This window comes from Phycicoccus sp. CSK15P-2 (genome assembly GCF_016888005.1).
Lineage (GTDB): Bacteria > Actinomycetota > Actinomycetes > Actinomycetales > Dermatophilaceae > Phycicoccus.
This window is the reverse complement of sequence record NZ_JAFDVE010000025.1, coordinates 1-55,657: the sequence shown is the minus strand read 5'-3', so window position 1 is coordinate 55,657 and position 55,657 is coordinate 1. Positions and strand designations below refer to the sequence as shown.

Sequence of the window (55,657 nt, the reverse complement as noted above, 5' to 3'; positions counted from 1 at the left end):
GGACGAGCCAGCGCGCGTCGTCCCGCTCCGGATGGTCGCGGCGCAGGTGACCGCCCCGGGTCTCCTCGCGACGGTGCGCGAGCAGCGCGAGCGCCTGGCCGAGGTGGAGCAGGTTGGTCGTCTCCCAGGACGCCGGCCCGGGCTCGGCCGCCGACGGGGGCAGCGCGGCGAGCACGTCCAGCGCCGTGGCGGCCTCGGAGGTGGACGCCGCGGTGCGCAGCGGCCCGCATCCGCGGGTCATCGCCCGCTGCACCTCGATCCGCCGGGCGGCGTCCAGGAGGTCGGCCGCCTGCTCCGCCGCGTCGGACGGCAGGCGCCGCGGCAGCTCGCCCGCCGCGAGCCGGGCGGTGACGTCGTCGGCGATCCGGTGGGCGAAGACGAGACCCTCGAGGAGCGAGTTGGAGGCGAGCCGGTTGGCCCCGTGGACCCCGGTGCACGAGGCCTCGCCGCAGGCGTAGAGGCCGTCGACGGAGGACCGTCCGCGCAGGTCGGTCTCGACGCCGCCGGAGGCGTAGTGCTGCGCCGGTGCGACGGGGAGGAGGTCGGTGGCGGGGTCGAAGCCGAGCTCGCGGCAGCGCGCGACGATCGACGGGAAGCGCTCCTCGAGGAACTCCGCGCCGAGCTGCCGGGCGTCGAGCCACACGTGCTCCAGGCCGCGCTCGCCCATGACGTCGAGGATGCCGCGCGCGACGACGTCCCGCGGCGCGAGGTCGGCGAGCTCGTGCCGGCCGGTCATGAACCGCTCCCCGCGGTCGTCGACGAGGAACGCGCCCTCGCCGCGGACCGCCTCGGAGATGAGCGGCTGCTGGCCCGTCGACCCCTCGCCGAGGTAGAGCACGGTCGGGTGGAACTGGACGAACTCGAGGTCGGCGAGCCGGGCACCAGCCCGCAGTGCCGCGGCCATGCCGTCGCCGGTGGCGACCGGCGGGTTCGTCGTCGAGGTGTAGATCTGGCCGAGCCCACCCGTGGCGAGGACGACCGCCCGCGCCCGGGCGGCGCCGACGCCGTCCAGCTGCCCCTCGCCGATGACGTGCAGCGTCACGCCGCACACCGCGCCGTCGTCGGCGGTCAGGAGGTCGACGACCAGGGCGTGCTCGACGACCTCGATCCCCGGGTCGTCGATGACCTTCTGGAGCGCTGCGATGAGCGCCCGGCTGATCTCGGCCCCGGTCGCGTCCCCGCCGGCGTGGGCGATGCGGTCGCGGTGGTGGCCGCCCTCACGGGTCAGCTTGATCTCGCCACCGGCGTCGAGGTCGAAGACCGCGCCGAGCGCGACGAGCTCACGGACCCGGTCCGGCCCCTCGGTGACGAGCGCACGGACGGCGTCGACGTCGCACAGCCCGACCCCGGCCACGAGGGTGTCCTCGAGGTGCTCGTCGGGGGTGTCCTCCGGGTCGAGCGCCGCGGCGATGCCGCCCTGGGCCCACTGGGTGGACCCCGCCGAGAGCACGGTCTTGGTGACGAGCAGGACCCGGTCGACCCGCTCCCGGAGCCGCAGCGCGCAGGTGAGCCCGGCGATGCCGGAGCCCACGACGACGACGTCGGCCTCGGTCGACCACCCGGGAGCGGAGGCGGCGAGGCGTCGGGGAAGGGTCGCCGGCGACACGGCGCCGGAGGTGTCGGTCACCCGCAGCCCCCTAGACCTCGGCCCGCGCGTGCGGGACGTCGGAGAAGACGTCGATGGCCCCGCCCCCCGGACCGACCACGAGCGGGGTGTTGTCGATGAGCCGGGTCGTGCCGATCCGGGCCGCGACGGCGAGCAGCGCCTCGCCGCGGTACCACTCGGGGACGTCGGCCAGCGTGAGCGGATGGACGAGCACGAGGTAGTCGACGAGCGCGAGCGGCTCGTCGACGAGGACCTCGCGGGCCGCCCGGCGCACCGCGGACGGGCCGTACGACGCCGCCTCCCCCCCGGCCCGCAGCGCGCGGCTCAGGCAGAGCGCGACCTCCCGGTCGGAGTCGGTGAGGTACGTGTTGCGGCTGCTCATCGCGAGCCCGTCGTCCTCCCGCACCGTCGGGACCGACACGACCTCGACCGGGAAGTCGAGGTCGCGGACCATCCGGCGGATGAGGAGCAGCTGCTGGGCGTCCTTCTGCCCGAAGTAGGCGCTTCGGGCGGCCGTCAGGTGCAGCAGCTTGCCGACGACGGTGAGCACGCCGTCGAAGTGCCCCGGCCGCGAGGCGCCCTCGAGCATCGCGCCGAGCGGACCGGCGGACACCCGGACACCGGGGTCGCCGTCGGGGTACACGACGTCCGGGGTGGGCGCGAACACGACGTCCACGCCGGCCTGGGTGCAGATCGCCATGTCGTCGTCGAAGGTGCGCGGGTAGCGCGAGAGGTCCTCCTTCGGCCCGAACTGCAGGGGGTTGAGGAAGATCGTCACGACGACGTGCTCGTGCCGCTGCCGGGCGGCCCGGATCAGCTGCGCGTGCCCGTCGTGCAGCGCACCCATCGTCATGACGACGGCGACGTCGCGGCTCGGCAGTGCCTCACGGGCGGCCTTCAGCTCCTCACGGGTGTGCGCGACGGCGGGGACGGCGGTCGTGGTGGTCACTCAACGCTCCTGGTCGGCGAGGATGTCGAGGAGGGGCTCGGCAGCGGTGGGCCGGAGCCGGCCGGCATCGAGCGCGCGCAGCGCGGTGGCCCGGGCGAGCGCCACGTAGGTCCTCCGGATCTCGGGGGCGAGCCGGTCCAGCTCGCGCAGGTGGTCACCCACCGTACCGACGTCGCCGCGCGCCACGGGACCGGTGAGGGCGGCGTCACCCCCGCGCAGGGCGTTGTCCAGCGCGGCGTGCATGAGCGGGGCCAGGACGCGTCTCGGCTCGTCCACCCCGGCCCGGCCCAGCAGCTCGAGCGCCTCGGCCGTCAGGGTCACGAGGTGGTTCGCGCCGTGGGCGAGCGCCGCGTGGTAGGCGACGCGGTCCTCCTCGGCGACCCGGACCGGAGCGCCCCCCATCTCGAGGACGAGTGCCTCGGCGACCGGCTGCAGCGGGTCGTCGGCGGTCACGCCGAAGGCGCAGTCGGCGAGCCGGTCGAGGTCCATGGCGGTCCCGGAGAACGTCATCGCCGGGTGCAGGGCCAGGGGCAGCGCGTGGTGGGCGCGCACGGGCTCCAGCACAGCGGTGCCGTACCGGCCGCTCGTGTGGACGACGAGCTGACCGGCCTGCCAGGCGCCGGTGGCGGACAGGCCCGCGACGAGTGCGGCGAGCGCGTCGTCCGGCACGGCGAGGAGGACGAGCTCGGCGCCCCCGACGACGGTGGGGACGTCGGCCACGGGCACGCCCGGCAGGAGGGTCTCCGCACGGTCGCGGCTGGCGTCGGAGACCGCGTACGTCCCGGTGACGCGGTGCCCGGCGCGGACGAGCGCGGCACCGAGGACGGCCCCGACGCGGCCCGCACCGACGACGCCGACGGTGAGGCGGGCGGGGTGCTCGATGCCGTCCACGGACGAGCACGCTACCCGCCCGGCCGAACCCCCGAGGCCGCACGTGCGGCGGACGAGAGCGCGCGACATACCGAGAGACGGGTCCGGGCATCGGCATGTCGCGCAGCCTCGTCGTACTGCCGGGCCGGGCCCTGCCGAGGCCGGCTGCCCCAAGACCATCCCCACCATAGTCAAGCACCCTTGACATATGTCAAGGGTGCTTGTCATAGTCGGGTCATGGAGACGCTCCGCAGCCTCAGCTGGTTCAACCGCCTGTACTCGATGCTCTTCGTCGCCACGGGCGTCTGGGCGCTGACCCGCGGGGAGTGGGTCTTCGGTCTGGCGGTCCTCGTCGGCCTGGTCGTCGTCCTCGTCCTCACCGCCGTGTGGGGCATCGCCGTCGTGTCGGTCAGGCGAGCCTGAGGTGCAGAACGACATCCGCCGCCTGCGGGCCGAGCGCGGGCTCTCGCAGGCCGCGCTCGGCGAGGCGCTCGGGGTCTCCCGGCAGACGGTCAACTCCCTCGAAGGGGGCCGGTACGACCCCTCCCTCCCGCTCGCCATCTCCCTCGCCCGCTACTTCGGCACGACCGTCGAGGAGCTCTTCCACCTCCCGGAGGACGGAGGGGCCCGTGGCTGAGCCGCTGCCCTGGCGGGACGCCTGGCACGTCGCGCTCTACGGCCCGGAGGGCTTCTACCGTGCGGCGGACGGCCCCGCGGGGCACTTCGCGACCGCCGCCCAGGGGCCGCTCGGGGAGGTCCTCGCGGAGGCGCTGGGCGGCCTCGCCGACCGCGAGGGTGCGGTGCACGTCGTCGACGTCGGGGCCGGACGCGGCGAGCTTCTCACGGCGCTACGAGCCGCCCGTCCCGACCTGGGGCTCACGGGTGTCGACGTCGTCGAGCGTCCCGGCGCGCTGCCCGACGACATCGCCTGGCTCCGCTCACCCGGCGGCGCCGGGCTGCCGGGGGCCCTCACCGACCTCGAGGACGTCCTCGTCGTGGCCAACGAGTGGCTCGACGTCGTCCCGTGCACCGTCGCCCGGGTGGAGGGCGGACGCCTCGTCGCGCTGCTCGTCGACCCGGTGACCGGCGCCGAGACCCCCGGACCGCCGCTCGGAGCCGACGACGCCGCATGGTGCGCCGCTCACTGGCCGGCGGACGACCTGCCGGACGGCGCGCGCGTCGAGGTCGGGCTGGCCCGGGACCGCGCCTGGGACGACCTCGTGGGCCGGGTGCGCCGCGGCACGGTCGTCGCGGCCGACTACGGCCACACCCGCGGGAACCGACCGCCGGGCGGCTCGCTCGTCGCCTACCGCGCGGGGACGCTCGTCGACCCCGTACCCGACGGCGGCTGCGACCTCACGGCGCACGTCGCCGTCGACAGCCTCACCGCCGACACGGTGACGACCCAGGCCGACGCCCTGCGCGGGCTCGGGGTCGACGCGGCCCGCCCATCCGTCGAGGACGCCCGTACCGACCCCGCCGGATACCTCGCCGCCCTCTCCCGCGCCTCGGCGGCCGCCTCCCTGCTCGACCCGCGAGGCTTCGGCGGGTTCGCCTGGGTGGCGCGCCGGGTCGGTGCGGCAGACTGGCGGACGTGACCTCCGACGCCGAGCCCCGCGCGCTCGACGTCGCGGTCGGCGCAGGTGGTCTGGCGACCGCCGACATGGTGCTCAACATCGGCCCGCAGCACCCGGCGACGCACGGCGTCCTGCGGCTCAAGGTCGTCCTCGACGGCGAGCGCATCGTCACCGCCGAGCCGGTCATCGGCTACATGCACCGCGGCGCCGAGAAGCTCTTCGAGGTCCGCGACTACCGGCAGATCACGGTGCTCGCGAACCGGCACGACTGGCTGTCGGCGTTCTCGTCCGAGCTCGGCGTCGTCCTCGGCGTCGAGGCGATGCTCGGGATGGAGGTGCCCGAGCGGGCCGTCTGGCTGCGCACGCTGCTCGCCGAGCTCAACCGGGTCCTGTCGCACCTGATGTTCCTCGGCTCCTACCCGCTCGAGCTCGGCGCCATCACGCCGGTCTTCTACGCCTTCCGCGAGCGTGAGGAGCTGCAGGCCGTCATGGAGGAGGCCTCGGGCGGCCGGATGCACTACATGTTCAACCGGGTCGGCGGCCTCAAGGAGGACGTCCCGGCGGGCTGGCTCGGGCGGGTCGCGGACGCCCTCGCCGCCGTCCGCCGCCGCCTGCCGGACCTGGAGTCGATGCTCGTCGGCAACGAGATCCTCCTCGCCCGGACCCGAGGCGTCGGGGTCCTCGACCGCGAGACCTGCCTCGGCTACGGCGTGTCCGGCCCGATCGCCCGCGCCAGCGGCCTCGACCTCGACCTCCGGCGCGACGCCCCGTACCTCGCGTACGGCGAGCTGTTCGGACCCGCGGGTCCGGGCCGGGTCGTCACCCGCTCGGAGGGCGACTGCCTGGCCCGGCTCGAGGTCCTCCTCGAGCAGGTGCACGTGAGCCTCGACCTCGCCGACGCCTGCCTCGATCGGCTTCGCTCCCTCCCGCCGGGTCCGGTCAACCAGCGGCTCCCGAAGGTGCTCAAGGTGCCCGAGGGCGAGCGCTACACGGCCACCGAGAACCCCCTCGGGCTCAACGGCTACTACCTCGTCTCCCGGGGCGAGAAGACCCCGTGGCGGCTCAAGCTGCGCTCGGCGTCCTTCGGCAACGTCCAGGTGCTCACCGAGGTCCTGCCGGGCTGCGTCGTCGCCGACATGGTCGCCGTCCTGGGCTCGATGTTCTTCGTGGTCGGGGACGTCGACAAGTAGCCCGTACGCCCCCCCTGACCGCGGCCGTGCTGCCGACCGGGCGTCCTGTTGCCCGCACGGCAGCACGATGTGGTCCCCCGAGGCGGTCGAGCGAGAACCGGAGTTCCACGATTCGCCCCCGGGACGGTGTCCGGGCCGGATATCTTCCGCTCGGGCCACGCCCGATCCGACCACCCGGGCCCACGCCCCTTCCCCCGAGGACGCCACCATGCGCCGCTCCACCGCCCTCGTCCGCCCCGCCGTCGTCGGCGGCACCACCCTGGCCCTCGCCGGCCTCGTCAGCCCCTTCGCCACGGCCGCCTCGGCCGACCTCGAGTACTCGTGCGAGTACGGGGTCGACACGACCGAGGGGACGGGCGACGCCACCGCCAGCTGGGACTCCGGCATCGCCGACGGGCTCGTCGTCGAGGTCGGCGACTCGGTCTCCCTCGACCCGTACACCGGCACCGTCGAGCTGCCCACCGGCTTCGTCGACGCCCTCCGGGACTCGGGACGCACCGAGCTCGGGGGCGGCGGGCTCCAGCTGACGGTCCTCGAGGAGAGCGACGAGCCGTTCATCATCGAGCTCGTCTTCGACAGCACGCCCGTGCCCGCCTCCGGCCCGATGACGCTCGACCTGAGCGGCGTCGACCCCGAGGACATCGAGGCCACGGAGGCGGGCACGTACACCCTCGTGGCGAACGACTTCTTCCTCTCGGACGACGACGACACCGCCGGCATGTACTGCGAGCTCGTCGACAACGGCGACGCCACGATCGACTCGTTCACGGCCCAGGCGGCGCCCGGACCCACCGTCACCGTGACTCCCACCCCCACGGTCACCGTGACCGCCTCTCCGGTTCGGCCCGTCCTGGTGCAGACCGACGCGGCCGGAGCGGGCCCCTCCCTGCTCCCGGCCGCCGCCGGAGCCGGCCTCCTCGTGCTGGCCGGTGGCGTCGCAGCGCGTCGACGGCTCCCCGACCGCCGGCACTGACGCCGGCAGAGCGGGCGCCGGCCCGCTCCGCCCACCCGATGCACGAGGATGGACACATGACAGCCCGCACACCCCGACGGCTCCTCGTCGTCGGAGCGTGCGTCGCCGCGCTCGCCGGGTGCGCGGGTGAACCGGCGCCGGCCGCGCCGCCGCCCCCGTCCGCCACGGCGACGCCCACACCCAGCCCGACCTCGACCCCGAGCCCGTCGCCCTCCCCGCCGGCCTCCGTGGCCGAGCCGGCCGGGAACCCCGTCCGGGTCGTCGTCGAGGGTGCCGACGGCACGTCGATCGTGGACGCGCCGATCGAGCCGCACGGACTCGACGACAGCGGCGTGCTCAGCCCGCCGTCCGGGGTCGTCGGCTGGTACGACGAGGCGGGGTGGCCCAAGCCGGGCTACCCGGGGGCGGCCATCCTGGCCGGGCACGTCGGCGTCGCCCGGGCGGACATCTTCCGCGACCTCCCCAAGGCCGGCCCCGGGGACGCGGTCGCCGTGACGTACGACTCCGGCGACGTCGTGCGCTTCGTCGTCGTCCGGTCCTCGGGGGTGCCGAAGGACCAGACCCCGAAGGACGACTCGATCTGGGACGCCGGCAACCCCGAGCCGCTCCTGCGGCTCATCACGTGCGACCCGACGACGCCTCTGCGCGACGGCCACTACAAGGGCAACTGGGTGCTCTGGGCGGACCTGGCCTGATCCAAGAGGTCACGAAAAGGTCACGGTCCGGTCGCCGTGGGCAACCTCACGCCCGCGACGTGCGTCCTTGACCTACGAGTGCCGAGAGCAACCGGCGCCGAGACCGGCGGCTGGCGCGGGGACTTCAGGGGTGGAGCCCCGCGTCAGTCGTCCTCGGTCCGGACGGGCTCAGTCGTCCTCGGTCTCGGTGGGCTCGTCGTCGCGGTCGATGCGGCACCAGGACTGTGCCACCATCCCGCACACCATGAGGACCACGGAGGCGAGGAGCAGCAACCCGAACGGGAGGAGCCGCTCCTGGTTCGCCACGAGCGACAGGTCGCCGAGCAGCCCACCGAGCTGACCGAGGTACCAGCCCGCCGCGGCTGCCCCGGTGAGCGCCGCCGCCTGCGAGAGCACCACCGTTCGAGCGGCCCGCAGCGCGTCCAGGGACGTGCGGGCGCCGCTGTGCAGGTGCTTGCGCACCGGCCGGGCCAGGCCCAGCACGAGCCCGCCCATGACGACGAGCAGCACCCCGGCACCCCACGGCGGACGCTGGAGCAGCGAGCCGTCGCGGATGACGACGACGGCGACGAGATAGCCGACGACGAGTGCCGCCAGCCCGACGACGAGCAGCATGCGGCCGGTGATGCCGTGCCGGTTCACGAGTCTCCTTCCGGGCGCAGGCCGGTGACGTCCACGCCCTCCACGAGTCGGGCCACGGGGACGACGTCGCCACCCACGCGCAGCACGGCCTCCGGGTCGACATCGAGCCACGGGACGAGGACGAAGGCGCGCTCGTGCGCGCGCGGGTGCGGCAGGGTGAGCTCCGGGTCGTCCGAGCGGACGTCGCGGCCGGCGCCAGGGTCGCCGTACTGGACGAGGTCGAGGTCGAGGGTCCGCGGCCCCCATCGCACCTCTCGGGTGCGGTCGAACTGCCACTCCACGTCGTGGAGGAGCTCGAGCAGCTCGGTGGGCGCGAGTGCACTGGTGCCGACGAGCACGGCGTTGACGAAGGACGGCTGGTCCTGCGGGCCGCCGACGGGGTCGCTGACGTACAGCCCCGACACCCGCACGTCGTCGATCTCGCCGAGGAGCCCCACCGCGTCCGCCGCCTCGAGCACCACCTCGGCGGACGAGACGTCCCCGAACGGCAGGTTCGAGCCGAGCGCCACGACGACCGGCTGCTCCCGCTCACGGACCACCGTGACGGCGACGTCGTCGAACGGGACGGTGATCGGCGCCTGCGGCTTGTGCACGGTGACCTCGACCTCCTCGACCCGCACGTCGGCCAGGACGTCGTCGGCGATGACGGTGGCGAGCCGCTCGACCAGGTCGAAGGCCTCGCCCTCCACGCGAGCGACCACGGCGGCGGCGAGGGCGCCGTAGTCGAAGGTGTCGGCGAGGTCGTCGCTGCGACCCGCGGCGGCGAGGTCGAGCGTCACGACGACGTCGACGACGAACTCCTGCCCGTCCCGCCTCTCGTGCTCGAACACTCCGTGGAACCCGGTGGCGCGTACCCCCCGCAGCGTGATCCGGTCAGTCGCCATCGGACCCCCGGAGCGCCTCGGTGACGTCGAGCGCGTCGACCGCCGCCACGACGTCGTGCACCCGCAGACCCCAGGCTCCGGCCCGCGCAGCGTGCGCGGTCGTCACCGCCGTCGCGACGTCGCGCTCCAGCGGGGGCCGCTCCTCGCGGCCCTCGCGGCCCACCAGCCCGAGGAACTTCTTGCGGGACGTCCCGACGAGCACCGGGTGGCCGAGGCCCAGGACGGCGTCGAGGTGGCGCAGCAGCGCCCAGTTGTCGGGGGCGAGCTTGGCGAAGCCGAAGCCGGGGTCCAGGACCAGCCCGTCCGCGGCGACACCCGCCGCCAACAGCGCCTCCGCGCGCCCGCCGAGCTCGCGGCACACGTCGGCGACGACGTCGTCGTAGGACGCACGGCTCTGCATGTCGAGGCTGTGGCCGCGCCAGTGCATCGCGACGAACGGCACACCGCGCTCGGCGACCAGGGGAGCCATGTCCGGGTCGGCCAGGCCACCGGAGACGTCGTTGACGAGCGTGGCACCGGCGTCGAGCGCGGCCGCCGCCACCGTGGCCCGCATCGTGTCGACCGAGACCGGGGAGACCTCCGACAGCGCCGCGACGACGGGCAGGACGCGACGCAGCTCCTCGGCCTCCGAGGGGCGCTCGGCACCGGGGCGGGTCGACTCGCCCCCGACGTCGAGGACGTCCGCACCCTGGGCGCGCAGCTCCCGGCCGTGCCGGACGGCGTCCTCCGGCTGGAACCACTGCCCGCCGTCGCTGAACGAGTCGGGGGTGACGTTGACGACACCCATGACGACGGGGCGGCCGTCCCGCGCGACGGGCAGGCCGGGGGGCGCCGTGCTCACCGCGTCCCGCCCAGGAGGAGGGACATCGCCTCCGCCCGGGTCGCGGGGTCACGCAGCTGGCCCCGGACGGCGGAGGTGATGGTGCGTGAGCCGGGCTTCTGCACCCCGCGCATCGACATGCACAGGTGCTCGGCCTCGACGACGACGATGACGCCCTGCACCTCGAGGTGGGTGACGAGGGCGTCGGCGATCTGGGTCGTGATCTGCTCCTGCACCTGCGGGCGCCGGGCGAAGACCTCGACGAGCCGGCCGAGCTTGGACAGCCCGGTCACCCGGCCGTCCTCGGCGGGGATGTACCCGATGTGCGCGACCCCGTGGAACGGCAGCAGATGGTGCTCGCACGTGGAGTACATCGGGATGTCCCGGACGATGACGAGCTCCTCGTGCTTGATCGGGAACGTCGCCGAGAGCACGTCGGCGGGGTCCTGGCCCATCCCCCCGTAGAGCTCGTGGGCCGCTTTGGCCACCCGTGCCGGGGTGTCCCGCAGGCCCTCGCGGTCCGGGTCCTCGCCGATGGCGAGGAGGAACTCCCGGACCGCGGCCTCGGCACGCGCGACGTCGATGGTCGAGCCGGGGTCAGGGCTCGACACGCCCACCCTCCGGCACCGGGGCGGTCTGGGTCGGCGGGTGCTCCTCGTGGCCGGGCCGGGCGCCGTCCCGGGCCCGCGCGTCGATCTCGGCCTCGGTGTCCGGGTCGCCCGGCGTCACCGCCGCACCCTCGGGGGCGCCGGAGCCGTTGCGCCCCGCGAGCGCCTGCTCCTCGGCAGGCGTGAGGACCGGCGGGATGTCGGAGATCGTCCGGTGCTCGCTGGAGAGCCACGTCGGCCGATGCGGACGCTTGACGATGTCCTCGAAGATCTCTGCGAGCTCCTTGGCGTTGAGGGTCTCCTTCTCGAGCAGCTCGAGGACGAGGTGGTCGAGGATCTTCCGGTTGTCGTTGACGACGTGCCAGGCCTCGTCGTGCGCGGCGTCGATGAGCTTGCGGACCTCCTCGTCGACGACCGAGGCCACCTGCTCTGAGTAGTCACGCTGGTGGCCCATGTCGCGGCCGAGGAAGGGCTCGCCCTGGCTCTGGCCGAGCTTGATGGCCCCGACCCGCTCGGACATCCCGTACTCGGTGACCATGGCGCGGGCCATCGCCGTGGCCTTCTCGATGTCGTTCGAGGCGCCGGTCGTGGGGTCGTGGAAGATGATCTCCTCCGCGACCCGGCCGCCGAGCGCGTAGGCCAGCTGGTCGAGGATCTCGTTGCGGGTCGTCGAGTACTTGTCGTCGACGGGCATGACCATCGTGTAGCCGAGGGCCCGCCCACGCGGGAGGATCGTCACCTTCGTCACGGGGTCGAGGTGGTTCATCCCGGCGGCGACGAGCGCGTGCCCGCCCTCGTGGTAGGCCGTCATCTTCCGCTCCTGGGCGGACATGATGCGGGTGCGCTTCTGCGGGCCGGCGATGACGCGGTCGATGGCCTCGTCGAGGACCTCGTCGTCGATGAGCTTCTTGTCGCTGCGGGCGGTGAGCAGCGCGGCCTCGTTGAGCACGTTCGCGAGGTCTGCACCGGTCATCCCCGGCGTGCGCCTCGCCACGGCGAGGAGGTCGACGCCGGCCGCCATCGGCTTGCCCTGGGAGTGCACCTGGAGGATCTTGTGGCGGCCGATCATGTCCGGGTTCTCGACCGCGATCTGGCGGTCGAAGCGGCCCGGCCGCAGCAGCGCGGGGTCGAGGATGTCGGGCCGGTTCGTGGCCGCGATGAGGATGACGTTGGTCTTGACGTCGAAGCCGTCCATCTCGACGAGCAGCTGGTTGAGGGTCTGCTCGCGCTCGTCGTGGCCGCCGCCGAGGCCGGCGCCGCGGTGGCGGCCGACGGCGTCGATCTCGTCGACGAAGACGATGGCCGGCGCGTTGGCCTTGGCCTGCTCGAAGAGGTCGCGCACCCGGCTGGCGCCGACGCCGACGAACATCTCGACGAAGTCCGAGCCGGAGATCGAGTAGAACGGCACGCCCGCCTCACCGGCGACGGCCCGGGCGAGGAGGGTCTTGCCGGTACCGGGCTGGCCGTAGAGCAGGACGCCCTTGGGGATCTTCGCGCCGACCGCGAGGAACTTCGCGGGCTCGCGCAGGAACTCGACGATCTCGTGCAGCTCCTCGACCGCCTCGTCGGCACCGGCGACGTCGGAGAACGTCACCTTCGGGGTGTCCTTCGTCGCGAGCTTGGCCCGGGACTTGCCGAACTGCATGACCCGCGACCCGCCGCCCTGGGCCTGGCTCATGAGGAACCAGAAGAGCCCGACGAGGAGCAGCACGGGGAAGAAGCTGATGAAGATCGTCCAGAAGGCGCTGTCGCCTTCCTTCTTGTCGTCGTAGGAGTCGGGGTTGCTCCTCTTGAGCTCCTCGATGAGCGACTCGGCGCGGGCGTCGACGTACTCGGCTCGCACCTTGGTGGCGTTCGAGATGTTCGCCTCGTCGTCGCTGAAGGTCTGCCCGTCCTTCAGGTCGAGGGACATGACGTTGTCGGTCGTCAGGACCGCCTTGTCGACCTTGCCGTCGGTGATGAGCTTCTCGGCCTGCGCGGTCGTGATCGTCGTGTACCCGCCGTCGCCCCCGACGGTGAACACGAGCAGGAGCAACAGGAGGGCAGCGAGCACCCAGAACAGCGGTGCCCGGAGAATGCGTTTGAAGTCCATCTGGCCACGGGGACCTGGTCCCCGACCCTCCTGATCGTCGTCAGTCGCCCGGTGGCCGATCTCCTCCGGGACTGGTACACGCTAGCAACGAGCCGCGGGCGACCCGTGTTCCACCGGGGTCGGCCGTACGGCTCGACCCTCAGGAGTACACGTGCGGGGCCAGGGTGCCGACCACCCGCAGGCCACGGTAGGCCTCGGCGTAGTCGAGCCCGTAGCCGACGACGAACTCGTTGGGGATGTCGAAGCCGACCCACTGGACGTCGACCTCGACCTTCGCGGCGTCCGGCTTGCGCAGCAGCGTGCAGATCTCGACCGAGGCCGGGCTGCGGGACTCCAGGTTGGACCGGATCCAGGACAGTGTCAGGCCGGAGTCGATGATGTCCTCGACGATGAGGACGTGCCGGCCGGTGATGTCGGTGTCGAGGTCCTTGAGGATGCGCACGACACCGCTGCTCTTGGTGCCCGAGCCGTACGACGACACGGCCATCCAGTCGACCGGGACGCTGACCGGCAGGGCCCGCATGAGGTCGGCCATGACCATGACCGCGCCCTTGAGCACGCCGACGAGCAGGAGGTCCTTGCCCGCGTAGGTCTCGGTGATGTGTGCGGCCAGCTCGTCGAGCTTGGCGTGGATCTCGTCCTCGGTGACGAGGACTCGTTCGAGGTCGGCTCCCATGTGGGCGGCGTCCACTGCGGCTCCTGGGTGGGGCGGGGGCGGTCGGGGCTACTCAACCAGAGGGGCGGGGGCGATGGACACCCGTCCCTCGGATCGGGAGACGCGCAGGTCGCCGGGGGCGTGGACGGCGCCCTGGCCCCGCCAGGCCGTGAGCAGCCGGTCGCAGGCGTCCACGTGGCGCGCGGACAGCTGCCCGGCCGGGGCTCCGGCGGTGACGAGGAGGTGCCGCCAGACCCGGGTGCGGACTGCCCGGGGCAGGTCGAGGAGTGTCTCGGCCGGCCAGGGGCCGGGGCCCAGCGGCCGCGCGGCCTCGGCGGCGAGCGCGTCGAGGTGGTCGGCGTCGTCGCGCAGCCGGTCGGCGGAGCGGGCCAGTGCGGCGGCGAGACCGGGCCCGAGGTCGGCCTCGAGGTCCGCGAGCGCGCGGCGGGCCCGGACCCGCGCGAACGCGGGGTCGTCGTTCATCGGGTCGTCCCGGACCTCGACGCCCTCGGCCGCGCAGGCGGCCCGGGTCTGCTCGCGGGTCACGTGCAACAGCGGGCGGCGGTAGCGGCCGCGGACGGCGGGCATCCCGGCGAGGGAGCGGGCGCCGCTCCCCCGGGCGAGGCCGAGGAGCACCTGCTCCGCCTGGTCGTCGAGGGTGTGGCCCAGGAGGACGACCCGCGCGCCGTGCCGGTCCGCCGCGGCGTCGAGGGCGGCGTAGCGGGCGTTCCGGGCGGCGGCCTCGACGCCGTCACCGGTGCCGTCGACGGTCACGCGGACGACCTCGACCGGGTCCAGCCCCGTCGCCCGCACCCCCTCGCCCACCATCCGCGCGATGTCGGCGGAGCCGGCCCGCAGCCCGTGGTCGACGACGACCGCGCCGACCCGGACGCCCGCCCGCTCGCCCTCGAACCGGGCGGCGTCCAGGAGCGCGCCCGAGTCGGCTCCACCGCTGCACGCGACGAGGACGAGGTCGCCGGGCGCGCACTCGGCGAGCACGTCCCGGACGGCCCGCCGGACGGCCGCGACCGCCGGGTGGGGCCGGCCCCACGGACGCGACACGGTGTGCTCAGCCGTGGACGCGGCGGACCCAGGCCTCCGGGTCGGTGATCTCCCGCGGCAGCGGAAGACTCTCCGGGCCGCTCCAGACGGCGTTGAAGCCGTCGACGCCGACCTTGTCCTGGACCCCGCGAACGAAGGCCGCGCCGTCGCGGTACTGGCGCATCTTGGCCTCGAGCCCCAGCAGACGTCGCAGCAGGCGGTCCGGGGCGCCCGCGCCCTTGCGGCGCTGGGTGAACCTGCGGCGGATCTCGGTGACGGTCGGGATGTGGGCCGGGCCGACGTCGTCCATCACGACGTCGGCGTGCCCCTCGAGGAGCGACATGACGGCCGTCAGCCGGGCCAGCTGCTCGCGCTGCTCGGGGGTCGTGAAGAGGTCGGCGATGCCGGTGCTGCCCTCGGAGAAGAGCTCGGGGAGCCGCTCGGTGACCCGCGCGGCGATCTCCTGCATCCGCTCCTGGTCGGGGGCGAGGTCGACCGCGAGCCGGCGCGCCTCGCCGACGACGTGGTCGCGCAGCCACGGGTTGGCGGTGAACTGCACGCGGTGGGTCTCCTCGTGCATGCAGACCCAGCGCCGGAAGTCGGCGGGGTCGACACCGAGCTCGCGGGCCGTCGCCATGAGGTTCGGCGCCACGAGGAGCAGCGCGGGCGTCCCGCCCGGCGCGATGTCGTACTGGCCGAGGACCTTGCTGGCCATGAACGCCAACAGCGCCCCCGCCTCGGCGCCGGTGACCTTGCCGCCGACCACCTGGGCCGTGGCGCCCGGGGCCACGCCGCGCTGGGCGACGATCTGCTCGACGGCCGGGTCGAGCAGGGCCGCCATCGAGTCGGCGTTGACCGAGATCCACGTCGCGCGGTCGACGACCAGCGCGTCGGGAGCGTCCGGAGGGGTCTGCAGCCGGGCCGTCTCGGCGACCGGCCCCCGCGCGTGCCTCGCCGCCTCACGGATGGCCTCGACCTCGGCGCGCGCCTCGGCCGGCGAGACCACGGGCCCCGCGGGCACGAGCGTGCGTCCGGTCGTCTTCGCGAACTCCCAGTCGACGTATCCCACGTGGTCAGCCTCTCATCATGCCGCTCAGCGGCAGCCGCACCGGGTCAGCGCGGCGACGATCCGGTCCAACGCGGCTCGCGCGCGCAGGGTTCCGTCGTAGGTCTCGGGGAAGCCGTCGACCTGCACGACGAAGGTGAGCGGGCGACCGTCCGCGGTGACGGTCGTGCCGGCGAGCGAGGACCCGGCGCGCAGCGTGCCGGTCTTGGCGCGCGGCACCCCGAGCACGTCGTCGGTGGCCTTCTCGGTGAACCGGTTGCGCAGCGTGCCGCTCAGCCCGGACACCGGCAGCCGCGCGAGGACCTCGCGCAACTGCCGGGAGTCCCCGCCGACCGCCCGGGCGAGCACGGCCGACAGGGTGCTCGGGCTGACCTTCTGGCCCGGGCTCAGCCCGCTCGCGTCCTTGAGGACCATCCCGTCGGTCGGGACCGCGTCGGCCTCGAGTCGGGCGCGGACGAACGCGGCGACGGCCCCCGCCCCCGCGGTGGGCCTCCCGGCCGTGGCCGCGGCCTGCCGTGCGAGGCTCTCCGTGAGCGAGTTGTCGCTCTCGTCGAGAGCCAACGACAGCAGCTCTCCGAACGTCGCCGACTCGACCGAGCCGAGCTCCTCGGCGTCCTCGGGCGCCGGGCGCGTCCAGGTCCTCTCGGGCGCGAGCGTGGCGGTGACGCCCCGCTCGTCGAGGGCTGCCGCGAACGTCTTGGCGACGGCGACCTCGGGCTTCGCCGGCGCGGGACGTCCCGCCTCGGCGCGGCGGGTCGCGAGACCGGTCATGACCACGGGGCCGGCGAAGCCGTCGCGGACGTCGTTCGGGTTCCAGGTGGGTGGCACCCGTGGGCCCGGGGCGAAGGACAGGTCGAGGCGCAACGTCACCGCGTCCGTCCCGGCCACCGTCACGGCGGCGGCGACCTGTGCCGCGAGGTCAGCCAGGCCGGCGTGCCCGGCGACGGCGGTGGGGTTGCCCGCCCCGGGGGCGAGGAGCATGTCGCCGCGCGCGACGAGGACGAGGTCGGACGATCCCGGGATGGCGACGACGGTCGTCGGGATCCGGGCGTCGAGGTCGAGGGTGTCGGCGACCGCCGAGGCGGTGAGCAGCTTGGCGGTGGAGGCCGGCACCCGGGCCCGCGCGGCGTCGGCGCCGTAGACCTCCTCGCCGGTCACGCCGTCCCGCACGCTCAGCCCGAGACCGCCCTCGAGCTCGGCGGCGTCCGACGCCTCCGCCACGGCCCGGGCCAGACCCTCCTCGGTCGGGACGGGGGCGTCCTCCCCGGTGGCGGCGAGGAGACCGGAGCCGGAGGGCTGCGGCGTGGGCAGGACGACGGGCCGGGGGGTGCCCGACACGGTGGGGGTGGGCACCGTGACCGGACGGTCCCGGGTGAGGATGCCCGGGGCGACGTCGAGGACGTCCGCGGTCGCGTAGCCGCCGACCGCGAGGACGACCGCGGCCGCCGCACCGGCGGCCATGACACGTCTCACCCCGTCTCCCTTCGTGCGGTGGGCCCTCCATGCGCCAGACTGTCGGTCGAGCCTAGGTCACACACCAGAGGAGCCGGTCCGCCGTGGAGTTCGACGTCACCATCGAGATCCCCAAGGGGCAGAAGAACAAGTACGAGGTCGACCACGAGACCGGGCGCATCCGCCTGGACCGGATGCTCTTCACGTCGATGGCCTACCCGTCCGACTACGGCTACATCGAGGACTCGCTCGGCGAGGACGGCGACCCGCTCGACGCACTCGTCCTCCTCGACGAGCCCACCTGGCCCGGCTGCCTCGTGCGGGCCCGCCCGATCGGGATGTTCCACATGCGTGACGAGGCGGGCGGCGACGACAAGATTCTCTGCATCCCGGCCGGCGACCCGCGCAAGAGCAACATCACCGAGCTCGAGGACATCAACGAGTTCGAGCGCCTCGAGATCCAGCACTTCTTCGAGACGTACAAGGACCTCGAGCCCGGCAAGTCGGTCGAGGGCGCGCACTGGGCCGGCCGCTCGGAGGCCGAGAAGTGCATCGTCGAGGCCCTCGACCGCGCCAAGGCCGCAGGGCTCACGACCGCTCGCTGGCGCATGCCGTCGCACGACAACGCGCCGACGGCGGAGGTCGTCGAGGCCCTGAAGTCGGCGCACACCCCCGAGGAGCTCGAGGAGGCCGCCGAGAAGGCGCGCTCGGAGCTCGCGACGAAGGACAAGCCGCTCAGCGACGACTGACCGCTCCCCCTCTTTTTCGCCTGATGCCGGAACCTTCGGTCACCGGCGAGGAACTTCGGGGTGCGCGACCCAACATTCCCACCGGATGCCAGAACCTTCGGTCACCGGCGAGGAACTTCCGGGTGCGCGACCCAACCTTCTGGCACCAGGCGAAAAAGGTGAGGTCGTCGGTCACCAGCCCCAGGTGCCGGGTTCTCCCTTGAAGGGGCCGACGACCCGGCTCGTCACCCATCCGCCGTAGAAGCCGCCGGCCTGGGGAGTCACGACCTCGTCGTCGACGACGCAGCGGTCGACGGCGCCGGGCATGACGGCCACGTGGCCGAGAAGCATGGTGAACCCCGCCGTCGGCTCGGGGTAGGTCCACGCCGCGCGGGCCGCCACCGCGTCGCCGCCGTGGAGGTCGAAGTACGCCGCCTCCCCCTTCCACTCGCAGAACGTCGTGCCCTCCACCGGATGCAGCGCGCCCTCCACGAACGCGTCCGCCGGGAGGTAGTACGTCGGCGGGTGGCTGGTCTCGAGCACCCTGACCGAGCGTGTCGTCGCCGCGAGCCGTACCCCGCCGAGCCAGACCTCGACGGACTCCCGGCTCGGTGCCACGGCCGGTGGCCGGGGGTAGTCCCACACCGACTCCTGGCCCGGGCCGGGGCGCTGGGGCACCGGCCGCGTCATGCGACGCCCTCGTCGTCCAGGGCGGCCCGCAGCGAGTCGCCGAAGGCCTCCACCGACCCGCCGAGCCCGCCGAGGGTGAGCGGTGGCACGAGCACGGTGAGCGAGCCGTCCGCCCGCGCGCCGAGGACGACCGGCAGCCCGCTGGCCTCCACCGCGTCAGCCTCCGGTGCGGAGAGCTCGTTGCGGTGTGCGAGCCGGACCGGCACGGGGAGGTCGGCGGTCATCGCGTCCCAGGCCGGCTTGCGGCGCAGCCCGCCGTGGGTGACGTCGCACAAGGCGCACTCGGTGCGCCCGAGGAGGTGCCCGACGACGTACGCGAGCTCTCCCCGGACACCGCCGTCCGCGTCGTACACCCCGAGGACCTCGACGATCGGCTCAGCCATCCCCGCAGGCTAGCCCGCGTGGGTCGGTCAGTCCCGCTCCACCCACCGGTCGACGGCCCAGACGAGGGCGAACGCGACGGCTGGCTCGACGCCGTCGGCGACGTCGATGATGTACTGGTCGCGGATCTGGACCCACTTCTGGGTGATCTGCACGACGTGCCGGCCGCCGCTGTCGTTGACGGCGTAGTTCTTCTCGATGAGGTTGCCCTCGAGCAGCCACTCCTCGCCCGAGGCGAGCGTGACGTCGATCTTGTCCTTGAGGAACTTGAACGGCTGGGCGTGCAGGTGCGCGATCTCGGTGTCGTCGGCGTCGAGGACGTTCATCCGCTTCGGGATGCCGAGCAGGTTGCCGCGCACCCGGTACTGCACCGTGCCCTGCGCGTCCTGGATGTCGGCCTTGGGGCGGGTGCCGATCTTGCCGTCGACGAGGAAGAGCTCGGTCTCGGTCTGCGGGTCGAGGACGCGGAAGTCGCGGCCCGCACCGAACTTGCTCTTCATGAGGAACCGGGTGTAGCCCGCAGGGGCGGGAGGAATCGCCATCGTCGGCCTCCGAGTCGGTGTGTGACTCACCGTACTGACGCCGTGCCGCGCCGTCGAGACGAGCGCCCGGGAACGACCAGAAGGGCAAGCCCGTCGGGGTGGTGACCGAGGGCGGCTCCTCGTCGGGGGTCCAGGGCGTTTCTGCCGACGCCCCGGCCGTGCGCCGTGGCGAGGACGGCCGGTCGCGGGTCGACCTCGGCCGAGCCGACCACCGCGACAGTCACTGTGCCTACTCGCCGGGGCTGACGAGTCCGGTCTCGTATCCGAAGATCACGAGCTGGGCGCGGTCGCGGGCGTCCAGCTTGCTCATGATGCGGCTGACGTGCGTCTTGGCCGTCAGGGGCGACATGAACAGAGACTCTCCGATCTCCGCGTTGGTCTTGCCGCGAGCGACCTCGGCCAGCACCTCACGCTCCCGCTCGCTCAGGACGTCCAGTGGGCTCGGGCGCCCCGGACGGCTGGTGGGTCGGCGAACGAGCTCGGCGACGAGCCGTGTGGTCATCGCCGGGGAGATGAGGACATCACCGTCGGCGGCGGCGGCGATCGCCTCCAGCAGGAGTCGCGGCGGCGAGTCCTTGAGCAGGAACCCGGAGGCGCCTGCCCGGAGCGCCTCGTAGACGTAATCGTCCAGCGCGAAGGTGGTGAGGACGAGCACCTTGGTCGTGGCAAGTCGCTCGTCACCGCAGATCACCCGCGTTGCGTCCAACCCGTCCATCCGAGGCATGCGGATGTCCATCAGGACGACGTCCGGGCGTGACCGCCGCGTCTCGGAGACCGCCTGCGCACCGTCGACGGCCTCCCCGACGACCTCGACGCCGGGTTCGCTCGCGAGCAGTGCCGCGAACCCACGGCGCACCAGCTCCTGGTCATCCGCGAGGAGCACACGGATGTCTCGCCCCGGTTCGTTCGGCGCATCGGGTCGAGCGGTCATGCCGACCGGCTTTCGGGGAGCTGGTACGGCACGAAAGCACGCACCGTGAACCCTCCGTCGTCGGTGCGGCCCGCATGGACGGTGCCACCGAGGAGCTCGGCCCGCTCGCGGATCGCGAGCAGTCCGAGCCCGGTGCCCCTGGCCACGACGTGGGTGCCGGCGGGGGCGTCGTTCGACACGGTGACGTGCACCCCGGCGTCCACATGACGGACCTGCACGGTCACCGGCACATCGCCGGCGTGACGAGTGGCGTTGACCAGGCACTCGTGGACGATGCGGTGCACCGTGACGACGGTGCTGTCCGCTTCGCCCGGCGGATAGCGCCCGTTCTCGACCACCTCGACGTTCCCCGCGTGTCCGGCTGCAGCGACGACCACGTCGCCGAGTGTCGTCGCCGACGACAACGGGCGCAACGGAACCGCCTCGTCGGACCGGAGCAGCCCGAGCAGGGACCTGAGCTCGTCGAGTGACCGGCGTCCCGCGTCGTTGATCTCGACCAGGGCCGAGTAGGCGGCGGGAGGGTCGCGGTCGAAGACGTGTGCCGCGATACCTGACCGGACGGTGATCGCCGACAGCGAATGGGCGACGATGTCGTGCAGGTCGTACGCGATGCTCAGGCGTTCCGCCTGGAGCCGTTCGGCAACCTGTCGCTCGACCGCTTCCGCTCGACGGTGCAGGTTCGAGCGCCGGGCGTCGGCGGCGGCGATGGGCAAGAGCAGAACGGCAGCGTCCGTGGCCCATTCGGACCAGAACGGCTCGGTGTCGACCTGCGCTCCGAAGCCGGCGACGACGGTCGCCACCAAGGACCCGAACCAGATGGCGGAGCGGCTCTCGCCCCGGTACACGAGACGGAACAGAGCGACGGCGAGCAGCGGTCGTAGCGCGATGGGGCCCGAGGTCCACGCGAGGGTGGCGACGTCCAGCACACCGATCGCCACGACACCGGCCCGGTCGAAGCGACCGCCCACGACGAGCAGGCCCGCGGCGACGACCGCAGTCGCGATGCCCGGGAGCTGGCGGCCGGCCTGCACCTCCGGATCCAGGAGCAGCGCACCGACCGTCACTGCCACCGCGGCGACGACTGCAACGAGCTCGACGCCCGAGGTGCGCAGACCGGTGTGTGCCACGGGCCCATCATCGTCCAGAGCGAAGGGGGCTGCGTGGCCCGCGGCAGGGCGACCGGGACGCGCCGGGGAGCGGCCGTGCCGGACCGGCCCACGGGCCACGAGCCCCGCGTCACCCGTCACCGGTCACCGCTCACCAGCTCGAGCGGGCGCCTCCGGGACACGCGGAACGCGGGCCACGCCGCGGCGACGACTCCGGCCACGACGGCGACCACGAGGGTCAGGCCCAGACGCGGCCAGGGCATGATGACGGACGGGATCTCGTCGCCGCCGGTCACGTCGATGAGCGCCCAGCCGAAGCCGGACGCGACCGCGATGCCGATCGCCGCCGCGACGAAGGACAGCAGTGCCACCTCGAGCCGCACGATGCGGCGCACCTCCCGGCGACTCGCGCCGACGGCTCGCAGCAGTCCGATCTCTCCCGAGCGTTCGTTGATCGCGAGCGCCGTGGTGTTGGCGACTCCGAGGATCGCGACCATGCCGGCCAGGACGAGCATCCCGTCGACGAACGCGGCGAAGGACGCGATCTCTTCCCCGTTCTTGGCCATGTGCTCGACCTTCGTCTCGAGGAACGACCCCGGGGCGGATGCGACCAGTGCCTGCACCTCCGCCTCGACATCGCCCCTGGCGTCGTCGGCGAGATCGACGAACACCCGGGCGTCGAGCGTGCGGCCGACCGACTCCTCGAGGGTCGCGGAGTCGAGGAAGAACAAGGGGGCCTCGAAACCCCCGGTGCTCCTCGCGACCACGGCGACGATCGGCGCTTCCGCCGTGGATCGTTCGAACTGGATCTCCAGGGTGCTGCCGAGCACCGACGGGTCGGTACCGACGACAGCCACGCCTCCGGCGCTCAGCGCGGCGAGGTCGCCTGCGACGAGATCGAGGTCGAACACGGTGGGCAGTGCTGTGGGGTCGATGCCTCCGACCGACTCCGCCCGACCGGCCACGACACCTTCGGCGCTCGACATCGCCGTCGCCGTGTCGACATCGGGCAGCCCGGCGATCCGGCCTGCCAGAGAGGGGTCGATGGTCGGGAAGTCGGGGGTCGCCGACGTGACGACCAGGTCCGCCCGCAGCCCCTCTCGCACGTCGTTCCCGACCCCGCTCGCCAGGGAGCTCGCGAAGATGGCGAACATCGTCACCAGGGCCGTGCCCAGCATCAGTGCGAGAGCCGTCGATGCCGACCGACGGGGACTCCCCGCGAGGTTGCCCGTGGCGATCGTGCCGGACACCCCGACGACGCGACGTGCAACCACAGCGCTCCAGCGCGCTGCGGTGCTCACGATGGCCGGCCCGCACAGCACGAGCGCCGGGACGATGGCAACCGCGAGGGCCAGCCACGCAGGGCTGGACGCCAGCACGGCGACGGTTCCTCCGACGACGGCCACGGCGGCGAGGACCAGCCCGCTCGCGGTCCGCACCGTGCTCACCGTGCGTGCTTCTGCGGCGCCGTCCCGCAGCGCCTCGATCGGCGGCGTCGCCGCCGCGCGTCGGGCCGGGACCCACGCCGAGAGGATCGTCGCGCCGATCCCGACGGCCGCGGCCACCGAGATCGAGACCGGACTCACGATCGGCGACCCCGGGAGCAGGCTGACCCCGGTGAGCCCGACCACCCAGCGCAACGCACCGACGCCCGCAACCCCCAGCACGAGACCGCCGAGCGTCGCGACCGTGCCGACGAACAACGCCTCGACCACCACCCCACCGAGGACCTGACGCCGTTCCGCGCCGACGGCACGCAGCAGGCCCGACTCCCGTCGACGGCGGGCGACGGTGAGTGTGAATGTGTTGTAGATGATCGTGACGCCGATCAGGATCGCGACCATGGCGAAGGCCAGGAGGAAGACGGTCAGGAACTCCAACGGCGCCGTCGCGGCGTTCTGCATCGTCCGGACCAGGTCGGGACCATCGACGACCTCGGCGTCGGAGAGGGCCGACAGGCGGCCGAGGACCTCGGCGCGGTCTTCCCCGTCCGCGATGTCCACGAGGACCTCGGTGGGCGCCGTGGCGTCGAGCCAGTCGGTCACCGCTGCGTCGGGCAGGAGGACCGTCCGCTGCAACGGAGCAGCGTCCGCCCGGGCGAAGGTCGCGACGCCGGTGACGGTCGCCTCGTGCATTCCTGTCGCGGTCAGGACCTGGACGACGTCACCCGGGGCCGTGTCTCCGTCCGTGGCCAGGGACCGGTCGATGGCTATCTCCCCGGTCTCGGTCGGTGCTCGTCCGCTGACGAGCCGGAAGGGACTGAGCGCGGGGCTCACCACCCAGTTCCGTCCGACGTCGCTGGCCGTCCCGGTCCCCACCGGCGCTCCGTCGACGATCAGCTTCGCGAAGCCGACCCACTGCGGGGAGGCACCGTCGACGCCGTCGACGGCCGCCACGCGGTCGGTGACGTCGGGATCCAGTGACTGCTGCACCGCGCGCTCCGGATCTCCCGGCCCACCGCCCGCCTCGCCGAGTGCGGCGCCCTGGACCACGGCGTCCGTCCCGGCCATCGCCTCGGCGATGTCACTCGCGGCTCGGCCACGCATCGAGTCGGTCAGCACGAGGGTGGCGACGAGGAACGCCACCGACAGCGTGATGGCCATGCCCGTCAGCGCGAACCGACTCCGACTCGCGAACACGCTTCTGGCCGAGGCCCGCACCATCTGCCGCATCTGGCTCATGGCGCCAGGACCTTCATCACGTCGAGCACCGAGTCGGCCGACGGACGGTCCATCACGTCGTGCACCCGGCCGTCGACGACGAAGACGACGTGGTCCGCCCACGCAGCGGCGTGGGGATCGTGGGTGACCATGACGATCGACTGCTCGTGCAGGTCGACCGCTGACCGGAGGAACCCGAGGATCTCCTGTCCGGACCGCGTGTCGAGGTTGCCGGTCGGCTCGTCGGCGAAGACCACCTGCGGCTGCGCGACCAGGGCCCTGGCGACCGCGACCCGTTGCTGCTGGCCGCCCGAGAGCTCCGTCGGCCGATGGTGCATGCGGTCACCGAGCCGCAGCATCGACACGACGCGGTCCAGCACGTCGTCATCCGGCCGACGGCCCGACAGCGTCAACGGCAGACAGATGTTCTCCTCGGCCGAGAGCGTCGCGACGAGGTTGAACGCCTGGAACACGAACCCGACCCGTTCTCGACGCAGGCGTGTCAGCTCACGGTCGTCGAGCGTCGACAGGTCCGTGCCACCGACGAACGCGCGCCCCGACGTCAGGTTCTCCAGACCCGCGACGCAGTGCATCAACGTCGACTTCCCCGAGCCCGAGGGGCCCATCACGGCCGTGAACCTCCCCGTGGGGAACGCGATGGTGACGTCGTCGAGCGCGACGACGGCCGACCGGCCGGCGCCGAAACGCTTGACAGCACCGACGAGCTCGGCCGCGGCAGCCGTCGCGGTGCCCGACAGCACACTCACGGATGACGAGTCGACGACGGTGGGGTTTGGCTGAGGTGACACGGGACCTCCGATGGTTGGGTGGGTGGGTGTCAGGATGACCGCGGACGCAGGGCTCCCGCGTCCACCAGTGGGAGATGAGGGGTACTCGCACGGGAGTACGGGACCCTCGAGCCGCCGAAGCCGGCGCGTCACGACCCGCTGCTGGCCCATCCCGACCGGTGGCTCAGGGCCGAATGCGCGTGCTCGGCTGCACCTTCACGGTGCAGCCGAGCACGGCTGGTGTGCCGCCGCTGGCACGAGGACACGCGGGACGTCTCGGCAGGCCCCGACGCGTCAGACCGTGATGCCGAACAGCTTCTCGGCATTGCGGAACGCGATCTTCTCCTTGTCCTCGCGCGGAAGGTCGACCGCACGGAACCAGTCGGTCCCTTCCTTGATGCTGTCGATGAAGGGATAGTCGGTTGCGAACATCACTCGGTCCACGCTGATGTGCTTCAGCAGCTGGTGGAGCAGGTCGTCCTGGAAGAACGCGCTGGTGGTGAACCAGAAGTTGTCCTGGAAGTACTGCGCGAAGGGCTTCTCGAGCGAGTTCTCGGTCGGGTTGCCCATGTCGTTGGCGATCCGCTCGTAGTAGAACGGAAGGCCTTCGCCCATGTGACCGACGATGACCTTCAGCTTCGGGAACCTGTCGAACACCCCGTACGCGATCATCCGGACGCACTGGATCAGCACCTCCTGGTGCCAGCCGAGCCCGGATCCACTGAAGATGTAGTCCTGGTACTCCTGGGTGTACTCCGACCGCGTCGTGCTGTAGTAGATCTGGAAGATCTCCTCGGCCGGGTAGCCGGGATGCAGGTAGATCGGCACATCGAGAGACTCGGCACGCGCCAGGACGGGCTCGAAGTCGGGATGGTCGAGGAACTTCTTCCCGATGTGTCCATTGGTCAGCGCGCCCAGGAAGCCGTCCTCCCGGACGGAGCGTTCCAGCTCGTCCGCAGCCGCCTCCGGGCTCTGCAAGGGCAGGGTGGCGAAGGCCTGGAAGCGGCCCGGGTAGTCGGCCATCGGCCCCTCCACCAGCTGCCGGTTGAGGCGACGCGCGAAGTCGATGCCCTCCTTTCCCGGGACGTTCTGCACCGATGGCGTGTGCGCAGAGAGGATCTGGACGTCGAGTCCCCCCTCGTCCATGTCACCGATACGGCGTTCACCCAGATCCGCGAGGCCGATCTCCTCGAGAAACGCGATGTGGTCCTCGTTGATGGAGTTCAGCTTCAACAGCTCGGGAGTCGAAAAGGTCTCCTCCGTACCGATGAACTTCAGGTCTCGGTCACGAGCTGAGATGTCCTGCCCACCACTGGACGCGGTCGGGGCCGCGGGGTCGTCATCGCATGACGTGAGTGCCACCGCGGACAATCCGACGCCGGCGCCGAGTGCAGCCGCGCCGGTGAAGAAGCTGCGGCGTCCCACCGACTTTCTTGCTGGGCCTTGTTCGATCGGGTTCATGTCTGGAGGTTCTCCTGTGTTGTGTACGTGAGCTGGCGACGACGGCGTCGAGGCCGGCGTTCGTGAAGCACTCCGTCACTGTGAACGAGAACTCGACGGCCGCCATCCGCTGGAGGGAGGCATCCCGTACTCCCGTGGGAGTACTGAGAGACGCGGGGTGTCCTCGTGCGGGCGGTGCACGGCCTTCACCGGGCCGGATCGGCGCCTTTCGTGGGAGCGCGTGATCCCGCTCCCGACGGGAGATCCGCTGACCGTCCGCGACTCCGGCCTCTCGGCCGCTGGCTCCAGCTCAGGACGGCCACCCGTCCGTCGCGGGGAGTGGAGCGCGTCGCGAACGTGCCACTCCACCCGCCCAGGTCGGAGAAGAGACGGGGCCCCGACCCGCAGACGTACGGGTCGGGGCCACTGCGCTGAGCCCCCTGCCGGAGCCCAACCGACGACCTGTTCATGACGAGAGCGTTCCTGGCTCATCCCAGTCAAGGGTGTAGGCGACGCGCGTAGGGAGCTGATCCTGACGCGCGACATTCAGACCCAACTCCTACACCCTCAATTGGGATGAGCCGCGTTCCTGCCCGTTCGCCGCTGACCTCGTCGGCGAGAACATCGCGTCCTGCGACGGCTGGGGGAAGGTGACCGAGAGTCGTTGCTCCGCGAGCGGGGGCACAAACGGCGCACTCCTGACCGCCGACCCGATAGCGGAGCCGGACGCGCCCACGGAGCGGACGGGTCGAGGGCCGGAGGCCATCGCGGAGCGACGCGCAGCGCCCTGAGGTCGATGGTTGGCCCTCAAGAACACCCTTGCGACCCCCTGCAACCTGGCTCCCTGCCAACTCGTATCCCTGCTGCACTCCCCCCACAAGGGGCTACCTCCGGCTCGCGTCATCCCGGTGATATCCTGACCTTGATATCGAACGAGAGAGGTGTCAGGTGGAGCAGATCCTGATTCGCAACCTGCCCACGGGCACCAAGGCCGCCCTGCGGGCCCGCGCCGAGGCGCATCACCGATCGGTGGAGGCCGAGGCTCGCGAGATCCTCGCCGACGCGGTCGGCCGTGAGCCGGCGACGATGGTCGACCTCCTCGCCGCTGACGACGGCGTCGAGATCGACTTCGAGCCCGACCGCCTCGGCCTGACGTCCCGGACCGCGCCACTGTGAGGTTCCTGCTGGACACCAACGTGGTGTCCGCCCTGCGCGTGCGTGGACGCCACCCGCAGGTCGAGGCCTGGTCCGCGAGCATCTCGGTGGCCGATCAGTACGTCTCGGCCCTGACCGTCGCGGAGATCGAGCGCGGCGTGGTCGCCAAGGAGCGCACCGACCCCTCCCAAGGCGCCGTCCTGCGTCGATGGCTCGAGGAGCGCGTCCTGCCCGCGTTCACCGACCGCGTCCTGCCCTTCGACCTCGCGGCCGCCCGGGTCCTGGCGAGCTACCCCGTCCCCGACCAAGCACCGCTGGATGACGCGCTCATCGCCGCCATCGCCCAATCCGCCGAGATGACCGTCGCCACCCGCAACACCAAACACTTCAAGCCCCTGGGCGTGAAGTACGTCAACCCGTGGAGCCACCCCACTCCATAGCGACGCGTCGCCGCGCTACGTGCGCCGGGTGCGATCACGCCAGAGGGCGATGCCAACGACGACCGTGACGGCAAGCCCCGCCAAGAGCACGGGGTAGCCCGGCCCAGGCAGCGGGACAAGCGCTCCTCCGATAACCATCAGCGCCAGACCCAAGAGCAGGACGATTCTCACCACGCCGACATTCTGCCGCGCTGGTGAAGAGCCGAGTCGTCAATTGCTGAGAGACACCGCGGACTGCTGCACTTCGCCGCGAGTCGACCGCCACGTAGGCCGGGTTCTGGTCGGTATTCGGCACCATTGCAGCTATGCGGATCTCGGCGATCGTGGAGTGGGGCGAAGGGCACCTTCACCAGCCGGCGACTCCGGCCGCGATCCAGGCACTGGAGGCATCCCTCGGCCATGCTCTGCCGTTGGAGCTTCGTGAGCTGCTGTCGCAGTCGGATGGCATCGAAGGCGAATACGATCTAGGTCTCGTGTGGAGCGCCGAGCGCATCGCCTCCGACAACGCTCACTTCCGCACCGACTCCGACATAGCCACCCTCTACATGCCTTTCAGCGGTCTGGTCTTCTTTGCCGACGCAGGCAACGGCGATCAATTCTTCATGAGCCTCAGCGGCAATCACGAGGTCTACGTCTGGGACCACGAGAGCGACAGCCGGACCTGGGTAGCCGCCACTGTGCTCGGGTATCTCGAGGCGTGGATGCGAGGGGAACTGACCATCTAATCCGCAGACCGCCGGAGAGACGCCGTCGGCGCCACAGGGTGCTGGCTACTTGCGTCTAACCGCCGCCACAGGGCTACCGCTGCCCCGAGCTACCGCGGGCGATAGACATCCGCGCGGTGCTCGATCGCGATGATCGTCACCGGGTCACTGACGCGGTAGATGACCCGGAAGTCTCCGCGCCGGGCGCTGTGAAGACCTTCGAGTTCGAAGCGGAGCGGCTTGCCCACTCGGCGCGGGTTCTCGGCCAGCGCCCCGTAGTGGAACTCGACGACCGCGGCCGCGACCTTCTCCGGAAGCCGGACCAACGCCCGCTTGGACGTCGGCGTCCACGCGATGTCCACGAAGCGCCTCAGCTGCGCAGCAGCGCGAGGGCCTCGTCCTTGCTCAGCGTCTGTGCCTCGCCGGCGCCCGCCTCGGCGAGGCTGTCGCGGATCTGCTCCAGAAGACGCGGCTTGCCCATGACGTCGAGGGTCTCCTCGAGCGACTCGAGGTCGTCGACGGACACGACGACAGCAGCCGGCCGGCCGTGCTTGGTGATGACGACCCGGCCGTGCTCACGCTCGACCTGATCGACCACCTCGGACAGCCGGTTCTTCACGTCCTTGAGTGCCATCTGGCCGTCGTTCGTCATGGCCACAAGTGTAGCCACAAATGCCTACGGCAGGGCGTTGGGACGTCATGGGACGTCTCGCTCGCTGCAGGACGTCCAGAAGCGTCCCGTGAGGGGGTGGGAACGTCACCGACGGAGGTCCTTCATGGATGGTCAGACACAGCCCACACCAGGAGGAGCCATGCGGACCCAGCCCTCGACGACCCCGCGTGACGCGATGCCCGTCCGCCGCGAGCGGGCCATCACCGTGGGCTGGGCGAGCCGCCGGGCGGTCACATGTCCTGTGGACACCACTTCGGCAACGGCCGATGGCGGGGCCGCGGCCGGACACGTACCGGCTCTCACCTGCGAAGACTGCTGCGCCACCGCTTCATCTGCGGTGGCCAGGGAGGCTGTGGACAGTCGTTCGGCAACGGTACCGGCGGCGAGAAGAATCGGCCCGGGGAGGACACCATGCCCGAGCTGTCGACCATCGAGGAGGTCGCCGAGCGCCTGCGCGTCAAGGTGCTGACGATCCGTTGGCTGCGCCAAGAGGGCCGGTTTCCGTCGGGCGCTGCGCTCGGGCGAGTGGTTCGACCCCCGCCGCGGGCGCATTCCGCTGTCGGCGCTGCACCCTGAGTGGTCGAGGTCGCGCAGTGCGCTGAAGCGCAAGACCCGTGAGGCCGACGAGTCGGCGTGGCGTCACCACATCGAGCCGAGGTTCGGCGGCGCTCCCCTGACGACGATCACCCGCGCCCAGGTCGCCCACTGGGTTGGCGGGCTCGTCGAGGGTTGCTGCTCGACCGCGACCGCGAACCGCTACCTGAGCACACTGCGGTGCATGCTCGCCTTCGCCGTTGCCGACGGCCGGCTCGCCCGCAATGTCGCCACGGGTGTGCCACTGCCGCGAGGTGCGAAGGTCCGGCGCGAGGGAGGGGTTCCTCACGCTCGACGAGCTGCACGCGTTGGTGACCGCCGCGACGGGCCGGGACGCCGACGTCGTCACCGTGCTGGGCCTGTGCGGCCTGCGGTGGGGTGAGCTGGCCGGCCTCCAGGTAGGCGATGTCGTCCAAGTGCCCGGCCCCGGCCTCCGTCTGCAGCGAGCGGTGCTGGCCAGTAGTCACGACGGCAGCCTCTACGTCGACTCGCTCAAGGGCCGCCGGGCCCGGACCGTCCCCCTCCCAGCCGCGGCACACGAGGTCGTCCAGCGTTGGGCGGACGGCCGGGCCGCCGACGAGTGGCTCTTCGCCGCTCCCGAGGGCGGGCCCCTCAGCGAGTCGAACTGGAAGCGGTCGATCGGCTGGGCCCGGGCCACGGACGCAATCGGGCGGCCCACCCTGCGACCGCACGACCTCCGGCACACGGCGGCCTCCATCTGGCTCGGCGCCGGCGCCGACTCGAAAGTCGTCCAGCGGATCCTGGGGCACGCGTCGGCCGCGATGACGATGGACCTCTACGGCCACCTCGTCGACAAGAACCTGTGGGAGGCGGCCGACCGGGTCGGGGGCACACCGGGCACACGAGGCCGTCGAGGGGAACGCAAAGGCCCCCTCGACCGGGATCGAGGGGGCCTGACCTGCTGTGCTGCGTGGAGCCGCCTGTCGGAATCGAACCGACGACCTATTCATTACGAGTGAATCGCTCTGGCCGACTGAGCTAAGGCGGCGTGCGCCCGACCGCGGCCGGGCACGGACGCCGAGTATACGGAGCCGAGGCCCGGCAGGGCGAATCCGGGTCGCAACCGCACACCCCGCGACGGGCGGCTCAGCAGCGCAGGCCGTCCTTCGGGACGGTGCCCTCGAGGAAGTAGGCGTCCACGGCGCCGTCCACGCACCCGTTGCTCCGGGTGTAGGCCGTGTGGCCGTCACCGTCGAACGTGATGAGCGCCGCGTCGTCGAGCTGGTCGCGCAGCCGGACGGCCCACTCGTACGGTGTCGCCGGGTCACGCGTCGTCCCGATGACGACGACCGGCTGGGCGCCCGTGGCGCTCACCGGGTGCGGCACGCCGGTGGGCTCGGCCGGCCAGAAGCCACACGGCAGCGAGCTCCACATGAGGTAGCGGCCCCAGGTGGGCGCCTCCTCCTCGGCCGCGTCGGCCTGGGCCTGGTGCTCCTCGAGGCTGTTCGACTCCGGCTTGTCGAGGCAGTTGACCGCGTAGATGACCTCCATGATGTTGCCCGAGTAGCTGCCGCCGGGGTTGCGGTCGGCGTACTGGTCGGCGAGCTCCATCAGCGAGGTGCCGTCACCGGCCAGCGCCTCGTCCATCGCGTCGACGAGCACCTGCCAGGAGCCCTGGTCGTACATCGCCGCCGCGATGCCGAGTGACGCCCAGCCCTCGGTGAGCTGCGGTACCGAGCCGTCCCCGGTGCGCTGCAGCGGCTTCTCGTCGACGTCGGCGAGGAAGCCGCGCAGGTTCTCCATCACGCCCTTCACCGAGTCACCGAGGGGGCAGTCGCCCTCGTCGACGCAGAACTTCGCCCAGGTGCGCGTGGCGAGCTCGAAGCCCTTCGCCTGGCCGAGGTTGATCTCCTCGGCCGTGAGGTCCGGCGCGACGACGCCGTCGAGCACGAACCGGCCGACGTGCTCGGGGAAGAGGTCGGCGTACGTGGCTCCGAGGTAGGTGCCGTACGACTTGCCGAGGTAGGTGAGCTGCTCCTCCCCCAGGGCCGCCCGCAGGATGTCGAGGTCACGGGCGGCGTCCTCGGTGGAGACGTGCGGCAGGAGCGGACCGGCGTTCGTGGCGCACGCCCTCGCGAACCCCTCCGCCGTCGCCGCGAAGGACTGCTCCTCGGCGTCGTCGTCCGGTGTGGGGTCGCCCGCGAGGAAGGCGTCGAGCTGGGTGTCGGTGAGGCAGTCGATGGGCGCCGAGCGGCCGACCCCTCGGGGGTCGAAGCCGACGACGTCGTAGGCCTGGCGCACCTTCTGGCCGACGATGAAGTCGGCGGCGCGGGCGTAGTCGACCCCCGACCCGCCCGGCCCGCCCGGGTTGACGACGAGCGAACCGACCCGAGCCGAGGACTTGGCGGCGCGGACCCGCAGCACCGAGATCTCGATGGTCGCGCCCGTCGGCGCGTCGTAGTCGACCGGGACGGTGAGCGCGGCGCACTCTGCACCCGAGCAGTCGCTCCAGTCGAGGCGCTGGCCGTAGAAGCGGTCGAGGCCGGTCGTGCCCGACGGCGGGGGCTGCGGGGTCACCGTGACCGACGGCCTGCCCTGGACGCGGTCCCGGACGCCGTCGACGAGCGAGCATCCCGACAGGCCGGTGAGCACCGCCAGCGCGCCCGCGACGACGGTGAGGCGGCGCTGGGTCATGGCCGCACGATAGGCGAGCGACCCCGGGGACCACCTGCGCTCATGGTCACGATCCGGCAGCGATCGACCGGACGACCTCGCGTCCGCCCCGACGTCCCGCCCGTGCGGGTGCCCGAGCCCACGCGCGGGGCCGTCAGCTCGGCAGCCGGAGGTCGAGGGCCATCGCCTCGAGCGCCAGCAGCGGCGCGACGTTGGCACCGATCCGCTCCCGAGCGGTGCCGACCGCGTCCATCGCCCCGAGGAGCTGCTCGGCGGTGAGGACCTCGGCGACCCGGGTGACGACCTGCCTGCTGTCCTCGTTGACCAGCCCCGCCCCCGCACCGGAGCGCACGACGAGCGCGTCGCGGTACACCGACAGGAGGTCGACGAGGGCGCGGTCGACGACGTCGCGGGTGAACCGGGTGGCCCTGGCCTTCTGCTCCCGCTCCAGGGCGCTCACCTGGGAGCGGACGTGCGGCGGCTGCGTGCGCGCCGTGGGGTCGGCCCCGAGGATCTCGAGCAGCCGCTCCTTCTCGGCGGCGTCCCGCTCCCCCGAGGCCGCCGCCGACTCCTCCTGGGCGATGGTCATGATGTCCTGGGCCGCGCCGACGGCCTCGCCGACGCCCGTGATCCTCATGGCCATCGTGATGACGTCGTGGCGGCGGATCCGGGCGTGCTCGTCGCGGGCGAGGCGCCGTGCCAGCCCGACGTGCGACTGCGCGGCCCGGGCCGCGTACAGCGCCATCGGGCGCTCGGCCCCGTCCCGGCGCACGAGGAGGTCCGCGACCGCCTCGACCGACGGTGTCCGCAGCCGCACGTGCCGGGACCGCGAGCGGATCGTGATGATGACGTCCTCGACCGACGGCGCGCAGAGCATCCACACGGTGCGTGGAGCCGGCTCCTCGAGCGCCTTGAGCAGGGCGTCGGCGGCCCGCTCGGTGAGCCGGTCGGCGTCCTCGACGACGATGACGCGGTAGCGCCCGACGCTCGGCCGGTGCGCCGCGAGCGCGACGAGGTCGCGGGCCTGCTCGACCTTGATCGACAGGCCCTCGGTGGCGATGACGTCGACGTCGGCGTGCGTGGCGTCGAGGGCGGTGCGGCACTCCCGGCACTCGCCGCACCCGCCCTGCGGGCACAGCAGGGCCGCGGCGAACGCCCGCGCGGCCACGGAGCGGCCGGAGCCGGGTGGTCCGGTGAAGAGCCAGGCGTGGGTCATCGCGGCCGGCTCGCGGACCGCCTGCTCGAGGGTGGCGACGGCGCGCTCCTGCCCGACGACGTCGCGCCAGACGCTCATGCCGAGGCCTCCGGCCGGGCCCCGCCCAGCGTCTCGAACCGCGCGAGCACCGCCGCGTGGACGTCCTCGGGGGCCGCCGTGCCGTCGACGACGAGGTAGCGCTGCGGGTTGCCCCGGGCCGTCGCGAGGAAGTGCTCGCGGATGGCCGCGTGGAAGGCGTCCGCCTCGGACTCGAGCCGGTCGTGGACCTCGCCGCGGCGGCGGCGCCCCTCCTCGGGCGGCACGTCGACGACGACGGTGAGATCGGGGACGAGGTGGCCGACGGCCCACATCTGGAGGTCGTGGACCTCGCCGGCGCCGAGGTCCCGGCCCGCGCCCTGGTAGGCGACCGACGAGTCGGTGTAGCGGTCGGTGAGGACGACCTGCCCGGCGGCGAGCGCCGGACGGATGACGAGGTCGACGTGGTGCGCCTTGTCGGCGGCGAAGAGCAGGGCCTCCGCGCGCGGCGAGACGTGGTCGCCGTGGAGGACGAGGTCGCGGATGGCGGCACCCAGCTCGGTGCCCCCCGGCTGGCGGGTGACGAGGACCTCGCGCCCGGCCTCGCACAGCGCGTCGGCGAGGAGGCGCACCTGGGTCGACTTCCCCGCACCGTCACCGCCCTCGAAGGCGATGAACACCCCGTCCCGTCCGCTCACGCCGCCGAGCCTAGACCGCCGCCCCGACGCCGGGCGCACGCGTCACGGGGTGGGCAGGTTGTCGCGCGCCCAGAGCGCCGCGCTCGTGCGGTCGACGACGCCGATCTCGCGGAACACCCGCCCGAGGTGCGCCTTGACCGTCCGCTCGGTGATGCCGAGGGCACGCGCGATCTGCTTGTTCGCGAGCCCCTGGGACACGAGCCGGAGGACCTCGGTCTCCCGCGGTGAGAGCCCGACGGCGGCGGCGTCCCGTTCCGGGTCGCCGGTGGACGGCAGCAGCGCGGCCGCCACCCGCGGGTCGATGGGCACGTGACCCGCGGCGGCCGCCCGGACGGCCGCGACGAGCGCCTCCGGCTCCGAGTCCTTGAGCACGTAGCCGATGGCTCCCGCGGCGAGCACCTCCCGGACCCGCACCCGGTCCGAGAAGCTCGTGAGGACGAGCACCCGCACCTCGGGCCGGCCGGCGAGCACACCGCGGGTGCCGTCGACCCCGTCGACGCCCGGCATCGAGAGGTCCATGAGGACGACGTCCGGCCGGGTCGCGGTGGCGGACTCGGCGGCCTCACCGCCGTCCCGCGCCTCGGCCACGACGGCAATGTCGGGCTCGGCCTCGAGCAGCGTGCGCAGGCCGGCCCGGACGAGCCGGTGGTCGTCGGCGACGAGGACCCGGATCATGCCCGCTCCCCGAGGGGTCCGGTGAGCTCGAGCCGCCAGTGCGTGCCGCGGCCGGGCGCCGAGGCGACCTGGAGCACCGCCCCGGGCGCGCCGGTGACGTCCCCGAGCACGTGGGTCCCGAGATGACCGTCGTAGGGCCGCTCCAGGACCGCGTCCGTGTCGAACCCCTGTCCGTCGTCCACGACGTCCAGGGTGACCTGTCCCGGCCCGTCGCGGTGCAGCGACACGGCGACGGTCGCCGGTCCCGCGTGCTTGACGGCGTTCCGGAGGCACTCCTGGGCCACCCGGTGGACGAGCCGCTGGGCCTCCGGGGTGAGGGCGAGGTCGTCCTCGTCGTCGACGTCGAGCGCCACGGCGAGGGCGTCCCGCCGCGAGGCCTGGACGAGGTCCTGGAGGGCGACGACGACCCCGGACGCGGCGAGGCTCGGCGGGTAGATGTCGACGAGCAGCGTCCGCAACGAGCGGATGCTGCCCCGCACGGCCGCCGCGGCGGCGTCGAGGTCGCGGGCGAGCCCCTCCTCGCCGCGCTGCGCAGCCGTGGCGGACGCGCCGGAGACGGTGAAGGAGGTGGCGGCGAGCTCCTGCACCGGGCCGTCGTGGAGCGAGGCGGCGATCCGGCGGCGTTCGTCGGCGGAGGCCTCGACGGCCCGTTCGAGGAGGGCGGAGCGCTGGACCTCCGCGCGCCGTAGCCGCCGGACCAGGTGGAGCACGAGCGGTGTGACGATGACGACGAGGAGGATCAGGCTGCTCGCCGTGACCCCCGCGAAGCCGCGCCACAGCTGGCCGGTACGCTCGGAGACGGGGTCGTAGGAGACGTAGATCTCGAAGAGCACGGTGCTGCCGTCCGGGGCCCAGACCGGCCGGTACACCTCGACGAGGCGGTCGGCGTCCTCGAAGGCGTTCTCGGAGTCGCTGAGGTCGGACACCTCCGCGATCGTGCTCGGGCCGTCGAGGGCCTCCTGCTGCTCGTCGTCCAGCGGGAAGGACCGGCCGATGAGCTGCGGCTCGTCGGCGTACACGACGAGCCCGTCCGGTCGCCACAGCTTGACCCGGACGACGGTGTCGCCGAGGAGGCTGCGTCGGACGGTGTCGTCGAAGGCGGCGACGGCGTCGGGGTCGCCGGCGAGGAGCTCGTCGGTCAGCGCGGGCTGGACGACGGCCTCGGCGACCACCCCGGCCATCGTCGCGGCGTCGTTGACGGCCTCCCGCTCGGCGAGCTGGCGGGCCGCGAGGGTGCCGAGCACGCCGACGACGACCATCGCCGCGAGGACCCCGAGGACGAGGCGCGCGACGATCCGGTGCGGTCGGACCGCGGGGTCGTCGTCGAGGATGACCGGACGGGAGACGACCCGCCAGGGCACGGGTGAGGCGCCCCCGTCCTGGTCAGGACCGGCCGGGGGCGCCGCAGGGTCGTGCTCAGTCGTCGGACCCGTGTCCACCCGAGCGGTCCTCCTCGTGGTCGGAGTCGTCGCCTCCGCCGTGGCCGGAGCGGTCGTCGTCGGACCGGTCGTCCCCGCCGCGGCGGCCCGACCGGTCGTCGTCCGCGTCGTCGCCACCGCGACGGCCGGACCGGTCCTCGGCCGAGTCGTCGTCGGAGCCGGAACGGTCCCGGTCGCCGCCGTGGTCGTCACCGGCGTCGTGCGTGGCCGGGTCGTCCGAGACACGGTCGGGCCGGTCACCGCCGTGGTCGTCACCGGCGTCGTGGGTCGCCGGGTCGTCCGAGACACGGTCGGGCCGGTCACCGCCGTGGTCGTCACCGGCGTCGTGGGTCGCCGGGTCGTCCGAGACACGGTCGGGCCGGTCACCGCCGTGGTCGTCACCGGCGTCGTGCGAGGCCGGGTTGTCGGAGGTGGGGGAGGCGCTGGGCGACGGGCTCGCCGCGGGTGCCTGCACGGGCAGCCGCTGGGCGAAGGAGGCGTTGTCGACCAGCCCGACGGCCGCCGGGGCGGCGGCGACGACGACGGCAGAGACGAGGAGAGCGATACGGCGCATGGTGGGTCCTTCCGTGAGCGAAGTGTGTCAGGGCGTGGGTCAGCCGGGGAAGACGGCTCGCGCCCGGCAGGTCTGGCCGCTCGCCGCGTGTCGCGCGGTGGCGGTGATGGTGTCCGTGCCGGCGCGGTTCGCCACGCGCCGCTCGACCTCGAAGGAGCCGCTCGGCGCCGTCGTGCGGGCCGTGCCGGAGCCGACGCGCACCCCGTTGTCGCTCAGCGACCACGACCACGTCTGTCCGACCCGGTTCGAGTCCACCTCGAGCTCGACCTCGAGCCGGCCGTCGTCACCCTTGGCCTTGAGCTTCCACGTGGCGCCGGAGCTGCAGGTACCGGACGTGCGGACCTCCGGGTCCTTGGCCGCGGCGAGCGGGGCGGTGGTCGCGACGAGGGCGACCGACGCGGCGACGACTCCGGCACGACGGATGATGGTGCTGGTCATGGGAACCTCCTCGGACGGTGGGCCGCAGGTCGGCCCGTCGAAGAGAACGGTCCCCCGGCCGCGCGGACACCCACCATCGGGCGATGGTCGTAGTACCGGCGGCGCCTCAGCCCTGCTCGAGGCGGTCGGCGTTGGCGTGGATCGCGTCGCGCACTTACTGCGCGAGCCCCGGCGCGCGGTCCTCGTACGTCCGCGTGAACCGGGGGTCGGCGACGTACATGTCCGCCAGGGCGCGGTGGAAGGCCGCGTCGACGTCGTAGAACCGGGTGTGGATGTGCATCCGGTGCGCCTCCGCGGCGTCCATCGCCCGCTCCGAGGTGGGCGGCTCCCCGGACGCCAGCGCCGCGACGAGGCCCGCGTCCACCGCCTCCGCCTCGGCCTTGACCTCGGCCCAGTCGGCCTTCGTGTAGCGGCCCGTGCGCTCCCGGGACTGCGTCCAGGCGTCGGTGTCGCCCCAGCGCTCCTCGGCCTCGGCCGTGTACTCCTCGCCGAAGCCGTCCCCGAAGAGCTCCTCGAGGTCCTCGGTCGTCGCAGGTCGGTCGTTCATCTCTCGCTCCAGTGCTCGGTCGATGGCCGCGACGAGCTCGGTGAGCTCGCCCAGCCGGGATACGACCACGGCGCGCCGGCGGCGCAGGTGCTCCTCGGCCGTCCCGTCGCCGTCGAGCAGGTCCTGCACCTCGTCGAGGGGCAGGTCGAGCCGGCGGTACGTGACGACCGTGGCGAGCCGGGCGAGGTCGGCGTCCGTGTAGAGGCGGTACCCCGCGTGGGTCCGGGCGGACGGGACGACGAGGCCGACGGCGTCGTAGTGGTGCAGGGTGCGCACCGTGACACCGAACCGCTCGGCGACCTGTCCGACCGTCAGCTCCATCCGTGCAGTGTGCTGGCTCGTCGTGGTCATGTCATCCACGGTGGTGCCTCACGTCGCGTGAGGGTCAAGCCCGCTCCGGGTGCGGGGCCGGACCGCCGGTGCCACGCTGGGCTGGCCGGGGGGGCCGGTGGGTTCCCCGGGGTTTCCGCTCACCACGTCAGGGGCTCACATGACACGACGTCTCAGCAGGATTCCGGTGGCCGTGGCGGCCTGCGCCACGGCCGCCACCACCGCGCTCCCCGCCACCGCCCACGAGGAGGGCACGACCACGACCGGGGCCACCGCGGCGGCCTCGACCCGCTACCTCCGGCAGACCCTCGACTGGCAGCTCTGCGACGAGGCCACCGGCACCGAGTGCGCGCTCGTCACCGCACCCCGGGACTGGAACCGGCCGGGCGCCGGCGAGGACATCCGGGTGGCCGTTAGCCGCACCGTCCCCGAGGGCGCCGGCGACGACGCGCGCTACATCTTCGGCAACCCCGGAGGCCCGGGCGCACCGGGGCTGGGGATGGCGCCGTACCTGGCGAGCGTCGTCCCGGACCACATCGCCATCGGGTTCGACGTCCGGGGCACCGGCGCCAGCACGAACGTGTCGTGCGAGGGCGCGCCGCAGTACACGATGGACGCCCGCGACCGGGACCGCGCGAACCTCGACCTCATCGCCGACGCCTCGAAGCTCTACGACCCGTTCTGCACCCTGAAGAGCCGCGGGCTGCGCGACCACGTGACCACCGAGCAGACGGTCAAGGACGTCGACCTCGTCAGAGCGCTGCTCGGGGCGGAGACGTTCGACTACGTCGGCTACTCCGGCGGCACCTGGCTCGGCGCGTACTACCAGAAGTACTTCCCGAAGCACGCCGGCCGGTTCGTCCTCGACTCCAACACCGACTTCACCCGGCCGTGGAACGTCACCTTCGAGGCACAGCCCGAGTCCTTCGAGCGGCGCTTCCGGCAGGACTTCACGGCGTGGGCGGCCGAGCACGACGACGTCCTCGGCCTCGGCTCGAGCCCGGAGCAGGTGCGGCGGTTCTACGAGCGGCTCCGGGCCGACCTGAAGCGCGACCCGATCGAGGTCGTCGTCCCGGGCGAGGTCGAGATCACGCTCGACCAGAACTTCCTCGACGCCGACACGATCCAGTCGATGTACTCGAAGTACAGCTTCCAGCCCCTCGCCGCCGACTACGCGCTGCTGCGGACGTGGTGGGACGAGGAGCACGCGTCCGACCCGGCGAGTGTGCAGCGCCGGTTCGACGCCACCCCGCGCCAGGTGCAGGAGCGGCTGCGGGACATCGCCGCACGGATGGAGCACGGTGTCGCGCAGCCGGTCGCGTCCGACGCCTACCCGGCGACCTTCTACGCCATCACCTGCAACGACACCCGGTGGCCGCGCGGACAGCGCTACCTCGACCGCCTCTCGGGGCGCCTCGGGCCGAGGTACCCGCTCGTCGGGTGGAGCACCAACGAGAACCCGTGCGCCTACTGGACCCGCCCCGGCGTGCGGATGCCCGTGCCGGACGGCGCCGGGGTGGACACCACGCTCATGGTGCAGTCGGTGAACGACCCCGCGACCAACGCCCGGCTGGCCCGTGACGCCGAGCGCCGGTACTCCGGTGCCGTGCTGCTCACCGTGACCGACGAGGGCGACCACGGCGTCTTCGGCATGGGAAACCGGTGCGTCGACGACATCGTGCTGCGCTACCTCACGACCGGTCGCGCACCGGCCCACGACCGGACGTGCCGCGGCATCCCCGTCCCGGACCCGGTGCCCGCGGACGGTGGACGGTGGGCCGGCCTGCCGACGCCGCAGCTGCAGCGGATCGCCGAGCTGTCCGAGCGGCTGGGCAGCGCCATCGGCTGACGTCGGACCCCGACGGCCGGGCGGGCACGCTCAGGCCGTCGGGGTCTCAAACCAGGTGCCGAGGGCCGTGGCCAGCCCGATGTCGCCGCGGGCCTTGATCTTGCCCATCATGAACATCATCGCGGGGTTGCCCGTGCCGGTGATGAGCTTGAGGAACTCGGCGGGGCCGGCCATGAGCGACAGCTGCGGCTCGGCGGTCGGAGCCTTCTCGACCGTGCAGGCACCGGAGTCGACGACCACGGCGTAGGTGTCGCTCGAGCCGTCCGGACCACCGGTGACGCGGAAGTCGATGCGGGCGCTGCGGTCGCCGGCCTTCTCCGGGCGGAACTGGCCGGGGAACCGGGCGAAGACGGCGTCGAGCAGCGCCTCGCGGTGCGGGCCGCCGAAGAGCTCGGCGATCTCGCGGTCCGACGCGCGCTTCACGGCGGTCACGAACTCGGCGGGGGTCAGCGTCGGCAGGGTCTGCGGGTCCAGGGCCATGCCCCAGAACCTACTGGCCGGTAACCAACGGTGCAAACAGGACCGCACGCCCGCCCCCACCGGAGAAGTCCGCGCGCTCCACCGAGATGGCCGCCTCGGGTCAGGACCTCTTCGCGGCCTTCGTGGCCGTGGACTTCTTGGCGGCCGTCTTCTTGGCACCGGTCTTCTTCGTGGTCCGCTTGCGCGCCGTCTTCTTCGCCGGCCCCTTCGCCCGCTTGTCGGCGAGCAGCTCGTAGCCGCGCTCCGGGCTGATCTTCTCCGGGTCGTCGTCCTTGCGCAGGGTGGCGTTCGTCTCGCCGTCGGTGACGTACGGACCGAACCGGCCGTCCTTGACGACCACGGGCTTGCCGGACACCGGGTCGGTGCCGAGCTCGGCGAGCGGCGGCTTGGCCGCGGCCCGGCCGCGCTGCTTCGGCTGGGCGTAGATCGCCAGCGCCTCCTCGAGCGTGATGTCGAAGAGCTGCTGCTCGGAGGTGAGCGAGCGCGAGTCCGTCCCCTTCTTCAGGTACGGGCCGTAGCGGCCGTTCTGGGCCGTGATGTCGTCTCCGGACTCGGGGTCGGTGCCTACGACCCGGGGCAGCGACAGCAGCCGCAGCGCGGTGTCGAGCTCGACCGTCGCGAGGTCCATGTCCGTGAAGAGCGAGGCCGTCCGGGGCTTGACCTTGTTCTTGCCCTTGCCCTGCTCCTCCTCCGGGATGACCTCGGTGACGTAGGGCCCGTACCGGCCGGCCTTGGCCACGATGTCGCGGCCGGTCTCCGGGTGCCGGCCGAGGACCCGGCCGTCGTCGGCGGCCTGGTCGAGCAGCTCGCGGGCCATGGCGGGGGTGAGCTCGTCCGGCGGGACGTCGTCGGTGATGGACGCCCGGCGCGGCTGGGTCTCGCCCGACGCGGCGGCCTTCTCGTCGGTCACCTCGCCCGTCTTCGGGTCGATCCCGGCCGGGACGACCTCCTCGACGTACGGCCCGTACCGCCCGACCCGCACGACGACGCCGTCGCCGATGTCGATCGTCGAGATGGCCCGGGCGTCGATGTCGCCGAGGTCCTCGACGAGGTCGCGCAGACCCTCGGCCGAGGACGCCTCGTCGCCGAAGTAGAAGCGCTTGAGCCAGGCGACCCGATGCTGGTCGCCGCGCGCGATGGCGTCGAGGTCCTCCTCCATCGACGCCGTGAAGTCGTAGTCGACGAGCCGGCCGAAGTGCGCCTCCATGAGCCGGGTCACCGCGAACGCGAGCCACGACGGCACGAGGGCCGAGCCCTTGCTGCTGACGTAGCCGCGGTCCTGGATCGTCCCGATCGTCGAGGCGTAGGTCGAGGGCCGGCCGATGCCACGCTCCTCCATCGCCTTGACGAGGGTCGCCTCGGTGTAGCGCGCCGGCGGGGACGTCTCGTGGCCGTTCGCGTCGGCGCGGCGGACGGTGAGCGCCCGGCCGACACCGAGCTTGGGCAGGCGCCGCTCCTCGTCGTCGCGGGCGCGCGGCGCGTCCCGGCCCTCCTCGTAGGCAGCCAGGAAGCCGCGGAAGGTGATGACCGTGCCGCTGGCGGAGAGCTCGACCTCGCGGGCCGGAGCGCCGTCGGCCAGCGTCGCGGCCAGCCGCACCGAGGCCGTCGAGCCCCTGGCGTCGGCCATCTGCGAGGCGACGGTGCGCATCCAGACGAGCTCGTACAGGGCGTACTCGTCGCCGCGCAGCTCACCGCGGACCTGGGCCGGGGTGCGGAACCGGTCCCCCGCCGGACGGATGGCCTCGTGCGCCTCCTGGGCGCTCTTGACCTTCTTCTCGTACCGGCGCGGCGCGTCCGGGACGGACTCGGCACCGTACATGTCACGGGCCTGCTGGCGGGCCGCGGTGAGCGCGGTGTCGGACAGCGCGGTGCTGTCGGTGCGCATGTAGGTGATGTACCCGTTCTCGTAGAGCCGCTGGGCGACCCGCATCGCGTTACGCGAGTTGAGCCGCAGCTTGCGCGAGGCCTCCTGCTGCAGGGTGCTCGTCGTGAACGGGGCGCTCGGCCGGCGGGTGTACGGCTTCTCGGAGACCTCGGCGACGCTGACCTGCGCACTGCGCAGCGCCTGCGCGATGCCAGACGCCCGCCCCTCGTCGAGCTGGACGGCCTTGTCGCCCTTGAGCGTCCCGTCGTCGGCGAAGTCGCGGCCGGTGGCCACCTTCTTGCCGTCGACCCCGGTGAGCCGGGCGGTGAAGAGGTCCTCGTCGCCGGCGGGCGTGACGTCGGCGTCGACGTCCCAGTACGACGCCCGGACGAACGCCATCCGCTCCCGCTCGCGCTCGACGACCATGCGCGTGGCGACGGACTGCACGCGCCCCGCGGAGAGGCCGGCCTTGACCTTGCGCCACAGGACCGGGGAGACCTCGTAGCCGTAGAGGCGGTCGAGGATGCGCCGGGTCTCCTGGGCGTCGACGAGGGCGACGTTGATGTCGCGGGTCTGGTTGGCGGCCCGCTGGATGGCCTCGCGGGTGATCTCGTGGAAGACCATCCGCTTGACCGGGACCTTGGGCTTGAGGGTCTCGAACAGGTGCCACGCGATGGCCTCGCCCTCGCGGTCCTCATCCGTCGCGAGGTAGAGCTCGTCGGCCTCCTTGAGGAGGGACTTGAGCTCGCGGACCTTCTTCTTCTTGTCGGCGTCGACGACGTAGTAGGGGTCGAAGTCGTCGTCGATGTTCACGCCGAACTTGCCGAACGGGCCCTTCTTGACCTCGGCCGGCATCTCGCTGGGGGTGGGGATGTCGCGGATGTGGCCGACGGACGCCTCGACGTCCCAGTCGCTGCCGAGGTAGCCGGCGATCGTCTTGGCCTTCGCGGGCGACTCGACGATGACGAGCTTGCGTCCTGCCATGGGGTGCACCTGTTCCGTTCCGTCCGGCACGTGCAGCGGATTCGTCGCTGCTCCGACGTGTGGACGTCGCCGACGGTAGCGCCCCTTCCCGGCGCACCGCACATCAGGGGCGTGCGGCGCGCCGGGACGGCCTACTTGACCTCGCCTCTCAGCACCCGCCAGGTGCCGACGGCGGCCGGCAGGAGCAGCCACACCGCCACCGAGGTCGCGAGGTGGGTCCAGTCCTCCCCCGTCATCCGGCCCTCGGTGAGCGGCTCGGTCACGAGGCCCAGGTCGAGCCAGGGCTGGACGTCGCGCATCCACTCGACGAGCGACCCGGCGAACGTCCAGACCGTCGGGATGACGAAGGTCGCGACGATGGCGAGTGGGGTGCTGCGCAGGAGGAGACCGAACCCGACGCCCTGGACCGTGTAGATCGCAAGGGTCAGGAGCACCCCACCGACGGCGGCCCCGTCCGTCGACCAGTCCGGCGAGGAGTCGTGGACCACGGTGTCGACGAGCAGCGTCACGGCCGAGGCGGCCGCCGCGACGGCGACCAGACAGGCCGCGAGGACGACGGCCGCGAGTGCCTTCGCGAGCACGACCCGGCCCCGCCGCGGCTCGTAGGCGAAGGTGGCCAGGCCGGTGCGGTGCGCCCACTCCGCGGTGGCGGTCATGATCCCGAGGACCGGGAGAAGCACGAGGAGCGGCAGCGTCGCCGTCAAGAACATCGCCCCGTACTCCAGGTCCGCGAGCTCACCCCAGACGAGGGTGGCGGCCAGAACCAGCACCGTCGCGGCCGCGATGACCACGAGGAGCCAGCGGCCGGCCCGGGTGTCGACGCACTTGCGGACCTCGACCCGGAGCAGACGGTGGAAGGGGACCCCCGCCACCTGCGGCAGCTCGGCGGAGCCCGCGTCGCGGTGGGCCGGACGGTCGTTGAGGGTCGTCATCACGCCACCGCCTTGTCGCGAGCGGTGTCGGCGGTGAGCTCGAGGAAGGTGGCCTCGAGACCCTCTGCCCCGGTCGTGCGCAGCTCGCTGAGCGCGACCCCCGCGTCCCGGGCGACCCGCCCGACCTCCTCGGGCATCGCCTCGGCGACGAGGCCCGCACCCGACTCCCGGGTCACGATGTCCGCCGCGGCGAGCGCGGCCCCGAGCGTGCCGGCGTCCTCGGCACGGACGACGGTGCCTCCGGCACGGACCAGCTCCTCGGTCGGTCCCTGCGCGACGATGCTGCCCCGCCCGATGATCACGAGCTCGTCGGCGGTCTGCGCGACCTCGCCGAGCAGGTGCGAGCTGAGCAGCACCGTGCCTCCCTCGGACGCGAACTCACGGAGCAGCTCGCGCATCCAATGGATGCCCTGCGGGTCGAGCCCGTTCGCGGGCTCGTCGAGGACCAGCACCCGGGGGGTGCCGAGCAGCGCTCCGGCCAGGCCGAGCCGCTGGCGCATGCCGAGCGAGTAGTTGCGCACCCGGCGGCGCGCCTCGTCGGCCGTGATGCCCACCCGGTCGAGCAGCTCCTCGACCCGGGTGTCCGGGACGCCGATCGTCATCGCGCCGAGGCGGAGCACCTCGCGCCCGGTGCGCCCCGGGTGCTGGGCGGTCGCGTCGAGCATCACGCCGACCGAGGCGGCCGGGTTGGGCAGGTCCGCGTAGCGCCGGCCCCCGATGGTGGCCGTACCGCTCGTCGGCGGGGTGAGGCCGGTGAGCATCCGCAGGGCGGTCGACTTCCCCGCACCGTTCGGGCCGAGGAAGCCGGTGACCGTGCCTGGACGCACGGTGAACGAGATGTCGTCGACGGCGGTCAGCCCGCCGTACCGTTTCGTGAGGTTCTCGATGTGGATCATGCGAACCACGGTCGCGGCCCGCGGGCCGTCGGCGCATCGGCCACGGGTCGACACCGTCGCCCGGACGGTCGACCTTCGGACCGGCGGGCCCCTACCTCGGTCGGATGCCCGGGACCGACCGACGCTCCTAGGCTTCGGGACATGACCGGGGCGACACCGGCGCCGAGCCCGCGCCTCACGTGGTGGCAGACCATGTGGCGGATCGGGCTCAGCGTGACCGTGGGTGCCCTCGCCTGGCTCTCCTTCGGCGTCGGGCTCCCGGAGGAGCCGGTCACGCTCGTCCTGTGGCTCGTCGTCGCCGACCCGCTCCTCGGTGTGCTGACCACCCTGCTCGTCGTGGTGGCTCGCCGCCGTCGGCCCCTGCTCGTGGCGGCCCTCTCCGCTCTGGCCTCTTCCGTGTCGACCACGTCGGGCGGCCCCGCCACCTGGGCGCTGGTGTCGGCGACGACCCAGCGTCCGCTGCGCCGTGTCGCCCCGATGGCCGTCCTCTACTTCGGCGCCGGCCTGGTGGCGGAGGCGATGTACCGACCACTGCGGACGAACCCGGACTCGTGGTGGCTCCTCGGCGTCGTGTCCGGGCTCGCGACGGCGCTCACGCTGGCCGTCGGGCTCCAGGTGGCCTCGCGGCGGGCACTCGTCGAGTCGCTCCGGCAGCGGGCCGAGACGGCCGAGCGCGAGCAGGGCGCGCGGGTCGACCGGGCCCGGGCCGAGGAGCGCACCCGGATCGCCCGGGAGATGCACGACGTCCTCGCGCACCGGATCTCGCTCGTCGCGATGCACGCGGGCGCGCTGTCCTACCGCTCCGACCTCGCCGACGACGAGCGGTCCGCCTCGGTCCGGGCCGTGGAGGACAACGCGCGCCGGGCGCTGACCGACCTGCGCGACGTGCTCGGCGTCCTCCGAGGCTCCGCCGACGGCGCCGACCCGGAGGCGGACGAGGCGCCCGAGCCGCCGCAGCCCCGGCTGGCCGACCTCCCGGCGCTCGTCGCCGCGGCCCGGGCCCCGGGGGTCGAGGTGACGCTGCGGAACGGGGTCACCGGTGACCCGCCGGCGACGGTCCAGCGCGCTGCCTACCGGGTCGTCCAGGAGGCCCTGACGAACGCCGCCAAGCACGCGCCGGGCGCCGACGTCACGGTCGGCGTCTCGGGCGCGGCCGGGGACGGGCTCGCCGTGACGGTCTCGAGCGGCGCCGCCCGGGGCCGCCCGCTCGTGCTCCCCGGTGCCGGGATCGGGCTCGTCGGCCTGCACGAGCGGGTCGAGCTGCTGGGCGGCCGGCTCGGGCACCGGCGCACGGTGACCGGCGGCTTCGTCGTCGAGGCCTGGATACCGTGGTCGGCATGACCGACGACCCAGCGCTGGTCCGGGTCGTCGTGGTCGACGACGACCCGCTCGTGCGGTCCGCGCTCCGGCTGATGCTCGGCGGACACGACGACATCGTCCTCGTCGGGGAGGCCGCGGACGGCGAGGAGGCGCTGGACGTCGTCGGGGCGCGGTCACCGGACGTCGTGCTCATGGACATCCGGATGCCGCGGCGCGACGGGCTCGACGCGACCCGTGTCCTCCTCGCCCGGGCGGGGGCGCCACGGGTCCTCGTCCTCACGACGTTCGACACCGACGACCTCGTCCTGCGGGCGCTGCGAGCGGGTGCGGCGGGCTTCCTCCTCAAGGACACCCCGCCGGCACAGGTGGTCCATGCGGTCCGGGCGGTCGCGGCCGGGGAGCCGATGCTCTCGCCGAGCGTGACGACGCGGCTCATCGCGGCCGTCACCGAGCAGGAGCCGCGCCCCGACCGGCGCCGGGAGGCCGCCCGTGCGGCGCTCTCGGGACTGACCGAACGCGAGCGTGACGTCGCCGACGCGGTGGCCCGCGGCCTGAGCAACGCCCAGATCGGTGCCGAGCTCTACCTCTCGACGGCGACGGTCAAGGCCCACGTCGGACGGATCTTCACGAAGGTGGGCACCGACAACCGGGTCCAGGTCGCGCTCCTCGTGCGGGACGCCGAGCAGGGGCACCGCGCCGAGGGGAACACGCGCGGACCGGAAAATGGTTGAATGTTCTATGACCTCGACACCGGCGAGCACCGACGGGCGGATGCCCGTCCTCTACCTCAGCCACGGTGCACCGCCACTGGCCGACGACGAGCGGTGGACCGCCGAGCTCGCCGCCTGGTCGGCCGACCTCCCCCGCCCGGAGGCCGTCCTCGTGGTCTCGGCACACTGGAAGCAGGCGCCGGTCTCGGTGTCGGCGACGACCGGCGACGCCCCGCTCGTGTACGACTTCTGGGGCTTCCCGCAGCGCTACTACGAGGTCACCTACGACGCCCCCGGGGCACCCGGCCTGGCCCGCTCGGTGGCGGGGCTGCTCTCCGGTGTCGGCGAGACCCTGCACCAGGACCCCTCCCGCGGCCTCGACCACGGCGCGTACGTGCCGCTCGTCGAGATGTTCCCCGAGGCCGACGTCCCGGTGCTCCAGCTGTCGATGCCGACCCTCGACCCGCAGCGGCTCTTCGACCTCGGCCGGCGGCTCGCCCCGCTGCGCGACGAGGGCGTGCTCGTCGTCGGATCGGGCTTCACGACGCACAACCTGCGGTGGTTCGACCCGTCCGGCGGCCCGGACGTCGCCCCGCCGACGCCGTCCGCCGAGTTCGACCACTGGGCCGCGGAGGCCGTCGGACGGGGGGACGTCGACGCCGTCCTGGACTTCCTCGCCACGGCCCCCGCCGCGCAGGAGGCACATCCGCGCACCGAGCACTGGGCACCGCTGTACGTGGCCCTGGGAGCGACGTCGGAGGCCGGCGACGTCCGCGGCACGAGTGTCGTCGACGGCTTCTGGTACGGCCTGAGCAAACGCTCCTGGCAGTTCACCTGACCTCCGGCCGCCGGGGTCTCAGGACGCCAGATGCTCGGCGAGGAAGGCGTCGATGCGCCGCCAGGCGTCGTCGGCGGACCCCGGCTCGGGTCCGGAGTGCAGGACGAACCGCGCCATCGGTGCGAGCCACCACGGCGAGGAGTCCGTGGGGTTGAGGAACGAGTGGCCCGCATCCGGGTACTCGCGCACGTCGTGCGGCACCCCGCGGGCGGACAGGGCGGCCTCGAGCCGGCCGGCCGCGCCGGCCAGGAAGCGGTCCCGGCCGCCGTAGCTCGCGACGACCGGGCAGGCACCCGCGAGCGCGTCCGGCTCCTCCGGCAGCAGGCCGTAGTTCGCCACCGCTGCCGACCAGCCCGCTCGCCCGGCGAGCACCAGGGCGAACCCGCCGCCCATGCAGAAGCCGATGACCCCCACCCGGCCGGTGCAGCGGTCGTCCTCCACGAGCCGGGCACGCGCCGCCTCGATGTCGTCGACGGCACGACCGTGGCCCCGGCGCAGGGCCTGCATCGTGGCCCGTAGGCACACCGGCCGCAGGCCCCGGGACAGCAGGTCGGGCGCGAGGGTGAGGTACCCCGCTGCCGCCATCCGGTCGGTGAGCGCCCGCATGTTCTCGTCGAGCCCGAAGGCCTCGTGGACGAGGACCAGACCGGGCCACGGGCCCTCGCCCCGCGGCGCGGCGAGGTAGCCGTCGAGGTCACCGACCCGGGTCGCGACGCCTGCCACCGCTCAGCCCTTCGCGGGCGGGCGCTTCCTCGGCGCCGGACGGGTCGGGTCGTCGGTGACGTGCTCGACGTCATCAGGGACGATGATCGGCCGCAGCCGTGCCCAGGCGATGAAGACGGACCCCACGACGAGCAGCGCCAGGCCGGCCCAGAGGTTGGCGTCCACCCCACCCGTCTTGTCGGTCTCGGGGTCGGCGAACAGACCAGTGAGCGTGAGGATGACGCCGTACACCGCGAGCAGCAGCCCGATGACGTTGCGGATGTCGAAGGCTCCGGCCTTGTGCTGTTCTGCCATGACCACTCCCGCTCAGAAGAAGACGTTGAGGACGACGACCATGCCGAGCGCGACCCCGGCGAGCGGGAGCGTCCGGCGGTACCAGGGGTAGGACGCCTCGTCGGGGTCGACGAGGTCCTCCTTGGGCGTCTCGGAGTAGACGAGTCCCTTGAGCTCGGACGCCGGCTTGGGCTCGGTCACCATCGTCACGGCCACCGAGACGACGATGTCGACGACGAAGGCCGTCGAGGCCGCGACGAACGCCGCCCCCTGACCCCCGAGGGGGATGACCCCGAGCGACGCCGCGCCGAAGGCGTCCTCGCTGAGGAACGCGACGACGACGGCCGAGGCGGTCCCGGACACCAGGCCCGTCCAGCCGGCCGTCGCGGTCATCCGCTTCCAGAACATGCCGAGGATGAACGTCGCGAAGAGCGGCGCGTTGAAGAACCCGAACAGCGTCTGGAGGTAGTCCATGACGTTGCCGAAGCTGCTCGCGACGACGGCCGTCCCGATGGCGATGACCGTGGCGCCCACCGTGGCGAGCCGGCCGATGCGCAGGTAGTAGTCGTCGCTGCGGTCCTTGCGGATGTAGCGCTCCCAGAGGTCGTAGCTGAAGACCGTGTTGAACGCGGAGACGTTGGCCGCCATACCCGCCATGAAGGCCGCAAGCAGACCCGTGATCGCCAGTCCGAGAAGGCCGTTCGGCAGCAGGTCGCGCATGAGGTACAACAGGGAGTCGTTGTACGCGACCCCGTCGCCGGAGGCCCCGCCCGGCGGGCTGCCGCCGTTCTTGAGCTCGACGATCTCGGGCACGAGCACGGCGGCGATCATGCCCGGGAAGATCGTGAGGAACGGGACGAACATCTTGGGGAACGCGCCGATGACCGGCGTCTTGCGGGCCGCGGAGATCGACTCGGAGGCCATCGCCCGCTGGACCTCGACGAAGTTCGTCGTCCAGTACCCGAAGGAGAGGACGAAACCGAGACCGAAGACGATGCCGACCACCGACCAGAACGGGTTGTCGAAGCCGGAGAGCGCCTGCCCGGGCCACGACTCGAGCTGCTGCTCGGCCGGGGGCACGCCGGCGTCGGCCGGGGCCGACGAGGCCATCTCGGTGATCTTGTCCTGCAGGCCCGAGTAGCCGCCGACCCGGTGCAGGCCGATGAGCACGAGCGGCAGCAGGCTGGCGACGATGACGAAGAACTGGAGGACCTCGTTGTAGATCGCCGCGGACAGCCCTCCGAGGGTGATGTACGACAGGACGATCGCGGCGGCGACGATGAGCGCGACCCACAGCGGCCAGCCGAGCAGCGCCTTGACGATCGAGCCGAGCAGGAACAGGTTGACTCCGGCGATGAGCAGCTGGGCCACGGCGAAGGACAGGGCGTTGACCAGGTGCGCGCCCGTCCCGAACCGGCGGAGCATGAACTCCGGGACCGAGCGGACCTTCGAGCCGTAGTAGAAGGGCATCATCACGACGCCGAGGAAGAGCATCGCCGGGATGGCGCCGACCCAGAAGTAGTGCACCGTCGGGATGCCGAACTCCGCGCCGTTGGCGCTCATCCCCATGATCTCGACCGCTCCGAGGTTGGCCGAGATGAACGCCAGCCCGGTGACCCAGGCCGGCAGTGAGCGCCCCGACAGGAAGAAGTCGACCGAGTCCGAGACCGACCGGCGTGCGAGCAGCCCGATGCCGAGGACGAAGCCGAAGTAGATGACGAGGATGAGGTAGTCGACCCAGCTCGCCGAGATGATCGTGTCCGCGGCCGGAAGCGCCGCCGGGACCTGCGTCACGGGGACAGCTGCTGCGACCACGTCGACCACTCCCTCGCCAGGCCGTCGTGCCGGGTCCGGCACCACCGGTCACGCTAACGGAGCGGCGGGCGCGAGAGCGTCCGCGCTACCCGCGGATCCGGCGGCGGCCGTCAGAGCGCGCGACGCTCCCCGGACGACCGGCCGGTGGCCCGCGGGGTGACGATCCAGTCGTCGCTGCCGGTCAGCTCGCGCACGTGGGCCACCCGGGCCACGACGTTGCGCCACTCCCCGTACACGAGTGACCCGGCGAGGAGGTAGACGAGGAACCACCGAGGCCGGCGGCGCATCTGCGGGGTCGCGTTGAGCCACCCGAACAGCGCCTGCCCGGGTGCCGTGGCCAGCGAGACGAGCAGGACGAGGAGCAGGAGAGGGCTCACCGGCACCCGGGACAGCTCGCCCCCCGCGGCCCACACCGCGTGCGCGACGACGGCGAGGGTGAGCTGGCCGACCCACGGGGTCACCTCCCGCCAGCGCAGCAGGAAGGTCATCCCGAGCCGTTGCCGGCGGCCCAGCGAGAAGCGGTTCGCGACCGCCCCCGCGTGGGCCCGGGTCACCTGGAACCAGCCCTGGGCCCACCGCAGCCGCTGCCACCACAGCGGCTCGAGACGGGTCGGCGCGAGCTCGTAGGAGTGCAGGCCCGGGTCGTAGGCGATCCGGCCGCCCTCCCCGACGAGCCGGACGCTGGCGTCGATGTCCTCGGTGAGCATCGAGGAGTGCATCCGCACCCGACGCAGGACGTCGGTACGCCAGTAGCCGTTCGAGCCACCGAACACGGCGAAGCCGTGCAGCCGAGCCCGGCCGGGGTGCGAGACGCCGTAGATGCACTCGAACTCGACGGCGACGAGGCGCGAGATCCACGAGACGTCCCCGTTGCGGACGACGCAGCGCCCCTGGACCACGTCGTAGCCCGCCGCGAGCCACCGCCAGGCCCGGTCGAAGGCGTCCGGCGCCGGATGGTGGTCGGCGTCGAACACCCCGACCATCTCCCCCCGGACGTGGCCCAGCGCGGCGTTGATGTTCTGTGCCTTGCTCGCGCTGCCCTCGACGTGCAGCAACCGCAGCCGCGGGTCCTCGGCGGCCAGCGCCTCCAGCGCGTCCTCCACCGGGAGGCGGTGCGGGCGGTTGTAGGCGAGGACGACCTCGAGGTCGCGGTGCTCGGACGCGAGGTGCGCCCGGACGGTGTCGAGGATCGTCGCGGACTCGTTCGGCAGGTACGCCGCGATGACGGCGCTCGCGAGGGGCGGCGAACCCGAGGCGGGCGGGAGCGGGCGGGTGCGGAGGGAGGCCAGGCCCTCCGCCCAGACGGAGACGGCCGTGACCGACATGACGACGACGACGGTCGCGTAGACGTACGAGGCGACGGAATGCCCCAGCTTGTCCGCGAGGACGAGCAGGAGGAAGGGGATGACGACGCCGACGAGCAGCGAGAGCCCGAACTGCCCCACGGCGGAGGGCAGCCGGTACGTCACGCCACGACGCGGTGGGGTGCGGGTCATGCCCTCCTGCCACCGCACGGGCTGCAGGTCGAGCTGCTCGGCGGCCACCGCGGCGGCCGTCCGGGCGCGACCCAGGGCCGCGCCCGAGGACGGCGAGTCGGCGCGCGCCCATCCCACGACCGGCGTGAGCCGGAGCCCTTCGCCGTGCAGGCGGACCTCGACCTCCGAGACCCGGGCGGCCAGACCCACGAGCCGGTGCTCGACCCACACGTCGTCGCGGTCGCGGAGCAGGACGACGACCCTCCCGGACCGGTCGACCGCGATGACGTCGCGGGCCGAGGCGGCCTCCCGGGCGAGAGCCGCCACGGACCGGGCGGCCTTGCGGACGCCGTTGTCGCCGAAGCGGCTCCGCAGCAGACCCCGCTCCGCGACGTCGAGGACCGCGACGGCGGGCATGGTGACACCGCGACGGCGGCGGTGCCCGCTCGCGGCCCGGATCTCCCGCTCGAGCCGGGAGACCAGCTCGCCCATCGACACGACCGTGGCCGTCGTCGCCGACCCGCCCCGCGCGTCCTCGAGCGTCTCGGTGACCCTGTCGGTGAGCCAGGCGGCGTGGTGGGCGAGGTCCTCGTCGCCGGCCTCGGGCGCCAGGACGACCGGCAGCTCCCGCATCCCCAGCACGGCGAGCTGCCGGGCGAGGGCCCGGGCCGGGGCGGCGTCGTCCGTCGTGAGCCAGAGGACAGCGTCGACGCTCTCGTCGCGAGCGACCCGTGCGACGTCGGCGACGGTCCGGAGGCGGGCGGGGCCCCCGGGCACCACGTACACACCGGCTCCGGCGAGCCGGTGGGCGACGGCGTCGCGGTCGGACCGCTGCCCGACGACGAGCACACTCCCGGCGGGACGGACGAGGGCGCCGTCGACGGGTGTGGCGAGGGTGGTGGCCATCCGGGTCTCCTTCCAGGCGCCCTGCGCGGCTCGCGGGAGGGCCGTCCTCGGTGACTCCATTGCACCGGAGACGTGTTCGCGAGTCCACCGGTCAATGTTTCGCTCAGGAAAAATTCACCTCACCGGCGACGCCTCGGGTTGCGTGCCCCCGCGAGGCACTCCCATGCTGGCCGGGCGGGCCCGAGTCGACAGAGGGCTCACGTGGCCGGCCACACATCCGGCCCGACCGTCACCCGTTCGGCAGTTCCGGACGCCGCGCCGCAGAAGCCGCCGCGTCCGTCCTCACCCGTTGAGATCCGCCCGGGGGCAACGCTTTTCGCGCCTCGGCAGGCCCCGGGCCAGTCCATCGTTCGCACGGCGACGTGCCGGAAGGACCGCTCATGCGTGACCTCGTCTCCCAGCTCCACGACCTGATCGACACCGTCGTGTTCGGCAACGGATGGCTCGCCCTCGGCGGCCTCGTCGTCGTCGGCGGGATCGTCCTGGCCGTCCGCCTCCTCCCCCCCGTCCGCGTCTGAGACCAGCACCCAGGGAGCCCGGATGAGCTTCGGAACGCCGTACTTCGCCTACTCCATCGGGATGCTCGCGCTGCTCACGGGCCTCCTCGTCAACCACCTCGTGTACGCCGCGAAGCTGACCAACTTCGCGCTCTGCTTCGCCTTCATGTGGTGCCACCTCGCGCTCAAGGCGGCCGCGAGCCTCGCCGCACGGCGGCACGTCCCCGACCCGGACGTCGACCTCGCGCTCTTGAGGGTCGACGTCGTCGTCCCCGTCTACAACGAGGACCCGGAGCTGCTCGCGGCCGGGCTGCGCAGCATCGCCGCGCAGGACCGACTGCCCCGTGCGGTGTGGGTCGTCGACGACGGCTCGACCCGCGACGGCGCGCCGTTCGAGGTGCTGCGGACCGAGCCCGTGCGCGAGGCTCTCGCGGCCCTGCGCGTCCACGGGATCTCCGTGCACGAGCACCGCCAGCCCAACGCCGGGAAGCGGCACGCCCAGTCCGTCGCCTACGGCCGCTCGGACGCCGACGTCTTCGTGACCGTCGACTCCGACACGGTGCTGCGGCACGACGCGATCGACAAGATCCTCGTCCCGTTCTGCCGCCCCGACGTCATGAGCGTCGCCGGGACCGCCGTCGGCCAGAACCACGCCCGGTCGCTTTTCACGCGGGTCATCGAGATCGGGTTCGTCATGAGCTTCGTGCACGGCCGGATGGCCGAGGGCGCGTTCGGGTCGGTGCGGGTCAACTGCGGGATCCTCGCCGCCTACCGGGGCGAGGTGCCGCGCCGGAACCTCGACCGTTTCCTCGGGCAGCGGTTCCTGTCCCGCCCGGTCCGGGCCGGGGACGACCGCATCATGACGCTCTTCGCCAAGGAGCTCGGACGCTGCGAGTACCAGCCGGAGGCTGTCGCCTACTCGGCGCTGCCGTCGCGGATGTCGCACCTCGTGCGCCAGCGCCTGCGCTGGTGCCGGTCCTTCTGCTGGGGCACCCTGTGGCTCCTGCGCCGACCCGTGACGAGCGCGGACTTCTGGTTCACCGCGACGCAGGTCCTCGCGCTGGTCATGTACGGCATCTCGATGTCGGTCGCGGTCCTCGGTGTCGCGAGCGGCGCCCTGAGCGCGAGCCTGCTGACCTCCACGGTGATCACCGCCGCCGGGATCTCGCTCGCGTCGCACTTCCGCTACGTGCTCCTGGCCCGCCGCGACGAACCGCTCTCCCAGCGCCTCCTCGTGTGGTGGATCAGCCCCCTTGCCAGCGTCCTCAGCCTCTTCGTCCTCCTACCCCTCTACTTCGTCGCGGTCGCCAGCCCGCGACCCCAGCGGACGTGGGGGACGCGCAAGCGCGTCGAGGTCGGCCTCTTCCCCGCAGGCAGCGGCCTCGAGCTCCCTGCCGGCAGCGCCCTCGAGCCGGCGGTGGCGGCCAAGGAGGCGACGTCGTGACGGTCGTCGACCTCGCCGCCCCGACCCGCCGGCGTCGTCGGCAGCTCCCGGACGGTGTGGTGCGGGGGTTCCGCCCGGACATCGAGGCCCTGCGTGCCCTGGCCGTGGTCCTCGTCGTGCTCTACCACGCCGGCCTGCCCTTCCTGCCCGGCGG

Annotated in this window: 56 protein-coding genes, 1 tRNA gene and 1 pseudogene (1 of these 58 cut by a window edge); 19 read left to right on the top strand and 39 right to left on the bottom strand. The window is 72.8% G+C overall.

Translation table 11 applies throughout. The features are described 5' to 3' along the window. The 3 genes in view from JQN72_RS15060 to JQN72_RS15050 are tightly spaced (at most 10 nt apart) and all read right to left on the bottom strand, a layout consistent with a single transcriptional unit that may run on beyond the window. On the bottom strand, positions 1-1,627 hold the 5' portion of the coding sequence (locus JQN72_RS15060) for an L-aspartate oxidase (protein WP_307812720.1). 95 nt of this gene lie to the left of the window's left edge; 1,627 of the gene's 1,722 nt are visible here — the first part of the coding sequence; its start codon is at positions 1,625-1,627; its stop codon lies beyond the left edge, outside the window. A 10-nt stretch (positions 1,628-1,637) separates the two neighbouring features. Continuing rightward, on the bottom strand, positions 1,638-2,555 hold the full coding sequence (gene panC, locus JQN72_RS15055; protein WP_204135948.1) for a pantoate--beta-alanine ligase: 918 nt from the start codon (positions 2,553-2,555) through the stop codon (positions 1,638-1,640). Continuing rightward, positions 2,556-3,437, bottom strand: a complete 882-nt coding sequence (locus JQN72_RS15050; RefSeq protein ID WP_307812732.1) for a DUF2520 domain-containing protein — start codon at positions 3,435-3,437, stop codon at positions 2,556-2,558. A gap of 225 nt (positions 3,438-3,662) precedes the next feature. Between JQN72_RS15050 and JQN72_RS15045 the strand changes: the two genes are divergently transcribed. The 6 genes from JQN72_RS15045 to JQN72_RS15020 all read left to right on the top strand — a co-directional run bounded on the left by JQN72_RS15045 (position 3,663) and on the right by JQN72_RS15020 (position 7,860). Next, positions 3,663-3,848, top strand: a complete 186-nt coding sequence (locus JQN72_RS15045; RefSeq protein WP_204135946.1) for a hypothetical protein — start codon at positions 3,663-3,665, stop codon at positions 3,846-3,848. 1 nt (position 3,849) lies between these two features. Then, on the top strand, positions 3,850-4,062 hold the full coding sequence (locus tag JQN72_RS15040) for a helix-turn-helix transcriptional regulator (protein ID WP_204135945.1): 213 nt from the start codon (positions 3,850-3,852) through the stop codon (positions 4,060-4,062). Beyond that, positions 4,055-5,023 (top strand): SAM-dependent methyltransferase, encoded by a 969-nt coding sequence (locus tag JQN72_RS15035; RefSeq protein WP_204135944.1) that lies wholly within the window; start codon positions 4,055-4,057, stop codon positions 5,021-5,023. The genes JQN72_RS15040 and JQN72_RS15035 overlap by 8 nt, the downstream gene beginning before the upstream one ends. 65 nt (positions 5,024-5,088) lie before the next feature. Next, positions 5,089-6,192, top strand: a complete 1,104-nt coding sequence (locus JQN72_RS15030; protein ID WP_204136013.1) for an NADH-quinone oxidoreductase subunit D — start codon at positions 5,089-5,091, stop codon at positions 6,190-6,192. A 208-nt stretch (positions 6,193-6,400) separates the two neighbouring features. Continuing rightward, a complete protein-coding gene (locus JQN72_RS15025; RefSeq protein WP_204135943.1) occupies positions 6,401-7,165 on the top strand; it encodes a DUF6801 domain-containing protein in 765 nt (254 codons plus the stop codon). Between the two features lie 56 nt (positions 7,166-7,221). Next, positions 7,222-7,860 (top strand): class F sortase, encoded by a 639-nt coding sequence (locus JQN72_RS15020; protein ID WP_204135942.1) that lies wholly within the window; start codon positions 7,222-7,224, stop codon positions 7,858-7,860. A gap of 168 nt (positions 7,861-8,028) precedes the next feature. Here the strand turns inward: JQN72_RS15020 and JQN72_RS15015 are convergent, their stop codons facing one another. The 9 genes from JQN72_RS15015 to JQN72_RS14975 form a co-directional block, all read right to left on the bottom strand. Beyond that, on the bottom strand, positions 8,029-8,502 hold the full coding sequence (locus JQN72_RS15015; RefSeq protein WP_204135941.1) for a DUF3180 domain-containing protein: 474 nt from the start codon (positions 8,500-8,502) through the stop codon (positions 8,029-8,031). After that, positions 8,499-9,386: a dihydroneopterin aldolase gene (gene folB, locus JQN72_RS15010; protein ID WP_204135940.1), complete on the bottom strand. Its 888-nt coding sequence runs from the start codon at positions 9,384-9,386 to the stop codon at positions 8,499-8,501. The genes JQN72_RS15015 and folB overlap by 4 nt, the downstream gene beginning before the upstream one ends. Then, complete coding sequence (folP, locus tag JQN72_RS15005) at positions 9,376-10,173, bottom strand: dihydropteroate synthase (protein ID WP_204136012.1); 798 nt, start codon at positions 10,171-10,173, stop codon at positions 9,376-9,378. Before folP ends, folB begins: the two co-directional genes overlap by 11 nt. 50 nt (positions 10,174-10,223) lie before the next feature. After that, positions 10,224-10,823, bottom strand: a complete 600-nt coding sequence (gene folE, locus JQN72_RS15000) for a GTP cyclohydrolase I FolE (RefSeq protein WP_374190901.1) — start codon at positions 10,821-10,823, stop codon at positions 10,224-10,226. Continuing rightward, positions 10,804-12,906: an ATP-dependent zinc metalloprotease FtsH gene (gene ftsH, locus JQN72_RS14995; RefSeq protein ID WP_204135938.1), complete on the bottom strand. Its 2,103-nt coding sequence runs from the start codon at positions 12,904-12,906 to the stop codon at positions 10,804-10,806. Before ftsH ends, folE begins: the two co-directional genes overlap by 20 nt. A gap of 139 nt (positions 12,907-13,045) precedes the next feature. Continuing rightward, positions 13,046-13,597: a hypoxanthine phosphoribosyltransferase gene (gene hpt, locus JQN72_RS14990; RefSeq protein ID WP_204135937.1), complete on the bottom strand. Its 552-nt coding sequence runs from the start codon at positions 13,595-13,597 to the stop codon at positions 13,046-13,048. A 33-nt stretch (positions 13,598-13,630) separates the two neighbouring features. Beyond that, complete coding sequence (gene tilS, locus JQN72_RS14985) at positions 13,631-14,623, bottom strand: tRNA lysidine(34) synthetase TilS (protein ID WP_204135936.1); 993 nt, start codon at positions 14,621-14,623, stop codon at positions 13,631-13,633. Between the two features lie 7 nt (positions 14,624-14,630). Next, entirely contained in the window at positions 14,631-15,671 is a 1,041-nt protein-coding gene (locus tag JQN72_RS14980) for a zinc-dependent metalloprotease (protein ID WP_204135935.1), read from the bottom strand. Positions 15,672-15,695: 24 nt separating this feature from the next. Further along, positions 15,696-17,141: a D-alanyl-D-alanine carboxypeptidase gene (locus JQN72_RS14975; protein ID WP_204135934.1), complete on the bottom strand. Its 1,446-nt coding sequence runs from the start codon at positions 17,139-17,141 to the stop codon at positions 15,696-15,698. Between the two features lie 83 nt (positions 17,142-17,224). Here JQN72_RS14975 and JQN72_RS14970 point away from each other — a divergent pair, with 83 nt between their 5' ends. After that, a complete protein-coding gene (locus JQN72_RS14970) occupies positions 17,225-17,869 on the top strand; it encodes an inorganic diphosphatase (protein WP_204135933.1) in 645 nt (214 codons plus the stop codon). 171 nt (positions 17,870-18,040) lie between these two features. Here the strand turns inward: JQN72_RS14970 and JQN72_RS14965 are convergent, their stop codons facing one another. From JQN72_RS14965 to JQN72_RS14930, 8 genes are all read right to left on the bottom strand, one after another. After that, on the bottom strand, positions 18,041-18,538 hold the full coding sequence (locus JQN72_RS14965; protein ID WP_204135932.1) for a DUF427 domain-containing protein: 498 nt from the start codon (positions 18,536-18,538) through the stop codon (positions 18,041-18,043). After that, positions 18,535-18,921, bottom strand: a complete 387-nt coding sequence (locus JQN72_RS14960; protein ID WP_204135931.1) for a hypothetical protein — start codon at positions 18,919-18,921, stop codon at positions 18,535-18,537. Before JQN72_RS14960 ends, JQN72_RS14965 begins: the two co-directional genes overlap by 4 nt. Before the next feature lie 27 nt (positions 18,922-18,948). Next, complete coding sequence (locus JQN72_RS14955) at positions 18,949-19,461, bottom strand: LURP-one-related/scramblase family protein (protein WP_204135930.1); 513 nt, start codon at positions 19,459-19,461, stop codon at positions 18,949-18,951. Between the two features lie 229 nt (positions 19,462-19,690). Next, complete coding sequence (locus JQN72_RS14950) at positions 19,691-20,392, bottom strand: response regulator transcription factor (RefSeq protein WP_204135929.1); 702 nt, start codon at positions 20,390-20,392, stop codon at positions 19,691-19,693. Beyond that, positions 20,389-21,519, bottom strand: a complete 1,131-nt coding sequence (locus JQN72_RS18975; protein ID WP_204135928.1) for a sensor histidine kinase — start codon at positions 21,517-21,519, stop codon at positions 20,389-20,391. The genes JQN72_RS14950 and JQN72_RS18975 overlap by 4 nt, the downstream gene beginning before the upstream one ends. 116 nt (positions 21,520-21,635) lie before the next feature. Continuing rightward, on the bottom strand, positions 21,636-24,101 hold the full coding sequence (locus JQN72_RS14940) for an FtsX-like permease family protein (protein ID WP_204135927.1): 2,466 nt from the start codon (positions 24,099-24,101) through the stop codon (positions 21,636-21,638). A gap of 74 nt (positions 24,102-24,175) precedes the next feature. After that, positions 24,176-24,925, bottom strand: coding sequence for an ABC transporter ATP-binding protein (locus JQN72_RS14935; protein ID WP_307812718.1), 750 nt, complete (start codon positions 24,923-24,925; stop codon positions 24,176-24,178). 315 nt (positions 24,926-25,240) lie between these two features. Further along, positions 25,241-26,407, bottom strand: coding sequence for an amidohydrolase family protein (locus JQN72_RS14930; protein WP_204135925.1), 1,167 nt, complete (start codon positions 26,405-26,407; stop codon positions 25,241-25,243). Positions 26,408-27,334: 927 nt separating this feature from the next. Between JQN72_RS14930 and JQN72_RS14925 the strand changes: the two genes are divergently transcribed. From JQN72_RS14925 to JQN72_RS14915, 3 genes are all read left to right on the top strand, one after another. Beyond that, a complete protein-coding gene (locus JQN72_RS14925; protein ID WP_204135924.1) occupies positions 27,335-27,562 on the top strand; it encodes an Arc family DNA-binding protein in 228 nt (75 codons plus the stop codon). Then, on the top strand, positions 27,559-27,981 hold the full coding sequence (locus JQN72_RS14920; RefSeq protein ID WP_204135923.1) for a type II toxin-antitoxin system VapC family toxin: 423 nt from the start codon (positions 27,559-27,561) through the stop codon (positions 27,979-27,981). The genes JQN72_RS14925 and JQN72_RS14920 overlap by 4 nt, the downstream gene beginning before the upstream one ends. 305 nt (positions 27,982-28,286) lie before the next feature. After that, positions 28,287-28,706, top strand: a complete 420-nt coding sequence (locus JQN72_RS14915) for an SMI1/KNR4 family protein (RefSeq protein ID WP_204135922.1) — start codon at positions 28,287-28,289, stop codon at positions 28,704-28,706. Positions 28,707-28,795: 89 nt separating this feature from the next. Here the strand turns inward: JQN72_RS14915 and JQN72_RS14910 are convergent, their stop codons facing one another. Both JQN72_RS14910 and JQN72_RS14905 read right to left on the bottom strand, forming a co-directional pair. Continuing rightward, positions 28,796-29,047, bottom strand: a complete 252-nt coding sequence (locus JQN72_RS14910; protein ID WP_307812716.1) for a type II toxin-antitoxin system RelE/ParE family toxin — start codon at positions 29,045-29,047, stop codon at positions 28,796-28,798. A gap of 8 nt (positions 29,048-29,055) precedes the next feature. Then, positions 29,056-29,337: a type II toxin-antitoxin system Phd/YefM family antitoxin gene (locus JQN72_RS14905; RefSeq protein WP_239100705.1), complete on the bottom strand. Its 282-nt coding sequence runs from the start codon at positions 29,335-29,337 to the stop codon at positions 29,056-29,058. A 432-nt stretch (positions 29,338-29,769) separates the two neighbouring features. On the opposite strand from JQN72_RS14905, the gene JQN72_RS14900 reads away from it, so the two are divergent. From JQN72_RS14900 to JQN72_RS19080, 3 genes and pseudogenes are all read left to right on the top strand, one after another. Continuing rightward, positions 29,770-29,934: a hypothetical protein gene (locus tag JQN72_RS14900; protein WP_204135921.1), complete on the top strand. Its 165-nt coding sequence runs from the start codon at positions 29,770-29,772 to the stop codon at positions 29,932-29,934. Further along, a pseudogene (locus JQN72_RS19085) lies at positions 29,870-30,064 on the top strand (hypothetical protein); the annotation flags it as partial. The gene JQN72_RS14900 and the pseudogene JQN72_RS19085, both read left to right, overlap by 65 nt. A 112-nt stretch (positions 30,065-30,176) precedes the next feature. Then, positions 30,177-30,932 (top strand): site-specific integrase, encoded by a 756-nt coding sequence (locus tag JQN72_RS19080; RefSeq protein WP_204136009.1) that lies wholly within the window; start codon positions 30,177-30,179, stop codon positions 30,930-30,932. Here the strand turns inward: JQN72_RS19080 and JQN72_RS14890 are convergent. From JQN72_RS14890 to JQN72_RS14850, 9 genes are all read right to left on the bottom strand, one after another. Beyond that, positions 30,885-30,961, bottom strand: a tRNA-Thr gene (locus JQN72_RS14890). The two genes, JQN72_RS19080 and JQN72_RS14890, sit on opposite strands and share 48 nt — an antisense overlap. A gap of 98 nt (positions 30,962-31,059) precedes the next feature. Then, positions 31,060-32,607 carry an alpha/beta hydrolase gene (locus JQN72_RS14885; RefSeq protein ID WP_204135920.1) on the bottom strand — a complete coding sequence of 516 codons (1,548 nt, stop codon included), beginning with the start codon at positions 32,605-32,607 and terminating at the stop codon, positions 31,060-31,062. Between the two features lie 133 nt (positions 32,608-32,740). Continuing rightward, entirely contained in the window at positions 32,741-33,880 is a 1,140-nt protein-coding gene (locus JQN72_RS14880) for a DNA polymerase III subunit delta' (protein ID WP_204135919.1), read from the bottom strand. Further along, positions 33,877-34,515 carry a dTMP kinase gene (tmk, locus tag JQN72_RS14875; protein ID WP_204135918.1) on the bottom strand — a complete coding sequence of 213 codons (639 nt, stop codon included), beginning with the start codon at positions 34,513-34,515 and terminating at the stop codon, positions 33,877-33,879. The genes JQN72_RS14880 and tmk overlap by 4 nt, the downstream gene beginning before the upstream one ends. A gap of 42 nt (positions 34,516-34,557) precedes the next feature. Next, positions 34,558-35,190: a response regulator transcription factor gene (locus JQN72_RS14870; protein WP_204135917.1), complete on the bottom strand. Its 633-nt coding sequence runs from the start codon at positions 35,188-35,190 to the stop codon at positions 34,558-34,560. Then, a complete protein-coding gene (locus JQN72_RS14865; RefSeq protein WP_204135916.1) occupies positions 35,187-36,551 on the bottom strand; it encodes a sensor histidine kinase in 1,365 nt (454 codons plus the stop codon). Before JQN72_RS14865 ends, JQN72_RS14870 begins: the two co-directional genes overlap by 4 nt. A 55-nt stretch (positions 36,552-36,606) precedes the next feature. After that, positions 36,607-37,182: a hypothetical protein gene (locus tag JQN72_RS14860; protein ID WP_204135915.1), complete on the bottom strand. Its 576-nt coding sequence runs from the start codon at positions 37,180-37,182 to the stop codon at positions 36,607-36,609. 39 nt (positions 37,183-37,221) lie between these two features. After that, positions 37,222-37,620, bottom strand: a complete 399-nt coding sequence (locus JQN72_RS14855; RefSeq protein ID WP_204135914.1) for a hypothetical protein — start codon at positions 37,618-37,620, stop codon at positions 37,222-37,224. A gap of 154 nt (positions 37,621-37,774) precedes the next feature. Then, entirely contained in the window at positions 37,775-38,518 is a 744-nt protein-coding gene (locus tag JQN72_RS14850; protein WP_239100704.1) for a MerR family transcriptional regulator, read from the bottom strand. A 139-nt stretch (positions 38,519-38,657) separates the two neighbouring features. On the opposite strand from JQN72_RS14850, the gene JQN72_RS14845 reads away from it, so the two are divergent. Beyond that, positions 38,658-40,346, top strand: coding sequence for an alpha/beta hydrolase (locus JQN72_RS14845; protein ID WP_204135913.1), 1,689 nt, complete (start codon positions 38,658-38,660; stop codon positions 40,344-40,346). A gap of 30 nt (positions 40,347-40,376) precedes the next feature. On the opposite strand, the gene JQN72_RS14840 is transcribed toward JQN72_RS14845, so the two are convergent. From JQN72_RS14840 to JQN72_RS14825, 4 genes are all read right to left on the bottom strand, one after another. Next, positions 40,377-40,826, bottom strand: a complete 450-nt coding sequence (locus JQN72_RS14840) for an SCP2 sterol-binding domain-containing protein (RefSeq protein ID WP_204135912.1) — start codon at positions 40,824-40,826, stop codon at positions 40,377-40,379. Positions 40,827-40,926: 100 nt separating this feature from the next. Next, the gene (gene topA / locus JQN72_RS14835; RefSeq protein ID WP_204135911.1) at positions 40,927-43,674 is read right to left on the bottom strand and encodes a type I DNA topoisomerase; all 2,748 of its coding nucleotides are present in this window, start codon (positions 43,672-43,674) and stop codon (positions 40,927-40,929) included. 131 nt (positions 43,675-43,805) lie between these two features. Next, positions 43,806-44,606 (bottom strand): ABC transporter permease, encoded by an 801-nt coding sequence (locus JQN72_RS14830; protein WP_204135910.1) that lies wholly within the window; start codon positions 44,604-44,606, stop codon positions 43,806-43,808. Next, positions 44,606-45,502, bottom strand: coding sequence for an ABC transporter ATP-binding protein (locus tag JQN72_RS14825; protein WP_204135909.1), 897 nt, complete (start codon positions 45,500-45,502; stop codon positions 44,606-44,608). The genes JQN72_RS14830 and JQN72_RS14825 overlap by 1 nt, the downstream gene beginning before the upstream one ends. A 141-nt stretch (positions 45,503-45,643) precedes the next feature. On the opposite strand from JQN72_RS14825, the gene JQN72_RS14820 reads away from it, so the two are divergent. From JQN72_RS14820 to JQN72_RS14810, 3 genes are read left to right on the top strand one after another with little or no spacing between them, the layout of a single operon-like run. After that, positions 45,644-46,843: a sensor histidine kinase gene (locus tag JQN72_RS14820; protein WP_204135908.1), complete on the top strand. Its 1,200-nt coding sequence runs from the start codon at positions 45,644-45,646 to the stop codon at positions 46,841-46,843. After that, a complete protein-coding gene (locus tag JQN72_RS14815) occupies positions 46,840-47,553 on the top strand; it encodes a response regulator transcription factor (protein WP_204135907.1) in 714 nt (237 codons plus the stop codon). The genes JQN72_RS14820 and JQN72_RS14815 overlap by 4 nt, the downstream gene beginning before the upstream one ends. A 7-nt stretch (positions 47,554-47,560) precedes the next feature. Next, on the top strand, positions 47,561-48,370 hold the full coding sequence (locus JQN72_RS14810) for a dioxygenase (protein ID WP_204135906.1): 810 nt from the start codon (positions 47,561-47,563) through the stop codon (positions 48,368-48,370). Positions 48,371-48,388: 18 nt separating this feature from the next. On the opposite strand, the gene JQN72_RS14805 is transcribed toward JQN72_RS14810, so the two are convergent. The 4 genes from JQN72_RS14805 to JQN72_RS14790 all read right to left on the bottom strand — a co-directional run bounded on the left by JQN72_RS14805 (position 48,389) and on the right by JQN72_RS14790 (position 53,562). Next, positions 48,389-49,093 (bottom strand): dienelactone hydrolase family protein, encoded by a 705-nt coding sequence (locus JQN72_RS14805; RefSeq protein ID WP_204135905.1) that lies wholly within the window; start codon positions 49,091-49,093, stop codon positions 48,389-48,391. A 3-nt stretch (positions 49,094-49,096) separates the two neighbouring features. Then, entirely contained in the window at positions 49,097-49,387 is a 291-nt protein-coding gene (locus JQN72_RS14800; protein ID WP_204135904.1) for a hypothetical protein, read from the bottom strand. Positions 49,388-49,399: 12 nt separating this feature from the next. Next, complete coding sequence (locus tag JQN72_RS14795; RefSeq protein ID WP_204135903.1) at positions 49,400-51,160, bottom strand: sodium:solute symporter family protein; 1,761 nt, start codon at positions 51,158-51,160, stop codon at positions 49,400-49,402. A 131-nt stretch (positions 51,161-51,291) separates the two neighbouring features. Beyond that, the gene (locus tag JQN72_RS14790; RefSeq protein WP_204135902.1) at positions 51,292-53,562 is read right to left on the bottom strand and encodes a glycosyltransferase family 2 protein; all 2,271 of its coding nucleotides are present in this window, start codon (positions 53,560-53,562) and stop codon (positions 51,292-51,294) included. 380 nt (positions 53,563-53,942) lie between these two features. Here JQN72_RS14790 and JQN72_RS14785 point away from each other — a divergent pair, with 380 nt between their 5' ends. Together JQN72_RS14785 and JQN72_RS14780 are read left to right on the top strand one after the other, a co-directional pair. After that, positions 53,943-54,080 (top strand): hypothetical protein, encoded by a 138-nt coding sequence (locus JQN72_RS14785; RefSeq protein ID WP_204135901.1) that lies wholly within the window; start codon positions 53,943-53,945, stop codon positions 54,078-54,080. A gap of 22 nt (positions 54,081-54,102) precedes the next feature. Next, positions 54,103-55,503 (top strand): glycosyltransferase family 2 protein, encoded by a 1,401-nt coding sequence (locus tag JQN72_RS14780; protein WP_204135900.1) that lies wholly within the window; start codon positions 54,103-54,105, stop codon positions 55,501-55,503. Positions 55,504-55,657 lie beyond the last annotated feature (154 nt).

What these genes read in the sequence shown, in the direction of transcription:
- JQN72_RS15045 (WP_204135946.1), top strand. Translation starts at nt 3,663, where the DNA reads ATGGAGACGCTCCGCAGCCTCAGCTGGTTCAACCGCCTGTACTCGATG.
- JQN72_RS15030 (WP_204136013.1), top strand. Translation starts at nt 5,089, where the DNA reads ATGGTGCTCAACATCGGCCCGCAGCACCCGGCGACGCACGGCGTCCTG.
- JQN72_RS15025 (WP_204135943.1), top strand. Translation starts at nt 6,401, where the DNA reads ATGCGCCGCTCCACCGCCCTCGTCCGCCCCGCCGTCGTCGGCGGCACC.
- JQN72_RS15020 (WP_204135942.1), top strand. Translation starts at nt 7,222, where the DNA reads ATGACAGCCCGCACACCCCGACGGCTCCTCGTCGTCGGAGCGTGCGTC.
- folB (WP_204135940.1), bottom strand. Translation starts at nt 9,386, where the DNA reads ATGGCGACTGACCGGATCACGCTGCGGGGGGTACGCGCCACCGGGTTC.
- folP (WP_204136012.1), bottom strand. Translation starts at nt 10,173, where the DNA reads ATGGGTGTCGTCAACGTCACCCCCGACTCGTTCAGCGACGGCGGGCAG.
- ftsH (WP_204135938.1), bottom strand. Translation starts at nt 12,906, where the DNA reads ATGGACTTCAAACGCATTCTCCGGGCACCGCTGTTCTGGGTGCTCGCT.
- JQN72_RS14965 (WP_204135932.1), bottom strand. Translation starts at nt 18,538, where the DNA reads ATGACGCGGCCGGTGCCCCAGCGCCCCGGCCCGGGCCAGGAGTCGGTG.
- JQN72_RS14960 (WP_204135931.1), bottom strand. Translation starts at nt 18,921, where the DNA reads ATGGCTGAGCCGATCGTCGAGGTCCTCGGGGTGTACGACGCGGACGGC.
- JQN72_RS14955 (WP_204135930.1), bottom strand. Translation starts at nt 19,461, where the DNA reads ATGGCGATTCCTCCCGCCCCTGCGGGCTACACCCGGTTCCTCATGAAG.
- JQN72_RS14950 (WP_204135929.1), bottom strand. Translation starts at nt 20,392, where the DNA reads ATGACCGCTCGACCCGATGCGCCGAACGAACCGGGGCGAGACATCCGT.
- JQN72_RS14940 (WP_204135927.1), bottom strand. Translation starts at nt 24,101, where the DNA reads ATGGCCATCACGCTGTCGGTGGCGTTCCTCGTCGCCACCCTCGTGCTG.
- JQN72_RS14930 (WP_204135925.1), bottom strand. Translation starts at nt 26,407, where the DNA reads ATGAACCCGATCGAACAAGGCCCAGCAAGAAAGTCGGTGGGACGCCGC.
- JQN72_RS14915 (WP_204135922.1), top strand. Translation starts at nt 28,287, where the DNA reads ATGCGGATCTCGGCGATCGTGGAGTGGGGCGAAGGGCACCTTCACCAG.
- JQN72_RS14905 (WP_239100705.1), bottom strand. Translation starts at nt 29,337, where the DNA reads ATGACGAACGACGGCCAGATGGCACTCAAGGACGTGAAGAACCGGCTG.
- JQN72_RS14900 (WP_204135921.1), top strand. Translation starts at nt 29,770, where the DNA reads ATGCCCGAGCTGTCGACCATCGAGGAGGTCGCCGAGCGCCTGCGCGTC.
- JQN72_RS19080 (WP_204136009.1), top strand. Translation starts at nt 30,177, where the DNA reads ATGTCGCCACGGGTGTGCCACTGCCGCGAGGTGCGAAGGTCCGGCGCG.
- JQN72_RS14885 (WP_204135920.1), bottom strand. Translation starts at nt 32,607, where the DNA reads ATGACCCAGCGCCGCCTCACCGTCGTCGCGGGCGCGCTGGCGGTGCTC.
- JQN72_RS14880 (WP_204135919.1), bottom strand. Translation starts at nt 33,880, where the DNA reads ATGAGCGTCTGGCGCGACGTCGTCGGGCAGGAGCGCGCCGTCGCCACC.
- JQN72_RS14870 (WP_204135917.1), bottom strand. Translation starts at nt 35,190, where the DNA reads ATGATCCGGGTCCTCGTCGCCGACGACCACCGGCTCGTCCGGGCCGGC.
- JQN72_RS14860 (WP_204135915.1), bottom strand. Translation starts at nt 37,182, where the DNA reads ATGCGCCGTATCGCTCTCCTCGTCTCTGCCGTCGTCGTCGCCGCCGCC.
- JQN72_RS14855 (WP_204135914.1), bottom strand. Translation starts at nt 37,620, where the DNA reads ATGACCAGCACCATCATCCGTCGTGCCGGAGTCGTCGCCGCGTCGGTC.
- JQN72_RS14850 (WP_239100704.1), bottom strand. Translation starts at nt 38,518, where the DNA reads ATGACCACGACGAGCCAGCACACTGCACGGATGGAGCTGACGGTCGGA.
- JQN72_RS14845 (WP_204135913.1), top strand. Translation starts at nt 38,658, where the DNA reads ATGACACGACGTCTCAGCAGGATTCCGGTGGCCGTGGCGGCCTGCGCC.
- JQN72_RS14840 (WP_204135912.1), bottom strand. Translation starts at nt 40,826, where the DNA reads ATGGCCCTGGACCCGCAGACCCTGCCGACGCTGACCCCCGCCGAGTTC.
- topA (WP_204135911.1), bottom strand. Translation starts at nt 43,674, where the DNA reads ATGGCAGGACGCAAGCTCGTCATCGTCGAGTCGCCCGCGAAGGCCAAG.
- JQN72_RS14830 (WP_204135910.1), bottom strand. Translation starts at nt 44,606, where the DNA reads ATGACGACCCTCAACGACCGTCCGGCCCACCGCGACGCGGGCTCCGCC.
- JQN72_RS14825 (WP_204135909.1), bottom strand. Translation starts at nt 45,502, where the DNA reads ATGATCCACATCGAGAACCTCACGAAACGGTACGGCGGGCTGACCGCC.
- JQN72_RS14820 (WP_204135908.1), top strand. Translation starts at nt 45,644, where the DNA reads ATGACCGGGGCGACACCGGCGCCGAGCCCGCGCCTCACGTGGTGGCAG.
- JQN72_RS14815 (WP_204135907.1), top strand. Translation starts at nt 46,840, where the DNA reads ATGACCGACGACCCAGCGCTGGTCCGGGTCGTCGTGGTCGACGACGAC.
- JQN72_RS14810 (WP_204135906.1), top strand. Translation starts at nt 47,561, where the DNA reads ATGACCTCGACACCGGCGAGCACCGACGGGCGGATGCCCGTCCTCTAC.
- JQN72_RS14800 (WP_204135904.1), bottom strand. Translation starts at nt 49,387, where the DNA reads ATGGCAGAACAGCACAAGGCCGGAGCCTTCGACATCCGCAACGTCATC.
- JQN72_RS14790 (WP_204135902.1), bottom strand. Translation starts at nt 53,562, where the DNA reads ATGGCCACCACCCTCGCCACACCCGTCGACGGCGCCCTCGTCCGTCCC.
- JQN72_RS14785 (WP_204135901.1), top strand. Translation starts at nt 53,943, where the DNA reads ATGCGTGACCTCGTCTCCCAGCTCCACGACCTGATCGACACCGTCGTG.
- JQN72_RS14780 (WP_204135900.1), top strand. Translation starts at nt 54,103, where the DNA reads ATGAGCTTCGGAACGCCGTACTTCGCCTACTCCATCGGGATGCTCGCG.